The organism is Pseudomonas sp. GM21 (assembly GCF_000282215.1).
Taxonomy (GTDB): domain Bacteria; phylum Pseudomonadota; class Gammaproteobacteria; order Pseudomonadales; family Pseudomonadaceae; genus Aquipseudomonas.
In genome coordinates, this window is sequence record NZ_AKJS01000114.1 from 1 (window position 1) to 42125 (window position 42125).

General features: G+C 59.8%; 40 protein-coding genes and 1 pseudogene. 10 read left to right on the top strand and 31 right to left on the bottom strand.

The window, feature by feature from the left end; genetic code table 11:
• From PMI22_RS10115 to PMI22_RS10090, 7 genes and pseudogenes are all read right to left on the bottom strand, one after another.
• Positions 1-611, bottom strand: a 611-nt coding sequence (locus tag PMI22_RS10115; protein WP_033049423.1) for a LysR substrate-binding domain-containing protein, incomplete at its 3' end; no start/stop codon positions are given.
• 309 nt (positions 612-920) lie between these two features.
• A complete protein-coding gene (gene ycaC, locus PMI22_RS10110) occupies positions 921-1547 on the bottom strand; it encodes an isochorismate family cysteine hydrolase YcaC (protein WP_007947033.1) in 627 nt (208 codons plus the stop codon).
• A 70-nt stretch (positions 1548-1617) separates the two neighbouring features.
• Positions 1618-3456, bottom strand: a complete 1839-nt coding sequence (locus PMI22_RS10105; protein ID WP_007947035.1) for an amidohydrolase — start codon at positions 3454-3456, stop codon at positions 1618-1620.
• Positions 3453-4046: an antibiotic biosynthesis monooxygenase gene (locus PMI22_RS10100; RefSeq protein ID WP_007947036.1), complete on the bottom strand. Its 594-nt coding sequence runs from the start codon at positions 4044-4046 to the stop codon at positions 3453-3455. Before PMI22_RS10100 ends, PMI22_RS10105 begins: the two co-directional genes overlap by 4 nt.
• 31 nt (positions 4047-4077) lie before the next feature.
• Positions 4078-4257, bottom strand: a pseudogene (locus tag PMI22_RS0129510) (LysR family transcriptional regulator); the annotation flags it as partial.
• A gap of 197 nt (positions 4258-4454) precedes the next feature.
• Positions 4455-4754 (bottom strand): DUF6124 family protein, encoded by a 300-nt coding sequence (locus PMI22_RS10095; protein WP_007947038.1) that lies wholly within the window; start codon positions 4752-4754, stop codon positions 4455-4457.
• A 594-nt stretch (positions 4755-5348) separates the two neighbouring features.
• A complete protein-coding gene (locus tag PMI22_RS10090) occupies positions 5349-6269 on the bottom strand; it encodes a LysR family transcriptional regulator (RefSeq protein WP_007947039.1) in 921 nt (306 codons plus the stop codon).
• A gap of 237 nt (positions 6270-6506) precedes the next feature.
• Between PMI22_RS10090 and PMI22_RS10085 the strand changes: the two genes are divergently transcribed.
• Positions 6507-6947 carry a helix-turn-helix domain-containing protein gene (locus PMI22_RS10085; protein WP_007947044.1) on the top strand — a complete coding sequence of 147 codons (441 nt, stop codon included), beginning with the start codon at positions 6507-6509 and terminating at the stop codon, positions 6945-6947.
• Positions 6948-7267: 320 nt separating this feature from the next.
• On the opposite strand, the gene PMI22_RS10080 is transcribed toward PMI22_RS10085, so the two are convergent.
• Complete coding sequence (locus PMI22_RS10080) at positions 7268-8092, bottom strand: alpha/beta fold hydrolase (protein WP_007947045.1); 825 nt, start codon at positions 8090-8092, stop codon at positions 7268-7270.
• 32 nt (positions 8093-8124) lie between these two features.
• A complete protein-coding gene (locus PMI22_RS10075) occupies positions 8125-8700 on the bottom strand; it encodes a flavodoxin family protein (protein ID WP_007947046.1) in 576 nt (191 codons plus the stop codon).
• Between the two features lie 355 nt (positions 8701-9055).
• Between PMI22_RS10075 and PMI22_RS10070 the strand changes: the two genes are divergently transcribed.
• Entirely contained in the window at positions 9056-11860 is a 2805-nt protein-coding gene (locus PMI22_RS10070) for an ATP-binding protein (RefSeq protein ID WP_007947047.1), read from the top strand.
• On the opposite strand, the gene PMI22_RS10065 is transcribed toward PMI22_RS10070, so the two are convergent.
• Positions 11825-13309: an ATP-binding protein gene (locus tag PMI22_RS10065; protein ID WP_007947048.1), complete on the bottom strand. Its 1485-nt coding sequence runs from the start codon at positions 13307-13309 to the stop codon at positions 11825-11827. The two genes, PMI22_RS10070 and PMI22_RS10065, sit on opposite strands and share 36 nt — an antisense overlap.
• A 185-nt stretch (positions 13310-13494) precedes the next feature.
• Positions 13495-14445, bottom strand: coding sequence for a GlxA family transcriptional regulator (locus PMI22_RS10060; RefSeq protein ID WP_007947049.1), 951 nt, complete (start codon positions 14443-14445; stop codon positions 13495-13497).
• Between the two features lie 341 nt (positions 14446-14786).
• On the opposite strand from PMI22_RS10060, the gene PMI22_RS10055 reads away from it, so the two are divergent.
• Complete coding sequence (locus tag PMI22_RS10055) at positions 14787-15509, top strand: pirin family protein (protein WP_007947050.1); 723 nt, start codon at positions 14787-14789, stop codon at positions 15507-15509.
• A 98-nt stretch (positions 15510-15607) separates the two neighbouring features.
• Here PMI22_RS10055 and PMI22_RS10050 read toward each other — a convergent pair whose 3' ends face one another.
• Positions 15608-16483 carry a LysR family transcriptional regulator gene (locus PMI22_RS10050; RefSeq protein ID WP_007947051.1) on the bottom strand — a complete coding sequence of 292 codons (876 nt, stop codon included), beginning with the start codon at positions 16481-16483 and terminating at the stop codon, positions 15608-15610.
• A gap of 113 nt (positions 16484-16596) precedes the next feature.
• On the opposite strand from PMI22_RS10050, the gene PMI22_RS10045 reads away from it, so the two are divergent.
• Together PMI22_RS10045 and PMI22_RS10040 are read left to right on the top strand one after the other, a co-directional pair.
• Complete coding sequence (locus PMI22_RS10045; protein WP_007947053.1) at positions 16597-17808, top strand: YbfB/YjiJ family MFS transporter; 1212 nt, start codon at positions 16597-16599, stop codon at positions 17806-17808.
• A 275-nt stretch (positions 17809-18083) separates the two neighbouring features.
• Complete coding sequence (locus PMI22_RS10040; protein ID WP_007947054.1) at positions 18084-19019, top strand: alpha/beta hydrolase; 936 nt, start codon at positions 18084-18086, stop codon at positions 19017-19019.
• Here PMI22_RS10040 and PMI22_RS10035 read toward each other — a convergent pair.
• Together PMI22_RS10035 and PMI22_RS10030 are read right to left on the bottom strand one after the other, a co-directional pair.
• Positions 18991-20805, bottom strand: a complete 1815-nt coding sequence (locus PMI22_RS10035; RefSeq protein WP_007947055.1) for an ABC transporter ATP-binding protein — start codon at positions 20803-20805, stop codon at positions 18991-18993. The genes PMI22_RS10040 and PMI22_RS10035 overlap by 29 nt on opposite strands.
• A gap of 374 nt (positions 20806-21179) precedes the next feature.
• Positions 21180-22196: an AraC family transcriptional regulator gene (locus tag PMI22_RS10030; protein ID WP_007947056.1), complete on the bottom strand. Its 1017-nt coding sequence runs from the start codon at positions 22194-22196 to the stop codon at positions 21180-21182.
• Positions 22197-22363: 167 nt separating this feature from the next.
• Here PMI22_RS10030 and PMI22_RS10025 point away from each other — a divergent pair, with 167 nt between their 5' ends.
• The 3 genes from PMI22_RS10025 to PMI22_RS10015 all read left to right on the top strand — a co-directional run bounded on the left by PMI22_RS10025 (position 22364) and on the right by PMI22_RS10015 (position 24402).
• A complete protein-coding gene (locus tag PMI22_RS10025; RefSeq protein WP_007947057.1) occupies positions 22364-23215 on the top strand; it encodes a 3-hydroxybutyryl-CoA dehydrogenase in 852 nt (283 codons plus the stop codon).
• Entirely contained in the window at positions 23202-23804 is a 603-nt protein-coding gene (locus PMI22_RS10020; protein ID WP_007947058.1) for a TetR/AcrR family transcriptional regulator, read from the top strand. The genes PMI22_RS10025 and PMI22_RS10020 overlap by 14 nt, the downstream gene beginning before the upstream one ends.
• Before the next feature lie 184 nt (positions 23805-23988).
• Positions 23989-24402, top strand: coding sequence for a VOC family protein (locus PMI22_RS10015; RefSeq protein WP_007947060.1), 414 nt, complete (start codon positions 23989-23991; stop codon positions 24400-24402).
• Positions 24403-24462: 60 nt separating this feature from the next.
• Here PMI22_RS10015 and PMI22_RS10010 read toward each other — a convergent pair whose 3' ends face one another.
• From PMI22_RS10010 to PMI22_RS09960, 11 genes are all read right to left on the bottom strand, one after another.
• Positions 24463-25689: an RtcB family protein gene (locus tag PMI22_RS10010; protein ID WP_033049421.1), complete on the bottom strand. Its 1227-nt coding sequence runs from the start codon at positions 25687-25689 to the stop codon at positions 24463-24465.
• Between the two features lie 67 nt (positions 25690-25756).
• Positions 25757-28507: a cystathionine beta-lyase gene (metC, locus tag PMI22_RS10005; protein ID WP_007947062.1), complete on the bottom strand. Its 2751-nt coding sequence runs from the start codon at positions 28505-28507 to the stop codon at positions 25757-25759.
• A gap of 22 nt (positions 28508-28529) precedes the next feature.
• A complete protein-coding gene (locus PMI22_RS10000) occupies positions 28530-29186 on the bottom strand; it encodes a glutathione binding-like protein (RefSeq protein WP_007947063.1) in 657 nt (218 codons plus the stop codon).
• Positions 29183-29779 (bottom strand): hypothetical protein, encoded by a 597-nt coding sequence (locus PMI22_RS09995; RefSeq protein ID WP_007947064.1) that lies wholly within the window; start codon positions 29777-29779, stop codon positions 29183-29185. Before PMI22_RS09995 ends, PMI22_RS10000 begins: the two co-directional genes overlap by 4 nt.
• A 17-nt stretch (positions 29780-29796) precedes the next feature.
• Positions 29797-30633: an amino acid ABC transporter ATP-binding protein gene (locus PMI22_RS09990; RefSeq protein ID WP_007947065.1), complete on the bottom strand. Its 837-nt coding sequence runs from the start codon at positions 30631-30633 to the stop codon at positions 29797-29799.
• Positions 30620-31408, bottom strand: a complete 789-nt coding sequence (locus PMI22_RS09985; protein ID WP_007947066.1) for an amino acid ABC transporter permease — start codon at positions 31406-31408, stop codon at positions 30620-30622. The genes PMI22_RS09990 and PMI22_RS09985 overlap by 14 nt, the downstream gene beginning before the upstream one ends.
• Positions 31398-32132: an amino acid ABC transporter permease gene (locus PMI22_RS09980; protein WP_007947067.1), complete on the bottom strand. Its 735-nt coding sequence runs from the start codon at positions 32130-32132 to the stop codon at positions 31398-31400. The genes PMI22_RS09985 and PMI22_RS09980 overlap by 11 nt, the downstream gene beginning before the upstream one ends.
• The gene (locus PMI22_RS09975) at positions 32129-33340 is read right to left on the bottom strand and encodes an aminotransferase class I/II-fold pyridoxal phosphate-dependent enzyme (protein ID WP_007947068.1); all 1212 of its coding nucleotides are present in this window, start codon (positions 33338-33340) and stop codon (positions 32129-32131) included. The genes PMI22_RS09980 and PMI22_RS09975 overlap by 4 nt, the downstream gene beginning before the upstream one ends.
• Positions 33337-34761 carry an FAD-binding oxidoreductase gene (locus PMI22_RS09970; RefSeq protein WP_007947069.1) on the bottom strand — a complete coding sequence of 475 codons (1425 nt, stop codon included), beginning with the start codon at positions 34759-34761 and terminating at the stop codon, positions 33337-33339. Before PMI22_RS09970 ends, PMI22_RS09975 begins: the two co-directional genes overlap by 4 nt.
• On the bottom strand, positions 34758-35609 hold the full coding sequence (locus PMI22_RS09965; RefSeq protein WP_007947070.1) for a transporter substrate-binding domain-containing protein: 852 nt from the start codon (positions 35607-35609) through the stop codon (positions 34758-34760). Before PMI22_RS09965 ends, PMI22_RS09970 begins: the two co-directional genes overlap by 4 nt.
• 70 nt (positions 35610-35679) lie before the next feature.
• The gene (locus PMI22_RS09960; RefSeq protein WP_007947071.1) at positions 35680-36522 is read right to left on the bottom strand and encodes a transporter substrate-binding domain-containing protein; all 843 of its coding nucleotides are present in this window, start codon (positions 36520-36522) and stop codon (positions 35680-35682) included.
• A gap of 254 nt (positions 36523-36776) precedes the next feature.
• On the opposite strand from PMI22_RS09960, the gene PMI22_RS09955 reads away from it, so the two are divergent.
• Positions 36777-37637, top strand: coding sequence for a LysR substrate-binding domain-containing protein (locus tag PMI22_RS09955; protein ID WP_007947072.1), 861 nt, complete (start codon positions 36777-36779; stop codon positions 37635-37637).
• Positions 37638-37642: 5 nt separating this feature from the next.
• Here PMI22_RS09955 and PMI22_RS09950 read toward each other — a convergent pair whose 3' ends face one another.
• Both PMI22_RS09950 and PMI22_RS09945 read right to left on the bottom strand, forming a co-directional pair.
• Complete coding sequence (locus tag PMI22_RS09950; protein ID WP_007947073.1) at positions 37643-38662, bottom strand: ABC transporter substrate-binding protein; 1020 nt, start codon at positions 38660-38662, stop codon at positions 37643-37645.
• A gap of 207 nt (positions 38663-38869) precedes the next feature.
• Positions 38870-39085, bottom strand: coding sequence for a TOBE domain-containing protein (locus tag PMI22_RS09945; RefSeq protein ID WP_007947074.1), 216 nt, complete (start codon positions 39083-39085; stop codon positions 38870-38872).
• Positions 39086-39414: 329 nt separating this feature from the next.
• Here PMI22_RS09945 and PMI22_RS09940 point away from each other — a divergent pair, with 329 nt between their 5' ends.
• A complete protein-coding gene (locus PMI22_RS09940; RefSeq protein WP_007947076.1) occupies positions 39415-39612 on the top strand; it encodes a hypothetical protein in 198 nt (65 codons plus the stop codon).
• A 236-nt stretch (positions 39613-39848) separates the two neighbouring features.
• Here PMI22_RS09940 and PMI22_RS09935 read toward each other — a convergent pair whose 3' ends face one another.
• The 4 genes from PMI22_RS09935 to PMI22_RS09920 form a co-directional block, all read right to left on the bottom strand.
• The gene (locus tag PMI22_RS09935) at positions 39849-40172 is read right to left on the bottom strand and encodes a hypothetical protein (RefSeq protein ID WP_007947077.1); all 324 of its coding nucleotides are present in this window, start codon (positions 40170-40172) and stop codon (positions 39849-39851) included.
• 431 nt (positions 40173-40603) lie between these two features.
• Positions 40604-41023, bottom strand: coding sequence for a hypothetical protein (locus PMI22_RS09930; RefSeq protein WP_007947078.1), 420 nt, complete (start codon positions 41021-41023; stop codon positions 40604-40606).
• On the bottom strand, positions 41020-41394 hold the full coding sequence (locus PMI22_RS09925; protein ID WP_007947079.1) for a hypothetical protein: 375 nt from the start codon (positions 41392-41394) through the stop codon (positions 41020-41022). Before PMI22_RS09925 ends, PMI22_RS09930 begins: the two co-directional genes overlap by 4 nt.
• Positions 41395-41396: 2 nt before the next feature.
• Positions 41397-42125 (bottom strand): RHS repeat-associated core domain-containing protein (locus tag PMI22_RS09920; RefSeq protein ID WP_007947080.1); only part of this gene is annotated, 729 nt, incomplete at its 5' end.

The following is a 42125-nucleotide window of genomic DNA, read 5'->3' on the forward strand; positions in this document are numbered from 1 at the left end:
CCGTCGAACCGCCATTGCACCTGACGACTGTGGCCATAAGGCAGACAGTCATGGCTGTGCAGGTCTTCGGGTTTGAGCGGCGTACCGCGCTCGGCCAGGTAAGTCGGGCTGGCGCAGTACACACGCTGGATCGACGCGATGCGCCGGGCGATCAGCGTCGAGTCCTCCAGAATGCCGATGCGCAACGCCAGGTCGTAGCCCTCACCCAGCAAGTCCACCGGCCGATCGCTGAGGTCCACTTCCACGGTGACATCGCGATAACGCTGCAAGAACACAGGCAGCAGGCAACCCAAATGCGCCACCGCAAAGGACAGCGGCGCGCTGATGCGAAGGGTGCCGCGTGGCTCGGTGGTCTGCCCGGCGATGCCCTGCTCCACTTGCTCGACCTCACCCAGCAGGCGCAAGGCTGACTCGTAATAACTCTGGCCCAGCGGCGTGACGTCCAGCCGCCGCGTCGAGCGATTGAGCAGGCGCACACCCAGGCGCTCTTCGAGCTGCATCAAACGCCGGCTGACGAACTGCTTGGACAACCCCAATTGATCAGCCGCCGCGGTGAAGCTGCCGGAGTCCATGACCTGGCAAAAAATACGCATGTCTTCGAACGGGTTCATTGTCACACTCTGGTTGACAGACAAACACTTTATAGCCGCTTTTACGCATATCGACACCCCAACAATCACACGTCCAACTCCTGTAGCAGCTGCCGAGCAGCGCGAGGCTGCGTTCGGCTGCGAAGCAGTCGTAAAACCTGAGTGCGAGTTTTGTCTGACACACCGCAATGTTTGAACTCACGACTGCTACGCAGCCGAACGCAGCCTCGCGCTGCTCGACTGCTGCTACAGGAGCTGGACGTGGGCTCGGCAGTTGCTACAGACAAAAAATGCCCGCACATGGGCGGGCATCTTTCATTGCAACAGGGCTTACTTCGACGTCAGCGCCGAATAGCTGTTCATCAAATTGCGATAGTTCGGAATGCGCGGCGACAATAGGTTCGCCAGGCCTTCCATGTCGTTGCGCCAGTCACCTTGCAGTTCGCAGGCCACCGAGAACCAGTTCACCAGTTGCGCACCGGCCGCCGACATACGCGCCCAGGCGGCTTGCTGCACGGTTTCGTTGAAGGTGCCCGAGGCGTCGGTGACGACGAACACTTCAAACCCTTCCGCCAGCGCCGACAGTGTCGGGAAGGTCACGCAAACGTCAGTCACCACGCCGGCGATGATCAACTGCTTGCGGCCCGTGGCTTTAACGGCGTTGACGAAGTCCTCGTTGTCCCAAGCGTTGATCTGGCCTGGACGCGGGATGTAGGGCGCGTCCGGGAACAGTTCCTTGAGCTCCGGCACCATCGGGCCGTTCGGGCCGTTTTCGAAGCTGGTGGTGAGGATGGTCGGCAGTTTGAAGAATTTTGCCAGGTCCGCGAGGGCCAGCACGTTGTTCTTGAATTCGTTGGGTGAGAAATCCTGAACCAGTGAGATCAGGCCCGTCTGGTGGTCGACCAACAGGACAACGGCATCGTCTTTGTTCAGGCGTTTGTACGGAACGTTGCTCATGTGAAACTCCTCGGTGGATGTTTATCGCTCAGGGCGTCGGCCAACACGGCCGGCGCTTTTTATTTGATCGTCAGAACGCAAAGCACGAGCAGCCAAAGGCGCCCCAGAAACCGGCAAAATCGCTGACCGGGGCGTTCGACAAACGGGCCTTTTCATGGCTGTGTGAATGAACGCCGCACGGTCCGCTGCAATGGTGAACCTGCGCCTGCATCGGCGAAGCCGGACGCCAGTGGCCCGGCACTTTCACCACCGGCGACCAGTCCGGCAACACCGGCACACTGGCCGGCCCAAGTTTTTCGAAGTCGCCGGCGGCATACACCACCTTGCCGCCAACCACCGTCAACACCGACTCGATCCACTTGATCGCTTCTTCGTCGACGCTGAAAAAGTCCGCGCTAAGCGCCGCAACGTCCGCCAATTGGCCGACCTTGATCATGCCTTTCTTGCCTTGCTCGGAAGAAAACCAGGCGCTGCCGTGGGTGAACAGCTCCAGCGCGGTCTGCCGGGACAGGCCCTCGGCGTGCAGCTCAAGCCCGCCCACGGTCCGGCCGCTGACCATCCAGTACAGCGAAGTCCATGGATTGTAGCTGGACACTCGCGTGGCGTCGGTGCCGGCGCCGACTGGTACGCCTTCGGCCAACATGCGCTTGATCGGCGGTGTCGCTTCAGCGGCTTTGGCGCCGTAGCGCTCGACAAAATACTCACCCTGAAACGCCATCCGGTCCTGAATCGCGATTCCGCCGCCCAGCGCCCTCACCCGCTCGATGTTCTGCGGGGTGATGGTTTCGGCGTGGTCGAAAAACCACGGCAGGCCGTTGAACGGGATGTCGCGATTGACCTTCTCGAACACGTCGAGCATGCGACTGATCGATTCGTTATAGGTGGCGTGCAAACGGAACGGCCAGCGCTGTTCCACCAAGTGGCGCACCACCGGTTCCAGCTCGTCTTCCATGCTTTGTGGCAGGTCCGGGCGCGGTTCAAGGAAGTCCTCGAAATCCGCCGCCGAGAACACCAGCATTTCCCCGGCACCGTTGTGCCGCAGGAAATCGTCGCCCTGATGCAGGGTCACGCTGCTGGTCCAGTTCTTGAAGTCGGCGAGTTCTTCTTTCGGCTTCTGGGTGAACAGGTTGTAGGCGATGCGAATGGTCAGTTGCTGGTCCTTGGCCAGTTGCTCGATCACCTGATAATCGTCCGGGTAATTCTGGAAACCACCGCCGGCATCGATGGCGCTGGTCAGGCCCAGACGGTTGAGTTCGCGCATGAATTGGCGGGTCGAGTTGACCTGATACTCCAGCGGCAACTTCGGCCCCTTGGCCAGCGTCGAGTACAAAATCATCGCGTTGGGCCGCGCGACCAGCATGCCGGTCGGCTCACCGTTGGCATCGCGCACAATCTCGCCACCCGGCGGGTTCGGCGTTGTGCGGGTGTACCCCGCCACGCGCAATGCGGCACGGTTGAGCAAGGCGCGGTCGTACAAATGCAGGACAAACACCGGCGTGTCCGGCGCGGCCTGGTTCAGTTCTTCGAGGGTCGGCATGCGCTTTTCGGCGAACTGGAATTCGTTCCAGCCACCGACCACCCGCACCCATTGTGGCGTCGGCGTGCGGTCGGCCTGCTCCTTGAGCATGCGCAAGGCGTCGGCCAGCGACGGTACGCCTTCCCAACGCAGTTCGAGGTTGTAATTCAAACCGCCACGGATCAGGTGCAAGTGCGAGTCGTTGAGACCAGGGATGACGCAGCGGCCCTTGAGGTCGATGACCTGCGTACCCGGCCCGCGCAGGGCCATGGCCTCGGCATCGGTACCGACCGCAACAAAACGACCGTCGCGGATGGCAACGGCACTGGCGAGCGGATTTTCACGGTCAACGGTATGAAATTGGCCATTGAATAGAATCAGGTCGGCGTTCATCGCGTTTCCTTGGGCTGAATGGACGGAGATAACCAGGGCGCGAACAGGCGCGTCGCCATCGGCATGAACAGGTACACCACCGACACCACAATGGTTAGCGTGATCAGGAATGTCGCCACTACGTAATTGGAGAGGAAGGCATTGAGCTGCAGCAGCGGCCCCCAGATCAGTGGCACCAGCAAGGTGTGCGGCAGAATCACCAACAGCGTCACCACGGCCTGTTTCCAACGCGGAGGCGGTGGCGACTCGGTGTCGGTTTGCGGCGCGAACCAGAATTCCTTGACCGGGTTAACCTCGGTCTGGTCGCCGTCAGCAAGCATCGGCGTGGCTTCGCGGACCAATTCCTGTCGCTGTGGCGAATCAAGCCAGCGCTGCATCGCATCCGTGGTGCAAAAGCGCAATACACAGGTGTACAGGTCGAGGCCGGCGTTTTTACCGCGCATCACGTCGACACCCAAGTGCCCCTCCTGCTGCCCGGCGATGCTGACAATGTTGCGCAGCCAGGCTTCGTAAGGCACTTCAAAGCCCGCCTTCACCCGGTGCTTGATGACCAGGGTCACGACTTCCTCAAAACGATTGGACTCAGGCATACCGTAGCGCTCCGGCGAATCGGACAGTGAACGCCTGCGTCAGCGTGACGTTCGCGCCCAGGTGGAAAGGGTCTTTGATGACTGGCAGTTGAGCGCTGTAGTTAAGCAGCTTCGGCAAACCGCGCATCCACAGCGGGAACAAACTGCTGCTGACCCGCAAAAACAAGAGCGCAAAATCCTGGACCCGCTCATCCCGTCGCGAAGCGTTCATGGGCAACCTGCACAAATGAAAAACCACCGGCAGCGAGGTGCCGGGACATCATTCGATAGTGCCGGGGTGGGGACGGGAAAAATTGGATGGGTGTGCTCTTTTTGTGGATGCTCCGGGATTCATCTTCGTTGCTGGAAGGTTTTTGCCAGGCACAAAAAAACGGCCTCGCTGAGGCCGTTTTTTTTCAACGGACAACGTTACTGCGGATCAACAATATCCAGTGCCCGATTCACTGCCAGCTCAGCCAACATGATGTTCTGTTGAATACCGAGCATCGTGTTGCGATGCGGCCCTTCCATCAGCCCGGCGAAATCGCTGGCCATGACGCTGGCCGAGGCCAGGGATTCGCAGGCATTGACCAATAGGGTTTCGGTGTCGACACCGGGGGCGATGAGGTAAATGGTGCTGGGCTTGTGCGGTGGGAGAAGCTTGGGATTGAGGCGATCGCAGGGGGAAACGTTGTCGGATTCCGGGGGATTGGGTGTGGCTTTGAACATGGTGAATCTCCTTTGGAAAATCGGGCCACCAGAACTTGTCGCTAAACAAGTAAGGGTGGCAACTGTATGCAGGTTAGCGAACCGGTCAAAGGCAACCCGGCAGACCCTGGGGCCTCCCGCATACAGCCGCCATAACGTAATTGCAGACGACAAAAGTCTGCAACGAAGTCAGGAGCACTGATGCACTTTGAATAGTCCGGGTCGCTATACCCGATCGCTGATTGGCAGCGATAGGGAAACGATAAAGATCAGCTTCAAAGCACACAAGCCGGCGGATTCTGGCGTAGTCGTAGGCAACGGCGCAAGGCGTTGTAGCTTTCAGGAAGTAACGCTAAACACGATTAAACACAGCCTTCGGATCCGCACACAATGGTTCGGTGAATGTCTGGGGAAATTGGATGGATGTGCAGTTTTTTTGGATGAGCACGCAGCCAAAGACCTGCGAAGATCCCCTGTGGGAGCGGGCTTGCTCGCGAATGCGGTGTGTCAGCCAACATCAATGCTGAATGACGTACCGCATTCGCGAGCAAGCCCGCTCCCACAGGGGCCGGTGTATGCCAGGTGGAATTTTGTCAGTCCGGGAGGCCGCCGCGTTCAGGCCGGAATCGGCAAAGGCGCGGACATGAACTCGCTGATGCGCGAGCGCAACCAGCGCTCTGCCGGGTCGTTGTCATGCACCCCGCTCCACGCCATCGATAGCTGCGCCGCATCAATGGGGAACGGTGGGTCTTCAGCCCGCAACCCACAGCCTTCCACCAACGCGCACGCGGCGTAGTCCGGCACGGTGGCGATCATTTCGGTGCCGGCGAGCAACGCGCGCAAGCCGCTGAACTGCGGCACGCCCAGCACCACGCGGCGGCAGCGACCGAGCTTGGCCAGGTCGTGATCGATGTTGCCGCTCAAGTCGCCAGAGAACGACACCATGGCGTGAGGCCGTTCGCAATATTCATCCAGGGTGAGCGTGCCCGGTCGCTTGTCCCCGCGAAGCACTTTGCAGGGAATGTCCCGCAGTTTTTTGCGCTTGGCGTTGGCCGGCAGGTCGGTGGTGTAGCTGACGCCCACGGAGATTTCCCCGGAGGCCAGCAACGCCGGCATCAGCAGGTAGTTGGCGCGGCGCACAACGACCACAATCCCCGGCGCCTCTTCTTGCAGTTGCCGCAATAACGGCGGAAACAAACCGAACTCGGCATCGTCCGACAGCCCAATGCGAAACACATCGCAACTGGTGGCCGGCTCGAATTCCTTGGCGCGACTGACCGCGCCGGAGATCACGTCCATCGCCGGCTGCAATTCCTTGAGAATCGCCAGCGCCCGCCCGGTCGGCTCCATGCCGCGCCCGTTGCGCAGCAACAGCGGATCATCGAACAAATCGCGCAACCGCCCCAACGCCGCACTCACCGCCGGCTGGCCCATGAACAGTTTTTCCGCGACGCGGGTCAGGTTCTTTTCGAACATCAGGGCCTCGAAAATCACCAGCAGGTTCATGTCGACGCGGCGCAGATCGTTACGGTTCATAGGCACGGTTCCCTTGTGTGTTGAGCCAGGCATGAAGCGGTGGACTTTACTCGATCAGCGATCACGCGCAACGCCACCGGATGACGTCGATCGTGCAAGTACCGCGCCCGAAAAATAGCAGAAATGTGCTGAGTTAGCGCCTTTTGCGGTGTTGCGCACGGACGGAATTAACAACGTTTAACTCGCTCGCCAATGTCCCGCGACGAAGAATGAAGCTCACCGACACGGATATTTGCCATGGCCCATTCTCAGCAAAACGCTGCCATCGCGGCAGTCACTGAATCGCCAAAGAAGGCCACTGGCGGCTTGACCCCGTGGCGCGAAAGACTGGCGAAACAACTGATCCTCGACGGTCTCGATGAAACCGTTGAGGTGACTGAACTGGCACGGGCTTGCGCCCTCTCGCGCAGTCATTTTTCCCGTGCGTTCAAGTGCAGCACCGGTTACTCGCCCCAGGACTGGATTCGTCACCAGCGGATTGCCCGAGCCAAGCAGCTGATCCAGAACACCGACCTGACACTGACGCAAATCAGCCTCGAATGCGGCTTCTGCGATCAAGCGCACTTCTGTCACATCTTCACCCGTAGCGAAGGCATCAATCCGTTTGCCTGGCGCTGCCGTACGGTGCGGTCACACCCCCACCACGCTGCCTGCTCCGCTCAACTTCACGCGCAATAACGCCCCACGCTGCACGCCGGGTAAATACCGTCTTGAACCTCACCGGGCAATCGCGTTTTGTCAGGCAAATCCCAGTCGCAGCCTCGCGTTGCTCGTCAGCTGCTACAGGGAGGGTGGTGAGTCAGAGATAGTTGAGGGGACTTGTAGCAGCTGTCGAGCAACGCGAGGCTGCGTCCGGCTGCGAAGCAGTCGTGAAATCAGGCGACGCGGTGTTTCAGCAAGGCCGCGTGTGCAGGGTTTACGACTGCTTCGCCGCCGAACGCAGCCTCGCCGGGGCTCGACAGCTGCTACAGGGGCCGGGGCGCCTGTAGCAGCGTGGGTTAACCCTTGAGGAATGCCAGCAAATCAGCGTTGAGCTGATCCTTGTGGGTATCGGTCAGGCCATGGGGGGCGCCCGGGTAGATCTTGAGCGTCGAACCTTTGACCAATGCTGCCGAGGCAATGCCTGCCGCTTCAATCGGCACCACCTGATCGGCGTCGCCATGCACCACCAGGGTGGGGATGTCGAACTTCTTCAGGTCTTCGGTGAAGTCGGTTTCGGAGAACGCCTTGATGCAGTCGTAGGCGTTTTTGTGGCCGGCGGCCATGCCTTGCACCCAGAACCAGTCGATCATGCCTTGCGACGGTTTGGCGTCCGGTTTGTTGAAGCCGAAGAACGGCCCGCTGGCGAGGTCGATGTACAGCTGCGAGCGGTCGACCAGTGACGCCTGGCGGATGCCATCGAACACCTCGATGGGCAGGCCGCCGGGGTTGGCTTCGGTCCTGAGCATCAGCGGCGGCACCGCCGAGATCAGCCCGGCCTTGGCCACGCGGCCAGTGCCATGGCGACCTATGTAGCGCGCCACTTCGCCACCACCGGTGGAGAAGCCGAACAGCACGGCGTTTTGCAGGTCCAGCAACTCGATCAACTGCGCCAAATCGTCGGCGTAGGTGTCCATGTCATTGCCGGCCCACGGCTGGCTGGAGCGCCCGTGCCCACGACGGTCATGGGCGATGACGCGGTAGCCTTTGGAGGCCAGGAAGATCATCTGCGCTTCCCAGCTGTCGGCATTCAACGGCCAGCCATGGCTGAAGACGATGGGCTGACCAGTGCCCCAGTCCTTGTAGTAAATCTCGGTGCCGTCTCGGGTGGTGAACGTACTCATGCAATATCTCCTTAGCGAAGGTTGGGGGTGAATCAAAGCGGTGAGTGGCTCATGCGTTCGGCCAGCCGGGCCACCCGCTCGCCCAGATGCGCGGCGGTGCAGCGGTCTTCCGGCGGCGGTGCCAGTTCGGGAGGTTGTTCGACATTTGACTGGGACATGGCACCCAGCGAGCTGCCCAGGCGATTCATCTGCCCATCGAACACGCCGTTACCGGAGCGAGCCGGCAGCACATCCAGGCCGACCCAGATCATTGAGTGTTGGGCGGCGAACACGGCCATCTGCAGCAAGGTGTTTAGCTTGTCGCCGCACAGGCTGCCGGAGTTGGTGAACCCGGCCGCCAACTTGTCGCGCCAGGGTTGGGCCAGGTAAAACGCCGCGGTGGCTTCCATGAATGCTTTGAAGGGTGCTGAGGCGCTTCCCATGTAGGTCGGCGCACCAAAGATGATCGCGTCGGCGCGGTGCAATCGGTCCCAGTGGTCTTCCACTTCCTCGACCGGAATCAATTGGCAGGTGCTGCCCAAGTGCCGTTCCACCCCGTGGGCGACGGCCTGCGCCATGACCCGGGTATGCCCGTAGCCGCTGTGATAGACCACCACCACGTTGCTCATTCTGGCGTCCTCATGACAATGAATCCCTGCTTTACTGCAATCTATGTGGGAACGCCGCCCGGAGCCGGCTCGCTCCCACAGGAATCGCACTACGATTAACCGGTGGACGTTGAAGAACAGAGTTTTGGGCGCAGACCAGACGCAAGACGAGTTAAACGTTGTTAATTTTCCATGGCGCGCCAAAAACCATAACGCTGTCTTTGCTACCGTAAACACGGCACAGGCTGCGTTTACCCGGTACAGGCAGTCGCAGCAACCACCCCCAATTGCCGGTCACCCGGATTGCGCTGATCAAAAAACCTGCGGAATATGTTCGAAAAACCCGTCCCGGATGGATGCAAGCTGGAGTGCCCCGTTGACCCTTTCTCCCGAGCAGGCTGTGCATTTCGGCCCCTACCGGGTCTACCCCGGACAACGTCTGGTGATGGAGGCTGACCAGCCCCTGCGCCTGGGCCGACGGGCCATGGACATCCTGTTGATTCTGCTGGAGCACGCTGGGCAGGTGGTCAGCAAACAGCAACTGATCGCACAGGTCTGGCCCAAAAGCGTGGTGGAAGACATCAACCTGCGGGTGCACATGGCGGCGTTGCGCAAAGCCCTCGGCGATGGTCAGGCCGGCCAGCGCTACATCGTCACCGTCGCGCAGCGCGGCTATAGCTTTGTCGCGCCCTACTCGCTGGAACGGATCGAGCAACACCCCGACACCGAAGCGCCAGTGCCCGACGGTCATAACCTGCCCGTGCGCGGTACTCGCCTGATCGGTCGCGAGTCCCTGGTCGACACGCTGGTGACGCAACTGGCACGCCAGCGTTTCATCACCCTCGTCGGCCCCGGTGGCATCGGCAAGACCACCGTGGCCCTGCGCGTGGCCGAGCAACTGATCGGGCGCTACCGGGACGGCATTCGCCTGCTGGACCTGGCACCGATCAATGATCCGTTGATGGTCACCACGCATTTGGCAACGCTGCTGGATTTGTCCCTGCACGACGGCGAACCCATGAGCGAACTCGCTGCCTACCTGCGCGACCGGCAGATGCTGCTGGTGATCGACAATTGCGAGCACCTGCTCGACGCCATTGCCCTGCTCTGCGAAGGCATCCTGCGGGGCGCGCCGCACGTGCACATTCTGACTACCAGCCGCGAGAGCCTGCGGGCCGAAGGCGAATTCGTCCAGCGCCTTGAAGCGCTGGATTGCCCGCCGCCCATCGCTGTGCTGGACCGCGCTCAGGCCATGACGTTTTCGGCGCTGCAATTGTTTGTCGAGCGGGCGATGGCCAGTCACGACAGCTTTGAATTGAGCGATGAAGAACTACCACTGTTGATCGACATTTGCCATCGACTGGACGGGATTCCGCTGGCCATCGAGCTCGCCGCCGCGCAAGTCGGCAACTTTGGTTTGAGTGGACTGCTGGAACAGTTGCAAGGCAGTTTTCGCCTGCTTACTCAAGGGCGTCAGCCGGCGTTGGGCCGACACCAGACTCTTCGCGCCACGCTCGACTGGAGCTTTGAACTGCTGACGGACTGCGAGCAAAACTGCCTGCGCCGCTTGGGCGTGTTCAGGGGCGGATTCACCCTGGAGTCGGCCGCCGCCGTGATCGTCGGTGAACACATCGACCCCGACAAGGTGTTTGGTGCGGTCACCCAATTGGTGGCCAAGTCGCTGCTCAACGTGGAAGTGGGCGATGAAGAGGTGTTCTATCGCCTGCTCGACACCACACGCAGCTATGCCCTTGAAAAACTCGGCCAGTCCACCGACTTGGCGGACACGCAAACCCGCCATGCTGAACGCTGCCTGGCCTTGATGAATCAGGCCCGCAATGACTGGGAGCACATACCCACCAGCGCGTGGATCGAGCGTTATGCCCGTGGCCTGGAAGACATTCGCGCGGCGCTCGATTGGGGCTTGAACGGACACGGGCAGCAAGCACTGGCTATACGCCTGACCGCAACGTCGGCGCCGCTGTGGCAGGAGCTGTCGCTGCTCAAGGAACACGGCGTGTATGTGCGCAAGGCCCTGACGTTGCTCGATGAGACGTCCGCCCCCTGCCTTCAGCTGAAAATGGCCCTGAAGCTCGCCCTCGGCAGCTCCTGTTACCACGCCCAGGGTGGCACGCCGGAAACCATCGAAGCCTTTGTCAGCGCCAGAAACCTGGCCAGACAGTGCAGAGACGTGGTCGGTCAACTGCGGGCGGTGTCCGGGCACATGGCGGTCAACCTCAGTTGCGGCAACTATCAAATGGCGCTGGAGCAGAGCCAGCAATTCGACCGGTTGAGCACACCGGACGAGGCGGTACTGTCGCTGAGTAATCACCGCTTACGAGTGCTGGCCCTGCACTTTGCCGGGAATCAGGAACAAGCAGGGGCGGATGCCCGACAAGTGATCCAGCGCATGGCCCAGAGCGGCCACCTCAACCGCTTCACCCACGGTTTTGGCGTGCAATACGATCAGAGCGTGGCCGCTCTTACGATTCTGGCGCGCATCTTGTGGTTGCAGGGCCAACCGGAGCAAGCCTGGCGCACGGCACGGCAAGCGCTGGACATCGCGATCCAGATCAACCATGGCACCTCGATCTGCTACACCCTGGCCCTGGCCGGCTGCCTGATCGCCCATTACAACGGCGACACCCGCAGCGCGCGCGAGCTGCTGCGCCTGCTGCTGGAGCAAGCGCAAAAGCATTCTGTGCTGCTGTTCTACACCTGGGCGCGCCACTACGCGCAGGTGATCGAGCCGGCGCAAGCGCGATTGCCAGCTTCATCTGGGTCCGGGTTGATCAAGGACATCATGGTCACGCTGGACAACGATTTCGTCGATGAGGCCTTGCTGCATCGAGCGGATACAGGCACCGCAGGCTGGAGCACGGCGGAAATCCTGCGGGCCAGGGCGAACACGCTGCTGGCAAAGGATTGCCCGCTGCAAAACCAGGCGGCCGAGGCCGTGCTGATCAGGGCGCTGAACGTGGCAAGAAGCCAAGGCGCCCTCGCCTGGGAATTGCGCAGCGCCACGACACTTGCACAGCTTTGGAAACGTCAGGGCCTCTATCAGCAAGCCCATGAGTTGCTGGCGCCGCTCTACCAGCGGTTCACCGAAGGCTTTACCACGCCGGACTTGATGAAAGTCCGCCGGTTACTCGACGAGTTGCAATGCCACCTGCCCGCCTGACGTGGAGCTCGCGCGGCTGATATAGCGGGCATAACGCCTTTCAACATCGCGTAACGCCCCATTGTGTTCGAGTTTTTCCAGGGCATAGGTGCGGGTGGTGTTGAGGAAACGATACCGGCTCACACCGCTACCCTGCTCCAGCGATAACAGTGATTTGAGCGCCAGGCGTTCCACCGCGTTCCTCACGCGATCAGGCAGCAGCACCGCGCTGCTCATCACGTCGATGGCGGTGTCCAGGGTGAAGGCCTTTTGGAACACCGCCAGGTGCTGCAATACCGTCTGCTCTATCGGGCTCAGCCGTTCATAGCTCCAGTCCAGCGCGGCTTTCAAGGTTTGATGCCGAGGGACGGCGGTGCGCCGCCCCAGGGTCAGCAGTTGAAAACAGTTATCGAGTTGGGCTTGCAACCCCACCAGCGCCAACGCGTCGATTTGCGCGGCGGCCAATTCAATGGCCAACGGCAAACCATCGAGCCTGCGGCAGATTTCACCCACGGCCATGAGGTCCTGTTCACGCAGAGCAAAGCCTTGTTGACGGGCACGGGCGCGACTGACGAACAGTTGCACCGCCGAATACCCCATGACTTGCGCAACACTTTGCAGTTCGCAAGCGGGCGGGACCACCAGTGGCGGTAAACGCACGACAGTTTCCCCCGCGGCCAGCAGAGGCTCGCGACTGGAGACCAGAATCGACAACCGGGGCGCCGCGATCAACAGGCTTTCAACTAATGCCCGGCAACGCTCAAGCAGGTGCTCGCAGTTGTCGAGTACCAGTAACGCATGGCGTTGTGCCCATCCATCGAGGGGCATTCCGAGGTCCAGTTCGAGGGTGCGCCTCAGGTGGTCAAGCACTAGCGCGGGATCATCAATCGCCCCCAGATCAACCCGCCAGACACCGTCGTGATAGTGCTGCAACAACAGTTCGGCCACGCGCAACGCCACCGTAGTCTTGCCGATCCCGCCGGGCCCGACCAGCGTCATCAGACGTCGCACCGGCAATTGCCGGACCAGACTGCCGACAATCGCGTCACGGCCGATCACCGGCGTGAGTCGGGCAGGCAGGTTGTGTGGAGTTTTTGGAAGCATCTGGATCGACACAGGCCCGCCCGCCGGCAGGTGCTGTACCGGGGCAACAAAGCTGTACCCGCATTGAGGAATGTTGACGATGTAGCGCTGACCGTTGTGCCCATCGCCCAAGGCGCGGCGTAGCGCAGCGATGTGTACGCGCAGGTTGATTTCTTCGACCACCGACGTCGGCCAGACCAGGGCTATCAATTCGTCCTTGCTGACCACCGTCCCGGCACGCTCGACCAGCACCTGCAAAATGTCCAGTGCCCGCCCGCCCATGCGCAGCGGCCGATCACCTTCCAGGATCAGACGTTGCCGCTGGTGAAACGCGTAGGGGCCAAAACGCAGCACCGCTTCGCTGTGTATACGTGTGAGACTGTTCATGCACGTTCGCGTGCTGAAAACCTGGTCCGGCGCAAAGTGTCGCAAACATCCTTCGCACTCGCCCTCCAGGCTCCCGCACCTCCATTGCAAAGAGTTCACGGGTATCTTGGCAGACCTCAGTGACGGTTCAACGGCCACGAAGGGAGCGTGCCGGCCATCACGGTGCGTGCAACGGACACAACGGGCTAGCTGAACTGTTCACGGTATTGGCTGGGGGTCAGGCCGAGCTTTTCACTGAATAGAAAACGCATGTGCCGCACACTGCCGAAGCCACTTTTGAAGGCCACGGTCTTGAGCGGCACATCACTGGTTTCCAGCAGGCTCCTGGCGCGGTCGATGCGTGCGTTTTGCAAAAACTCCATGGGCGTCATGTTCACTTCCCGGGCAAAGACCCGGGTGAAGTGCCGTGCACTCATGGTTGCCAGACCGGCCATGCGTTCAATGCTGAACGCTTCGTCCAGATGTTCGAGCACATAGTTTTGCAGCCGGGTGATCGGGGTTTCATGGGGAGCGACCGCGGCCATCAACGGGCTGAATTGCGCCTGGCCGCCCTGGCGTTTCATCACCACCAGCAGCACTTTGGCTACATCCTGCGCGACTTTTTTGCCATGGTCTTCGGCGACCACCGCCAGCGCCAGGTCGATGCCGGCGGTTACGCCGCCGGAGGTGATGAGATTGCGGTCCTGCACATAAATCTGATCGGTCTGCACCGTGGCCTTGGGAAAGGCTTTGATCAACCGTTCGGTGTAATGCCAGTGAGTGGTCACGCGATAACCGTCGAGCAAACCGGCGTGCCCCAACAAAAAGGCGCCGGTGCAGATCGAACCATAATGCCTGGTGCGATCCACAGCGCCCTTGAGCCAGTCGAGCAACGGCGGGTGTTTTTCGTTATAGGCACCGGGACCGCCCGGCACCAGCAGCAGGTCGTAAGCTTCAATCGCCTGATCAATGTGCAGATCGGCCTGAACCCTGACGCCGTTGGACGCACGCAACGCGTCAAGCTCGGTGCCGATGGTCGTGAGTACGTAGTGATCAGCCGGGGACAGGTATCGGTTGGCGATGGAAAACACTTCCATGGGACCGGCCATGTCGAGCAGGAGAAAGTCCGGAAACAGCACCATAGCGATGGTTTTCATGGATTAATAATCACTGAAGTCAAAGGAAGTTCCATCGGCTGAAAACCAATCCAAGCGAGCCTGCTCGCGAAAGCGGTCTGTCAGTCACCAGCAGTGCTGAATGTGACACCGCCTTCGCGAGCAGGCTCTCCCACAGGGGGGAATGTACCCGGCATTAAAAGGGTCCTGTGCATTATGGGCAATCATGGCATCAGCGTCGGATAAGAATACGTGATCACCCGCACACAATCGTCAACCCTAAAGAGACAGTGTTTCAATTTTCACCCACTTATTGCATCAACCAGTAACCATTAACCTTCTCCTCACTCGGACGAATCAACGTCCCCACAGGAGATTTCATCATGCTGACCCTTCGCAAAGCCTCTGATCGCGGCGCGGCCAATCACGGTTGGTTGAAGTCGTTCCATACCTTTTCCTTCGCCAATTACCGCAACCCGAAAGAGCAGGGTTTTTCCGACCTGTTGGTGATCAACGATGACCGCGTGGCCGCCGGTAAAGGTTTCGGCCAGCACCCGCACCGCGACATGGAGATTTTCTCCTACGTGCTCGACGGTGCGCTGGAACACAAGGACACGCTGGGCACCGGTTCGGTGATCCGCCCCGGTGACGTGCAGTTGATGAGCGCCGGAAGTGGCGTGGCCCACAGCGAGTACAACCACTCGGCGACACGGCCCGTGCACTTTCTGCAAATCTGGATCGTGCCAGAGGTGAGCGGCGCCAAACCGCGCTATCAGCAGGAGCACTTCAGCACGCAAAAGAAACGCGGGCGTCTGCAACTGATCATCTCCCCCGACGGCGACAAGGGTTCGTTGAAGGTGCGTCAGGACGCACGGGTGTACGCCGCGCTGATCGACGGCAAGGAAAGCGCCGCGCTGGAACTGGCCGCCAATCGTTATGCCTATGTGCACGTGGCCCGAGGCAGCGTCGAACTCAATGGTGTGCAGTTGCAGGAAGGTGACGGCGTGCGGGTTCGTGATGAGCAAGTGCTGACGTTGAGCAACGGTGTGGATGCTGAAGTACTTGTGTTCGATTTGCGCCCGCAAGAACTGCCTGAGATGCCATAAGATCAAGAGCTCGCAGCCTCGTTTCACTCGGCAGCTGCTACAGGGTTTTGCGTACACCTGCAGCTGTCGAGTGAAACGAGGCTGCGAGCTTTTCGCCGTCACTCACCCGTCCCGGAAAACACCGCGACAATTTCATCAATCACCGCCCGCACCCGCGCGGTGTGCCGCAAGTCGGCGTGGGTCACCAGCCAGACGTCATAGGGCAACGGTCGCGTGCGTTCCGGCCAGAGCCTGACCAGTCCGTCCCGCTCGCCCATGTACACCGGAATTTCCCCCAGCCCGATGCCCGCGGCAATGGATCGACGCACCAGCAGGCCGGAGCTCAGGCTCGACACAATCCGCCCGCGCGTCAACGGTTCCGACACCAGTGTCATGTCCTTGTGGCTTTGCAGGTACGGCTGATACACCACCAGATCATGCCCCTCAAACGCCGAACCCGGCGCCGGTACACCGTGTGCGTCGACATACGCCTGAGACGCAAAAAGACCCACCGGCCAGCGGGCGATTCGGCGCGCGATCAGGTCCGGGTTATCCGGCCGGGTATTGCGCACGGCGATGTCGGCTTCGCGTTTGGCCAGGCTGAGAATCTGCGTCGAGGCGTCCAGTTGCACCCGCACGTCGGGGTGCTGCTGATGCAGGCGCGCAATGGCCGGGATCAGGAAATCGATGGCCATGGAGTCAGTGGTGCTGACCCGAACGAGCCCGGTCAACCGGTCGTCCAGCCCTTGGATCTGCCGCTGCAGTTCCAGTGCCGAGCGCTCCATTTTTTCCACCGCCGCCAGCGCCGCTTCGCCGACGGCGGTGAGTGCGTAGCCTTCGGAGGTGCGCAGAAACAACGTCGCACTCAACGACTTTTCCAGCGCCGTGATGCGCCGGCCCACCGTCGCTTGATCAACCCCCAGCACCCGCGCTGCGCCGCGCAGTGTCGACTCTCGGCAAACCGCCAGGAATACCCGTGCGTCATCCCAATTCATGCGGCTCCCTCAGTGATGCATATACGCATCACCATAGCGCAAAATCGCTGCGTTAATGCATTGGATACTCACGATAGGCTGAAGGCCAGTGTCAACCTCACAGGAGCCTTCTCATGCACAGCTCATCGACTACCTCGCGCAGCGCGATCTGGCTGCCAATCTTTGCCGGCCTCAGCGCCAGCCTCGTCAGCATTGGCCTGGCGCGGTTTGCGTACACGCCATTGATTCCATCGTTGATTCAGGCGCACTGGTTTTCCGCCCGCGACGTGGTGTACCTCGGTGCCGCCAACCTGGTCGGCTATCTGATTGGCGCCCTGATCGGCCGCCCCGTCGCGCAGCGCACCTCCAACAAAGCCGCGCTGCGACTGATGATGTTTGCCGTGACCTTGTCGTTCTTCGCCTGTGGCTTTCCCTTGTCGGTGAGCTGGTTCTTCGGCTGGCGCCTGCTGTCGGGCATTGCCGGTGGCGCGATCATGGTGCTGGTGGCCGCGACGGTACTGCCACATGTACCGGCGGCGCGCAGAGGATTGGCCAGTGGCGCGATTTTCCTCGGTATTGGCTTGGGCATTGCCGGTTCGGGGACGATTGTTCCGCCGTTGCTGAGCCTTGGCTTGCAACAAACCTGGTTCGGCCTTGGCCTGCTGTCATTGGTGCTGACCGCCGCCAGCTGGTTCGGCTGGCCGTCAGAGACGCACCACGCTGCCGCTACGCCAGCAGTCGCAGAGCCGAAGACGGCCACTGATCCACGGGTTTACCTGCTGTTCGCTCAATACGCATTCATGGCCGCAGGGCTGGTGCCTGCGATGGTGTTCCTGGTGGATTACGTGGCCCGCGGGCTCGGTGCCGGGCAGCACGTCGGCGCGCTGATTTGGGTGATGTACGGCCTTGGCGCGATTATCGGGCCGGTCAGTTATGGGTTTCTGGCGGACCAACTCGGCGCGAAGGTCAGTATTCGCGTGGTGCTGGTGATACAGGCAATTGCCGTTGGCCTGTTGGCGATCTCAAGTTCTTTTACGGCGCTGGCCTTGCTGGCGGTGCTGCTCGGCTCGTTCCCGCCGGGCATCGTCCCCTTGGCGCTGGCACGGGTTCACGAACTGATCCCGCAACATCACCAGCAGCAAGTGGCCTGGAGTCGCGCGACGGTTTCGTTTGCAACGTTTCAGGCCCTCGCCGGGTTTGCCTATTCGGCGCTGTTCAATGCTAGCGGCGGTCATCACGCTTTGTTGTTTGTCATCGCGGCCGGTGCAATTGTGGTTGCGCTGCTGCTGGAACAGGGCATGCGTTTGCTGAGCCGTCGTGATGGTTTGATGCCCGCATTGAACTGAATCAGCGCCACCTTATTGGGAAGATTGTGTTGAAGGTGGATTGATCGGGCTCCAGTAAGATCAGCTTTGGCAGCTATGGCCCCATCGCCAGCAGGCTGGCTCCCACAGTGGATCGCGTTTTTTCTGGTAGAACCCGGTCAATTGTGGGAGCGAGCCTGCTCGCGATGGGGCCCGATCATTCACCCCAAAACCTCATACGGCTGTCGAATTTGTCCCCGCCCCCGCCACGCATCTGTTAAAACCCGTCTTTTCCCGCAGACCTTCCGGACCGCCGTATGTTGTCGAGTTGGATGAGCCGCTTGGGCCGTCGCTGGCTGCCGATGCTGTGCATGGCCGCATTGATCGTCGGCCTGCCGGTGAGTTGCGGTGTGCTCAAGTACAAAGAGCGCGAATTGCTGTTCCGCATCGAGCCGGGTACGGCGGGCTGGTACCGCGGCTTGCCGGACGATGTGCAGGAGTTCGACATCAAACCCGCCCGATTCAAGGCCGGGCAAAACCTCCACGCCTGGTGGTGGCCGGCCGCACGCCGTGATGCGCCGTCGATCCTCTACCTGCACGGCGTACGCTGGAACCTGACGGGCCAGGCGTTTCGCATCGAGCAATTGCGCGCCATGGGCTACTCGGTGCTGGCCATCGACTACCGTGGGTTCGGTCAAAGCAAAGGGGATCTGCCCTCCGAAGCCAGCGTTTATGAAGACGCCCGAGCCGCCTGGGAGCGCTTCACCCAGATGCAACCGGACGCCAACAAACGTCTGATCTACGGTCACTCCCTGGGCGGCGCGGTGGCCATCGACCTTGCGGCGGACCTGACCGCACAGGCGAAAAAGCAACAAGTCGAAGTGCCGGTGCGCGGTCTGGTGATCGAGTCCACGTTCACCTCGCTGGGCGATGCCGTGGCGCAAGTGGCCGACAGCAACCTGCCGGTGAACTGGCTGCCGGTGCGTTGGCTGGTGTCGCAGAAATTCGATTCCCTCGACAAGATCGTCGACATCGACATGCCGCTGCTGGTGGTTCACGGCCTGGCCGACCGGTTCATGCCCTCATACTTCAGCCAGCAGTTGTTCAACGCCGCCAATGAACCCAAGCGCCTGCTGCTGGTGCCCGGCGGCACCCATAACAACAGCATGAGCCTGGGGGGCAGCCAATATCGCCAGGCGCTCGAAGGTTTGATGAAAGCAAAACCTAGCGGTAACCCCGGGCTTGCAGGTTGAACAGCTGCGCGTAGCGTCCGCCCGCCTTCACGAGATGGTCGTGATCGCCGCGCTCAAGGATCGCCCCCTGGTCCAGCACGATGATGTGGTCCGCATTGCGTACGCTGGAAAAACGATGGGAAATCAGCAACGTCATGCGACTTTCGGTGTGCTCGCTGAAATGCTCGAATACCGCCGCTTCCGCCGCTGGATCGAGTGCCGACGTCGGTTCGTCGAGAATCAGGATATCGGCATCGCGCCGCATGTAAGCACGCGATAGCGCGATCTTTTGCCACTGCCCACCTGACAACTCTTGCCCACCGGCAAACCATCGACCCAATTGCGTGGCGTACCCTCGATCCAGACGCTCGATGAACGGTGCAGCCATGCCCTGCGCTGCCGCGTCCTGCCAGCGCTGTTCATCATTGAACGCCAACGTGTCGCCGACGCCGATGTTTTCACCGACCGAAAACTGGTAGCGGATGTAATCCTGAAAAATCACGCCAATGCGCTGTCGCAGCACGTCCTCCTTCCAGGTCTGCAAATCGCTGCCATCGAGCAAAATGCGGCCTTGATCGGGTCGGTACAAACGGGTCAGCAATTTGATCAGCGTGGTCTTGCCCGAACCGTTCTCCCCCACCAGCGCCAGGCTGCGCCCCGGAACCAGGTGCAGGTCGATGCCCTCCAGCGCCGCACGACTCGCCCCGGGATAACGAAAACCGACGTTCTCGAAACGCAAACCATCGCCGGGCACCGCGCCCTCGGTGAGATGTCCGGAATCGGCCACCACCGGTTCGGCCAGGTATTCATAAAGACTCGACAGGTAAAGGCCGTCTTCGTAGAGACCGCTGATGGCGCTCAAGCTACTGCTGACCGCCGTTTGCCCCTGCTTGAACAACACCAGGTACATGGTCATTTGCCCAAGGCTGATATTGCCGTGAACGGTATCGACCACCACCCACGCATACGCCAGGTAAAACGCCGAAGTACCAAGCAGGCCGAGGACGAATCCCCAGCCATCGCGACGCAACGTCAACCGGCGGTCTTCGGCGTAGAGACGCGCGAACGTGTCGCGATAGCGCTTCAACAACAGCGGCGCGAAACCGAACAGCTTGACCTCTTTGATGTACCCCTCGTGGGACAGCAGCGTCTCGATGTAATTCTGCTGCCGACTCTCCGGCGCTCGACGGGTGAACAGCCGAAAAGCATCCCCGGAAAAGTGTGCCTCGGCGAAAAACACCGGTAATGCACCGACCACCAGCAGCACCAGCGCCCACGGCGAAAAGTGCACCAGCAACACGCCGAAGCTGATCAGCACAATCAGGTTCTGGATCAACCCCAACGACTTCATCACCAACGCCAGCGGACGGGTCGAAGCCTCGCGCCGCACCCGCACCAGCTTGTCGTAAAACTCGGAATTCTCGAACTGCACCAGCGACAACGTCTGGGCTTTCTCCAGAATCATCGTGTTGACCTTCTGCCCCAACTGCACCCGCAACAGCGACTGCTGAACCGACAACGCCCGCTGAGTACCGGACAACAACGCCAGCACCCCCGCCTCCATCAACACATAACGCACCACCGGCCACAACGGCGCACTGCCTTGCTGCGCATGCAACTGCATGGCACTGACCACCGCGTCGACAATGCGTTGACCTATCCAGGCGGCCAGTGCCGGGAGGACACCGGCAATCAGAGTGGCCAGGACCAGGCCGAGGAATAATCCGCGAGAAGTGCCCCAGACCAGCAGCAAGGCACGTCGGGCCTGGTCGAACAAGGCGGTGAAGCGGTTAAGGGCCGCAGGCATGGGGACTGGCTCGCAGAGAACAAACAAGGTGTCATGGTACTTCAGCCCGGCAACGAGCCCGGTGCGAATCAACTGTAACGTTTGTTCGCTTGACGCGAGCACGCGTCAGGATGAGGATCGACCGACTTTCAGAGGTCGCGCATGAATAGAAACGAATATCTGCACGTATCAGCAGAGCTCCTTTTCCTGGAAAAGCAGCTAGCTAAACCTGGGTTCAGCAAGCTAACTGCTATGTCCATTCGCTCTCGAATTGCGCAATTAAAATCATCCCTTGAAGTGGGTAGTCAGAACACGGACCACTTTGCAAAGGTCGTCATTACGTACCGTGGCTCCCCCGTTTCAGGTACTCCCGAAACAGAGAGAGAAAGTCCACTTCATTCCACACCCACCTGAAACCGCGCCCGATACCGCCCCGGGCTCTCCCCCGTCCATTTCTTGAACGCCCGATGGAACGCACTCGGTTCCTGAAAGCCCAGCCGCTCAGCGATGTCACTGATGCTCGCCTTGCTCTGGCGTAATTGCTCAAAGGCCACGCCTCGCCGCACCTCGTCCTTGATCTCTTGATACGAGCACCCTTCGCGCTCCAGTTTGCGGCGGAAGGTGCTGGGGCTCAGGTGTTGTTCCAGGGCGAAATCCTGCAAGGTCGGCCATTCGCTGTAGTCGCTGTTGCGCAGGCGCTGGTGGACTTGCGAGGCCAGGCCATGCTGGTTGCGGAAGCGGATCACCAGCCATTGCGGGGCAGTGCGCAGGAATACTTTCAGCGAGGCCAGGTCTTGCACCACCGGCAGGCGCAGGTAGTGACTGGCGAATTCGATTTCGGTGCGCTCGGCACCGAAGGTCAGGTTGGGGCCCCACAGCAGACGGTCGTCGCTGAGGGACACGCGTTCATGACGGAAGTCTGCGCGGTCGATGGGGATGCGCCGCCCGCCGAGCCAGCACATCAGACTGATCATCAGCACCAGGAACGTCTCTTCGCCGAAACGGCTGACGTCGTCGTTTTGCGCGTGGCTGTCCAGGCTGATGAATGCGCGCTTGCCGCGCACGGTCAGGGTGCCGCGAAAGTCGCGCAGGAACAGGCCGAAATTGGCCAGGCACTGGCGCATGGCTTTGTGCAGGTCGGGTTCCTGAATCAAGGCGCGGCAGATCAGGGCGAAGCTGCCCGGCGGCATGCCGTGGGAGTCGAGGCGGAAAAACTCGTCGTTCAATTCGCGGATCTGAATCAACCACAGCTCGGCAAACGCGCTTGCCGGCACCCGCGCCGTGGGCTCGGCCATCAACGCCTGGTCGATGCCGGCCTGTTCCAGTGCAGCCTTGAGGCGCTGTGGATCACCCGCCAGCGCATGGATCATTGCCTGCACGAAATAAACGGCAACCGAGTCGTTTTCCCGCATGTGAACGTTTCTCTCCCTAACACTTGAACTGGCAAAAAACGCCAGCACCGTTGAACAGTTGCGGCATAGGACAACCGGGCTGCCGGTTCTAGACTCGCGGCCAATAGTACGCCTTCGACCGTTGTCACGGCCAAGGTATCGCACGGTATGACCTGAAGGACGGCAACATGAATCTGCAAAACATTGGCGTAATCGGCGCTGGCACCATGGGCAATGGCATTGCGCAGGTCTGTGCGCTGGCCGGATTCAACGTGACCCTGATCGACATCTCCGAGAGCGCCCTGCAAAAGGCCCTGGCAACGGTCGGCAAAAACCTCGATCGTCAGGTCGCCAAGGCAACGTTGACCGAGGAACAGAAGAACGTAGCCCTCGACAAAATTCGCACCAGCACCCAATACGATAGCCTGCAAAACGCGCAACTGGTGATCGAAGCGGCCACCGAAAACCTCGACCTGAAACTGCGCGTACTGCATCAGATCGCCGCGCAGGTCAGCGCCGAGTGCGTGATTGCTTCCAACACGTCGTCGCTGTCGATTACCCAACTCGCCGCCAGCGTCAGCCAGCCTGAGCGCTTCATCGGCCTGCACTTCTTCAACCCGGTGCCGGTGATGGGCCTGATAGAAGTGATCCGCGGCCTGCAAACCAGCGACAGCACCCACGCCCTCGCCCTGGACATGGCGACAACGCTGGGCAAAACCGCGATCACCGCCGGCAACCGCCCGGGTTTCGTGGTCAACCGGATTCTGGTGCCGATGATCAACGAAGCGGTTCTGGTGTTTCAGGAAGGTCTGGCCAGTGCCGAAGACATCGACGCCGGCATGCGCCTGGGCTGCAACCAGCCGATCGGCCCGCTGGCCCTGGCGGACCTGATCGGTCTGGATACCCTGCTGGCAATCATGGAAGCCTTCCACGACGGCTTCAATGACAGCAAATACCGCCCTGCCCCACTGCTCAAGGAGATGGTCGCCGCCGGCTATCTGGGGCGCAAAACAGGACGTGGATTCTATGCCTATGCCTGAACGTTGCTCACGCTTTTCCGAGTACCGGGACAAAGTGCTGGAGTTGTTCTCCAGCAAGGGTTTCGGTCAGGTCGGCATGCGTGAGCTGGCCACGTGCCTGGGGCTTTCCTCGGGCTCGCTGTATCACCATTACCCGAGCAAGCAGCACTTGCTGCTCGACCTGATCGAGGAGTTCTACGAAGAACTGCTGGCGACCCTGGGTCGCCTCGATCAAAAGGGCCCGGCCAAACGCGACAAGCTGCAAAGCCTGATCCGTGCGCACTTGAATCTGCACCGGGAAATGCCGTGGCATTTTCGTCTGGCGGAGCGCGACGCCGGTTGCCTCAATGACGAGCAACAAGCGCGAGTCCAGCACTTGCGCGAGCAATACGAACAGCGCTTGCTGCTGATGATCGGCCCCAAACCCCGGGCCGGTGAACAGGCGCAACGTGCCACCGCGCACGCCATCGCCAACTTGCTCAACAGCGCCCCCGGGTGGCTGATGCAACATTCGCTGAACGAACATGAGCGTGATGAACTGCTGGAGAACCTGGTGAGCGGGGCCATTGAACGCCTGCTTCGACCGTCGGCACCACGCGCCGTGGCCTGAAGACCTGACGCAATGTCAGGTCGACCGCGGTTGAGGCCATAAAACGCAGCGCATCAATAGAAAAAACATCTAAACAAAAATGGCCAATCACTCCCTCTAACGCTTTGCTAAACGGCGTCCAATCACTGCGGAGCTGGCGGTTAATCCAACCTCGTTCGGCTTCCTTCGTTACCGGGAGCACATCATGAAAATCAATCCCTACCTGATCTTCAACGGCAACTGCAAAGCGGCCTTCACCTTCTATGCCCAGAGCTTGCCTGGCGAAATCGAAGCCATGATGACCTTTGGCGAAACCCCGGCCGGCGAACACGTGCCGAAGGATCTTCACAACCTGATCATTCACACCCGCCTCGTCGTCGGGGACCAGGCCATCATGGGGTCCGACACCACACCGGATCGTCCTGTCGATGATATGGCTGGTTTTTCGGTATCGCTCAATGTTGACAGCATCGCGGAGGCGGAACGGGTCTTCACTGCCTTGTCGGAAGACGGCACCGTGCAAATGGCGCTGGAACAGACATTCTGGGCCGCGCGTTTCGGCATGCTGGTGGATCGGTTTGGTGTGTCGTGGATGGTCAATTGCGAGAAGGATCAGTGACTGTCAGACACGAAAAAGCCCAACCTGAAATGGCTGGGCTTTCTATTATTGCCAAAGGGCTCAGCCCTTTACGCACACCACCTGACGCAGGGTGTGCAGCACTTCCACCAGTTCGCGCTGGGCGTGCATAACGTCATCAATGTCCTTGTAGGCCATCGGGATTTCATCGATGACCGCTGCATCCTTGCGGCACTCGACGTGGGCGGTGGCGCGAATCTGGTCTTGGACGGTGAACAGGCTTTTCGCTTTGGTGCGACTCATGGTGCGGCCGGCACCGTGGCTGCAGGAACAGAACGACTGCTCATTGCCCAGCCCTCGGACGATGAAGCTTTTCGCGCCCATCGATCCGGGAATAATCCCCAACTCGCCCTTTTTCGCCGACACCGCGCCCTTGCGGGTGACGAGGATGTCCTGACCAAAGTGCCGCTCTTTTTGCACGTAGTTGTGGTGACAGTTCACCGCCTCCAGCGCCACGTCAAAGGGCTTGCTGATCACTTTGCGTGTCGCCTGAATCACCGATTGCATCATCAGTGCACGGTTCTGTCTGGCGAAGTCCTGGGCCCAGCCCACGGCTTCGACGTAATCAGCAAAATGTCGACTGCCTTCCTCGAAGTAGGCCAGGTCACGGTCCGGCAGGTTGGCGAGGTGCTGGCGCATGTCAGCCTGAGCCAGTTGAATGAACAGGTTGCCAATGGCGTTGCCGACCCCGCGAGAACCACTGTGCAGCATGAACCAGACCCGGTTGGTCTCATCCAGGCACACCTCAATGAAATGGTTGCCGCTGCCCAACGTGCCCAAGTGCACACGATTGTTGGTGCTGGCGAGTTTCGGGTACTTGGCGGTGATTGCCTTGAACCGTGAATCCAGTGCGGCCCAAGCCTGATCAGCCTGTTTCGGAACGCTGTCCCACGCACCTTTGTCCCGGATGCCGCGCCCCATGGTGCGGCCGTGGGGCACCGCTTTTTCGATGGCGCAGCGCAAGCCGTGCAGGTTGTCGGGTAAATCAGTTGCCGTCAGCGTGGTGCACGCGGCAATCATGCCGCAGCCAATGTCGACCCCGACGGCAGCCGGAATGATTGCGCCTTGGGTAGGAATCACACTGCCGATGGTCGAACCCTTGCCGAGGTGCACGTCAGGCATCACCGCCAGGTGTTTGAAGATGAACGGCATCCTGGCGGTGTTGATCAACTGCTGCCTGGCTTCGTTTTCTACCGGGACGCCTTCGGTCCAGAGTTTGATCGGTTTGCCGTGGGCGACTTCCAGCAGTTGGTAGGTACGGTCTTGCATGATCCTGTTCTTTCTATGGGCCGGTGAGTCGGCGTGGTGCTGGCGGTAGAGCCGCCAGTTGAGGCCTTCATAGTAGCGCAGCGAAGCCGCGCTGCAGATCCTCAATCAACGCCTCGACATCCTCCAGCCCGATATGCAACCGCAGCACCGGGTTCAATGAGCGATCCTGCGCACTGTTGCGGTCCTTGGTATCGGCAACCGTGATCAGGCTTTCGTAACCGCCCCACGAAGCCCCCAGCCCGAACACCTGCAACGCATCGATGAAGCGCTCGACATGGCGGCTGTCCGCCTCCATCAGCTCGAACGACAGCAATCCATTACTGCCGTTGAAATCCCGCTGCCACAACGCGTGCCCCGGATGATCGGGCAATGCCGGATGGAACACCCGTTTCACCTGCGGTTGCGCTTGCAGCCAATGGGCGATCTCCAAGGCCTGGCGCTCGTGCACCTCCAGGCGTGGCGCCAGGGTTCGGGCGCCGCGCAGTACCAGATAAGCGTCGTCAGGACTGACCGTGATGCCAAAGGTGTCGCTCATCGCCGCTAGTGGCTGCCAGATGTCTTCACGGGTGCAGACGCTGCCCATGACCACATCGCTGTGGCCGCACAGGTACTTGGTCAATGCCATGATCGAGATGTCCGCGCCAAGGGTCAGCGGTCGGTACAGGTAACCCGAGCCCCAGGTGTTATCGACGGCCAGCAGGATGCCACGGGGTTTGCACAGGGCAGCGATGGCCGGAAAATCACAGAGCTCGTACAGGAGCGAACCCGGGACTTCGGTGTAGACCATTTTGGTGTTGGCTTGCAGTTGCGCTTGCAGGTCGCTGCCGTCCGGGGCGAAGTAGTCGACCTGGATGCCAAATGGTTGAAGAAATTCCCGGGCCAGACGTCGCACAGGTGCGTACACCGCATCAGTGATCAGCACATGATCGCCGGGGCGCAGGTAAGCCAGAAACGTCTGCGCGACCGCCGCCAGTCCGGTGCCGAACAAGCGCGTGCGATATCCACCCTCCAGTTCGGTGACCAGGTCTTCGAGGGCGAACGCCGTCGGATTGCCCCGGGCGCCATAGCTCAGCACTCGCTCGCTGTCACGGCGGGCGCGAGCGTCGCGCATTTGTGCCAGGTTGTCGAACAGCACCGTGCTTAAACGGGTGACCGGCACGTTGACCGATCGACCACCATTGCCTCGCTCGGTGCGTGCGGAATGGATCAGGCGAGTGCGTATCCGCGAGTTTTCAGGTGTTTGTGGCGGCAGCGGTTTGAGGCTGGCGATTTCGTTGTCGCTCATCTGTGCCAACAAACCGATTTCCCATGCCAGGTACTGCCGCGCCGCGTCCTTGTTGCCAGCGTGGCGATCATGGGTAAAGAACAGAAAATCGATGCACTGCTCATCGGAAGGCGAAGCCGGGTTTTCCTGTACTGCGAAATCCGCTGCACGCCAAGCGTCGAGTCCACCGTCCAGAAAGCGAACCTGGGCGCGCAGAGCTTCAGGCAACTCTTGTGTCGCGAATACGGCCAGCAATGGGTCATCAGCCAGCAGTACCAGAGGTCGCTGCTCTGTGGCCAAGTCAGTCGCCAACCGCGAGCGGATCGACCAGCGCGCCCCGGCGATATGGCCCTTGCGATAGGCCATGCTCGGGCGCAGGTCAATCAGCGCAACGGCGTCGTCCTTAAGCGCATCGGCCAGCGCCAGTACGGTGATTGATGGCAACGCCTCGTGTGCAATCACCTCGACCGCGGGCAACGCCAGACCGCAGCTTACACCGCCCTTGAGGACATACGCCTCATGCCCCAACTGTCGCAGCCAACTGCCGACAATCGGCGCGCGCACGCCATCGCTGTCAATCAGCACCAAACGCGCCCGGCGCACGCCGACATACAAATCGGTGGACTGAGTCAACTGCCCGCCCGGGGTGTGTTGCGCCCCCGGCAGACTGCCGGCCGCAAACTCCTCGGCAGTGCGCACGTCGCATAAAAACAGACTGCGATCTCCATCCCCGGCCCACTGCTCGACCTGCGCCGCATCAACGGTCTTGACGCCCGCCCGTTGTGCCAGTTGCGCAGCCACCAGTCGCTGCCCCGGCAAAGCACCAGGGGACACTTCATCGGCATAACGTCGAGTACTGCCATGCTCCAGCTGCAAATCTTCGAGATCCCAGCCTTGGGTGCCGTTCTCCAACGCATAGACAGGGTTTTTCAAACCCAGGTTGATCAGGGTTTGGGCACCAATAATGCTGCGGGTGCGGCCGGCGCAATTGACCACAATCGGCGTGGTGTCGTCCGCTACCAGATCGTGGATGCGATAGCCCAGCTCGCCGTTCGGGCAACACACCGAACCGGGAATGGTCATCTTGCGATACTCATCGAACGGCCGACCGTCCAGCAGCACCAGCGGCTCGCCCCGGCTTTGCCATTCAGCCAACTGCTGCGCGGTGACATGCGGCGTATGACTGGCCTCCTCCACCAACTCGCCAAAGGCCTTGGACGGCACATGCACGCCAGCAAACAGCTGAAAACCGGCGGCCTGCCAGCCATCGGCACCGTCCTCCAATACGTGCACGCGCTGATACCCCAGCGCCTGAAGACGCTGGGCAGAACGGGCAGCGACATCCCCGCCGTTCTGGTCATAGATCACCAGCCGCACCAGAGGATTCGGCGCCAGACGCCGCACCTCCAGCTCCAGTCGGCTATAGGGTAGGTTCACCCCGAAAAACAGGTGGGCCTCGCCATACTGGCCGTGTTCACGCACGTCAAACAGGGCAATTTCCTGCCCGTCGAACAGCCATTGCTGCAGTTGCCCTGGGGTTACGGTCTGGCTCATGAAAGTCCCGCTTGAAAATGAGTTATTGAAGCGCCAGAGAGCGCTCGTTGGCCGCAACGTCCCAGCCCTTCGCATACGCACGCTGAATAGCCGGTCGTGCCTTCAGGCGTTCTCGCCAGGCATGGATATGCGGGAAGTCCGCCAGGTCCTGGCCCTGACGCAACGGCTGGATCCACGGAAAGATCGCCATGTCCGCGATGGAGTAGTCACCCGCCACATACGGCACTTCCGACAGGCGCGTTTCCAGCACCCGATACAATCGCGTCGCCTCGGCATTGAGTAAGTCGAGGGCGAATGGAATCGGCTCCGGTGCTTTCTCCTTGAACACCTGCAACTGGCTCAGGTACGGGGTGATATGCCCGACCTGCCAGAACAACCATTCCTGGACGTTCTGCCGTTCGGCACTGCCCGCTGGTGGCAGGAAACGTCCTGCCTTGTCGGCCAGATAATTAAGGATGGCACCGGACTCGAACAGGCTCAGCGGTTCACTCAAACCTGCGGGGGCATGGTCAACAATCGCCGGAATTCGCCCATTGGCGCTGATTCGCTGGAACGCCGGCTGTTTCTGCTCACCTTCACGAATATTGACCGGCAACACGCGATAGGCCAGCTCCAGCTCTTCGAGCAAGATGCCGATCTTCAACCCGTTGCCGGTGGGCCAGTAGTAAAGATCGATCATGCGTAGGCCTTGATCGACGGTGCCATTTGCGAGGCGTTGTAATTGAGAATGCGCCCGTCGCCTTCAACGCCGTAACGACCGTTGAGCGACTCCAGCGGCAGACCGTAGAGGTGAAAATGCAAGGTCGCTTGCTCGCCTTCGACACGGATGCCGTGCAGGTCGTCCCCCAGAAAGGAAATCGACGTGCCCGGTTGCACAATCACTTCTTTTTCCAGGTGCAACGTGGTGAACCCAGGCTCGCGACCTTCATCGTCACGGGCGTAGACGTAGTTGATTTCCTGGCCTTCGACCGCACTGATGATCGCCCAGGTTTCGTGGTTGTGGGGGATGGTGCTTTTGCCCGGCAACAACGAATTCAGGTACAGCGTCGGCGTGTCGCCGTCGTCATTCAGGCGGTAGCGAAATGCTGTGCTGCCCTGCCCTGGCACTGGCGCGGGGAATTCGTCGAAATTGAACAGATCACGGCGTTCGGCCAGGTCTTCAAGCAGGGCAACGATCTCTCCCAGCGCGGCGCGGTCGACACCACGTTGATTGATGTTACGGATTTTCTTCAGAAAATCTTCGATGACGGCGGCACGGTTATGGGTACTCATGAACAGGCTCCTCGGTGTTAGACGGACAGGCTGTAACGGCCCAGGTTGGTCAACAGATACGGATCATTGGCGACGGCGGGACGACGCCCCGAATCACCCAATGCATGGCGCAAAAACGTTTGGGTGCGCTCGCTGGTCGGGTGCCGGAAAATCTGTGTGGCGCTGCCGTGTTCGACGATCACGCCGTTTTCGGTGAAGTAGACGATGTCGCTGATTTCTTCAGCGAAACGCATCTCGTGGGTCACCAGCACGCAGGTCATACCCTCTTCGGTCAACTCGCGAATCACCGTTAGCACTTCACCGACGGTTTCCGGGTCGAGGGCCGAGGTCACCTCATCGAACAGAATCAGTTCCGGGCGCATCGCCAACGCGCGGGCAATCGCCACGCGCTGCTGCTGGCCGCCGGACAGTTGCCCCGGATAGGCGTCAGCCTTGTGCTCCATGCGCACTTTGGCCAGCAAGGCACGCGCCTGTTTTTCGGCCTCGATCCGGCTGTGGCCCAACACCTTGCGCGGCGCGATCACCAGGTTTTCCAACACCGACAGATGCGGGAACAGGTTGTACTGCTGGAATACAAATCCCACTCGCTTGCGCAACTCGATGCGCTCGGATTCCTGAGACAAGGTGTGAACCTCGGTGGAGTCGACGCGAATGGTGCCGCGCTGCGGCTGCAACAGGCCGGTGATGCAGCGCAAAATGGTCGACTTGCCGGAGCCGGACGGGCCGATGATCGACACGGCCTGGCCTCGGTGCACGTCGAGATCGATGCCTTTGAGCACCGGGTTCGTGCCGAACGACAGGTGCAGATCGCGCAGGCTGACCAAGGGTTCGGCGACGGTTTCAGTAAAAGGCATAACGTCGCTCCAGGCGTTGGGTGAGACGGGAAATCGGGTAGCAATAGGCGAAGAACAGCACCAGCAGGCTCAGGTAAATCACCACGGTGAAACCGGTCATGTTCACCGTGTTGCTGGCGATCTGTGCGGTGTCGATCACGTCGTGCACGCCCACCAACGAGGCCAGTGCGGTGCCCATGGTGATGACCGCATACAGGTTCATCCACGGCGGCAACATGCGCTTGAAACACTGCGGCAGGATGATCGAGCGGAAAATTTGCCCACGGGTAAATGCCAGCGAACGGGCGGCTTCCCACTGGGTGCTGGGGATCGAGGCAATGGCGCCACGGAAGATTTCCGCAACGTTGGCGCTCGCCGGTAAGGCCAGGCCGATGGTCACCTTGACCCAGTCCGGGAACGAGACATAGGCGCTGCCGATGTGGATCTCGAACGGAAACACATAGGTGGTGAAATAGATCAGCACCAGCCACGGCGCATTGCGGAAAATCTGCACCCAGATCCGTGCCGGCAGACGCAACAGCCTCAGCGGCGACAACGCCAACGCCCCCACCAACAACCCCAGCACCGACCCCAAACCGATGGCGACCAGACTGATCAGAATGTTCTGGGCAAAGCCCACGGCCAGTGCCGGCGACCATTGCACCAAGGCCTTGAGCACCGGGCTTTGCGGGGCGAAGTACAGCAGCCAAAGCACGGCGCCAGCCAACACCAGCAACTTGCCGACATGCCGCCGAGGCCAGGCCAGCGGCGCGCTGACGGACGATTCAATGGCCATAGCCGGGCATCCTCAGGCGCGCTTCAAGGTAGCGCCCCACACAATTGACGATAAAACTCAGCAGACCGAAAAAGCTCAGGATCAGAATCATCAGTTCCAGCACGTTATCGCTCTGGGTCCAGATCATGATCGCCGCGTAGGTGATGTCGCCGACCGCAATGGCCGAGGCCACGGCCGTCATCTTCACCAGGTCGATCAGGTTGTTGATCAGCGAGGGCAAGGCGAAGCGCACGGCCAGCGGCAGCTGCACGTTCCACAACAACTGACGACTGTTGAAAGCCAGCGAACTGGCCGCTTCCATCGTCACCGCCGGCACCGCTTCAATCCCCGCACGCAAGGCTTCGGCGTGGAACGCGCCCTTGTGCAACGAGATCACAATCACCACCCAGGCAAAGGGTGTCAGCGGATTGGCCGCGCCGACGGCCTGGGTCAACAGCATGTTCAACACCAGGAACGCGCAATACAGCTGCACCAGCGTCGGCGTGTTGCGGGTGACCTCGACAAATACCCGCGCCGGTTTGGCCAGCCAGGGTTTGCCCGACGTCAGCATCGCGGCCAGTGCGATACCGGCCAGCAGGCTGCCGACGATGGTCAACAGGCAAAGCCACACGGTGGTCAGCGCGCCCTGCGCCAGGGTGCCACGTTGGTAGGCGTCCAGCAGAAAGCTGTAATTCAAGCCGAACCCGGCGACCCAGTGGACGAACACCTCGAGCCAGTGATTCATGGTTCGCCTCGCAATTGTCCGCAGGCGTGAGCGATGCGGCGTCCGGCTTCGACCACGCTGTCAGTCGCGGTGGCGATGGACAGGCGGAACCACGGCGACAAGCCATACGCACTGCCCGCCACGCCGGCCACACCCTCCTCCAGTAAATACGCCACGACATCGGCGTCGCTGTTCAGGCGTATACCGTCCGGACGATAACGCCCAAGCAGACCGGCGCACCGCACGAATACGAAGAAGCCGCCTTGGGGCTCAAGCACCTCAAGTCCCGCGACGTCGCGCAAAGCGCTCACCAACAGATCCCGACGTAGCTGATAAGCCGCGACCTGTTCCGGCAAGAAATCCAGTCCGCCTTCGAAGGCGGCCAATGCCGCGGCTTGTCCAACTGAGGAAGCCCCCGACGTGGATTGCGACTGCACGACCGCCATGGCACTGGTCAGCCCGTGCGGCCCGGCGCCGAAACCGATGCGCCAGCCGGTCATGGCATACGTCTTCGATACGCCGCCCACCAGCAGGCAACGCGGCTGCAGATCCGGCGCGACATTGAGCAGGCTCTGTGCCGGCTGACCGTCAAAGCGGATATGTTCGTAGAGTTCATCCAACAGGATCAGCACTTGTGGATGACGGCGCAGCACCTCGGCGATCGATTGCAACTCGGCCGCGCTGTACACCGCGCCACTCGGATTGCCGGGGCCGTTGAGGATCAGCCAGCGCGTCCGTTCGCCAATGTGTTGCGCCAACTGTTCTGCGGTGACCTTGCAGCCCTGCGCCAGCCCGCATTCGATAAACACCGGCTCGCCACCGTTGAACCGCACGCTGTCCGGAAATGACGGCCAGTACGGTGTAGGCACCAGCACTTCATCGCCGTCGTCGAGGGTCGCGGCAAACGCGTTGAAGATGATCTGCTTGGCGCCGTTGGCAATTACGATGGAGGCCAGCGGATAGTCCAGTCGGTTTTCCTCCTGGAGTTTGCGTTGCACGGCCACCCGCAAGGCTTTCACGCCGGGCGTCGCGGTGTACTTGGTCGCACCGGCGGCGATGGCGGCATAGGCCGCTTGCTTGATGTGTTCGGGGGTATCGAAATCCGGCTCGCCGGTGGTCAGGTCGAGAATGTCGCGACCGGCCTCGCGCAACTCGGTGGCCCGGGATTTGGCGGCGGCATTGGCCGACAGCGAGACGCGTTGCACGCGCTGGGACAGACGAAGGCTCATGACGACGTCACCTCCACGACCTTGCCCGGATTGAGCAGGTTTTTCGGGTCCAGCGCCTGCTTGATCCGTCGCATCAAATTCAGCTCCACCGGGCTTTTGTAGCGCTCCAACAGGTCCCGTTTGCGCTGGCCAATGCCATGCTCGGCACTGATGGAACCGCCGTGGGCGTGGGCGCTGTCGTGCACCAGCAGACTGAGCGCCGCGTATTGAGCCATGTGCGCGTCGACCGTCGAATCCAGCGGGTGGGCAACGTTGTAGTGCAGGTTGCCGTCGCCCAGGTGGCCGAAGGTGAAATGGCGCACGCCCGGAAAATGCGCCTGCAACAGCGCATCGGTGTGCGCGACAAACGCCACGACCTGGGAAATCGGTACCGAGATGTCGTGCTTCATGTTGCGACCGGCACGCTTCTGCGCCTCGCTCATGTTTTCGCGCAATTGCCACAGGGCTTCACTCTGGGCGAGGCTTTCGGCGATCAGTGCATTGGCCAGGAACGCGTTTTCGAACGCCGCGCCGAGCACCTCTTCAAAAGCCTCGCGAGCATGGCTTTCGCTGTGGATATCCGACAGTTCCAGCAAGGCGAACCAGGGTTGAATGGCTCCGAGAAACGGTTGCGGGCCCTCAGGAAACTGCTCACGCAACAACGTCAAGCAATCGGCACTGAGCAGTTCGAACGCAGTGAGGCTGGCACCGAAACCGGCACGGGCATGAGATAGGAACTCCACCGCCTGGGCCAGGGAGTCGAAGGCCAGTAGCGCCGTGGCTTGCGCCTTGGGCAACGGGAACAGTTTCAGGGTCGCCGCAGTGATAATCCCGAGTGTGCCTTCGCTGCCAATAAACAGGTCACGCAGGTCGTAACCGGTATTGTCCTTGCGCAAGCCACGCAGACCGTTCCAGATTTCGCCCTCGGCCGTCACTACTTCCAGCCCCAGCGTCAGCTCGCGAGTATTGCCGTAGCGCAACACCGCCGTGCCACCGGCATTGGTGCCGAGATTGCCGCCGATGGTGCAACTGCCTTCCGCGCCCAGACTCAGGGGAAAGAGGCGGCCGGCTTCACGGGCGACGTTCTGCACGGTTTGCAATATGCAGCCGGCCTCGACGGTCAGGGTGTCGTTGTCGGTGTCCACCGCACGCACCCGGTTCAGGCGATCCAGCAACAGCAAAACGGCACAGCCGCTGGCGTCCGGTGTGGCGCCACCCATCAAACCGGTGTTGCCGCCCTGCACCACCACGGGCGTATCACAGGCCACACAAGCGCGGACCACGGCCGCAACTTCCTCGGTGTTCGCCGGATGCACGGCAGCAACCACCTGCCCGACATAACGTCCTTGTTTATCGGTCAGGTACGGCGCGGCCTCTTCGCTGCTCTGCACATGGCGGGCACCGAGCAGTTGCTGCAACACCTCGAACAACGGCCGACTCATGGTTGCGACGCCAGCGGCGCTGCCTTGCGGTATTGCTCGTGCAGGTCACGCAAAGCCTGGGACGGCGCCATACCGGTACGCTCGCCGAGTTCGAGCAGCCAGCCACTGCGGTGCCAGTCGCGCACGATGGCATCTAGTTTCGCCTGGGTATCGTGCTCGCCTTTGCGCACCCAGATCACCGAGTTGGACGGAATCAAATCACCCGGCAGCGGAATGTCATACTCAGCCCACTCGGCATCGCTCAACAAGGCATGCATAGTCGGGCTAACATGCACCGCGGCAACGCAACCATTGCCGCGTAGCGACAACAGCGATTCCGACTGACTGCGGAAGGCCTTGATCTCGGCGCCGTAGGTTTCCTGCAAGGGCTTGATGAAGTTGCTGCCTTGGGACACGCACACCGGCTTGCCCTTGAGGTCGGCCCATTGCGTGATGCCCGCGCCTTTGCGAATCAACGCCGCGCCGCCGACTTCCTCGTACGGCGTAGGCACGTAATCGAGAATCTCGGCGCGCTCTTCGGTGAACTGCATGTTGGCAATCAGAATGTCGACCTTGCCCTGCTGCAAAAACTGCACGCGATTCGGCGCCAGCACCGAAACCGTCTTGGCCTCGACACCCATCGCCTTGGCGACACCCTTGGCCAATTCCACGTTGTAGCCCAAGTGTTCGCCGGTCTTCGGATCGAGGGTGCCGAACGGCGGACCGCTGAGAATCACCCCGATGCTGATGGCGTGGCGTTCCTCGATCTTGTCCAGCGTGGCGTCGGCCTGGGCGAGACTGGCGAGCATCCCGGCACACCCTGCCAGGCACAGGGTGAACAAGTTTTTTGCGGAGAAATAACGATTCATGCACGACTACCTTGCAAGCCCGTCGCGCAAAACGACGGGCTGTTAAAAACGAGGGGATGGCGGGCCGGGATCAGGCGCCGTTGGCTTGAAACTGTTTTTGCAGTTCCACCAGCGCGGGTGATGCGGGCGTGATGCTGTTGCGGGTCTGGGCTTCAATCAACCAGCCGCTGCGGTGCAGGTCCTTGATAATCGGATCAATCTTGGCCTGGGTATCGCTTTCTCCGCGGCGGGTCCAGATCACCGACGGCGCGGGGTTGAGTTCCGGGCCGATCGCGCGATAGCCCTGCCATTCGGCGGTGTCGGCGAGCAGCGGATTGATGAGCGTGGCGTCATGCACCGCCGCGACGCAGTTGTTGCCGCGCAACGCCAGCAAGGATTCCGAAGAACTCTTGAAGGCTTTGATCTCAGCGCCAAACTCGGTCAGCGGCTTGATGTAACTGCTGCCCTGGGAGGTGCAGACCGGTTGGTTTTTCAGGTCTTCCCAACGGCTGATCTTGCTGTCCTTGAGCACCGCTGCGGAGCCGCCAACGCGATAGAACGGCGTCGGTACAAAACCGAGGATCTCGCCACGTTCGGCGGTCCATTCCATGTTGGCAATCAGCAAGTCGACCTTACCCTGCTGCAGAAACTGCACACGGTTGGCGGGCAACACCGGCACCAGTTCCACCTCGGCGCCTAGTCGCTGCCCCAATTCCTGCGCGAGCTCAACATTCAAGCCGCGCGGCTTCTGAGTGGCAGGATCAATCCCGCCAAAGGGGCCGCCGGACAGCAGCACGCCGACCACCAGCACATGACGCTGCTCGATCTTGTCCAGCGTCGCATCCGCATGGACGCCAGTACTGGCAGCCAAGGAGATCAGGGCGCCCAGCATCACGGGCAACAATTGTTTAACAGGCGTGCGCTTGAGCAACATGAACTTCCCCTAATGGTTGATCGGCATACCCCGACCGGGTGTGATGGCATCCTAGGTACAGCGTGGGTGTAACGGAAATGCAGATATCTAATATCGTTATAACTTGCGGTGTGGCCGCCAATACTTTTCAGCCTAAATCTCAGTGTTTATTGGGCAAATCACTAAAACGCTCCAAAACAAACAACGAACAAACATAAAGACCTGTAATGTTTATGTTTAGACTCCTGATATAAAAACAGCCCTGGTCCATTGTCATGTCGCCCCTGCCAACGCTTGATCTTGAATTGCTGCGCACCTTCATTGCCGTGGTGGATCACCACAGTTTTGCCGAGGCCGGCGCGCAACTGGACCGCACGCAATCGTCGGTCACCCAACACATGCAACGCCTGGAACAGCTCGTCGGTGTGAATCTGTTCGAGAAGCGCGGACGGCAAAAACAACTCACCGAAGCCGGCTTGCAGTTACTTCGGCATGCACGGCAGATGCTCTCGCTTAACGACGAGGTGCTGAACTCCCTGCGTGAAAGCAGCCTGAGCGGCGTGTTGCGCATCGGCTCGCCCCATGACATCGCCGACACCATCCTGCCGCCGATCCTCAGCCACATCGCCCGCTCGGCACCGCGCTTGCGACTGGAGATCGATGTCGGCCGCAGTCCGTTCCTGATGGAAGACCTGCACCGGGGCAAGATCGACATGGTGATTTCCACCCGCGAAGACTCCAACCTCGAAGGCTTCGCCTTACGCACTTCACCGGTGTGGTGGATCTGCTCGGCGCAGTACATTCACAACCCCGGCGAACCCTTGCCGCTGATTCTCGTGGACGAGCCGAGCATCTACCGCCGCTATGCGCTGCAAGCCCTGGAGCGCGCCAACATTCCCTGGCGCCAGGCGTATCTGGCCTCGAACCTGATTGGCATCAAGGCTGCGACGCGTGCGGGGCTGGGTGTCACGGCCCGCAGCATGGAAATGCTCGGCCCGGACATGCGCGTACTGGGTGAAACGGACGGATTGCCACGGCTGCCGGACGTGACGTATCACCTGTGGATTCGCCCCAACACGGTGAACCCGCTAGTGCGTCGAGCCTATGAGCTGATCAGAAGCAGCCGGGGGCTCTGACGCGATCAACTGCCCCCGCTGCTGTGCGCTTCCTCAAAGAAGTAATCCTTCCAACTGGCGGCCTTGTTTTTCAGCACACCCAGTTCCTGGAGCTTCTCGGCGTAGATATAGGTGCGCTGTGGCACCACGGTGAAGTCGATTTCGGGATCGGCGACGATCTTCTCAACCAGTGGCAGGGCCAGCTTCGACTGCTCCACGCGGATATAGGTCTGGGCGGCCGCCGGCTTATCGGCCTTGATGATTTTCTCGGCCTCGGCCAGCGCGGCGTAAAACGCCTTGTAGGTTTTCGGGTTTTCGTCGTGGAATTTCTCAGTGGTGTACAGCACGTTGAACGTGGCCTGGCCACCCAGTACGTCGTAGGAACTCAGTACCTTGTGTACGTTGGGGCTCTGCAATTCCTGATACTGGAACGGCGGGCTGGAAAAATGGGAGTTGATCTCCGAACCGCCCGCAATCAGCGCCGATGTCGCATCGGGATGAGCGAGGCTGATCGAGATGTCGTCAAACTTTTTGAAATTGTCCGCACCAAACTGCTTGGCCGTTTCGATCTGCAAGGTGCGCGACTGGAACCCTACCCCCGCCGCCGGCACCGCAATGCGGTCCTTTTCGGTGAAGTCCTTGAGGCTTTTCACATTTGGATTATTGGTCAACAGGTAGTTGGGCATCGACCCCAGCGAAGCGATGGCCTTGACGTTTTGTTTGCCCTTGGTCCGATCCCAGATCGTCAACATCGGCGGCACACCCGCTGACACCACATCCAGCGCACCGGCCAGCAGCGCTTCGTTCATCGCCGTGGCGCCGGAAATGCTGTTCCAGTCGACCTTGATATCGAGGCCCTGCTCCTTGCCATGTTTCTCAATGAGCTGCTGATCACGCACCACATCCAGAATCAGGTAACCGATGCCAAATTGCTGGGCGATGCTGATTTTGCCTTCGGCCTGAACCAGGGGGCTGAGTAATGCGCTCAGCGCAGCCACGGAAGTGGCCAACAGGGTCAATGCGCTGCGCTTGAAAGGTGTCGTCATGAAAACCTCAATGTGAATGTGCGCCACTAATGCCGACAAGGGCAGGAACGCCACAATCCGTAGCAGCTGGCGAAGCCTGCGTTCGGCTGCGCAGCAGTCGTAAACCTGAGTTTGCGAGGTCTTCCTGACACACCGCATTGTCTGATTTCACGACTGCTGCGCAGTCGAACGCAGGCTTCGCCAGCTGCTACAAAGTGTGTTTTGGGGTCAGAGCTTGGCGATCGAGACTTCGGTGGATTTGACGAAGGCAATCACTTCGCTGCCGACTTTCAATTCAAGGTCGCGCACCGAACGGGTGGTGATCACCGAGGTGACGATTCCGGAGGCAGTTTGCACGTCGATTTCCGACACCACGTCGCCTTGCAGGATTTCCTTGATGACGCCTTTGAACTGGTTACGGACGTTGATCGCTTTGATGGTCATGATGAGGCTTCCTGTCTGAGGACGGGCACATCCGTTGGGATGCGCAGGCCTTCAAAGTGCACCACCTGTACAAACAACAAAAGGAATAAATAATTATCTATTTATTCCTTTTTTGAATATTGAGTCTTTGTGCTATTGGCCAAGTTGCGAGGACCTCACACCATTCGTCGCCTAGGCAAATCTTTGACGCAACGCACAAAGTGTCTGGCTTGGGGATTGCAAAGGCCGGTCGTAGCCGCTCGGAAACGACGTAATTCTGACGCAGCAACAATCAAATCAATAATTAAGGACCCCAGCGCAACGCTTGGTGAGTCACCCGGAGATTTAACGTGTCAACCCTCAGTGAAATCGCAGCGAACCACGCGAGAATGGCTAAAACAGTACAAGAATCGACCGGATTGATTGATCGGCACGTGCAAATTGTGGGTAGCTTCGAAGTCCCTTGCCTGGAAGAACAACCGCACATTCCACTGCACCTGGTGGCTGGCGTGCAGGACAACCACCTTGGACAGGTACCTGCGTACTAGTTCTGAGCGTCTTTGCGCACCAAGAAGTGGCACCAAGCGGTTGGCGGCCACTTCTCGCGCACTAATTTGGTGCCATGAAGGCGATCCAATGATCGTTCCCACGCTCCGCGTGGGAATGCCTCCAGGGACGCTCTGCGTTCCAGCCTCACCGCCGGCATCGAGCCAGGCACCAATTTGACGCAGAGCGTCAGTGGCTGCATTCCCACGCGGAGCGTGGGAACGATCTTTCAGCGGCGTTACTCCGAAGCCTGAGCCCGCAACCGCCGCCCAAGCACATCCAGCACATCACACCCATCCCGCAACGGAATGGCGCATAGCAGTGCAAAATCACTGAGGATGAACGACTCACACTCAAGCGAACCGCGCATCGACATGTTCTCCAGCACCTGTGTGACCGCGCGAATTCGATAGTTGGCGGCGTCGTATAAAACATCGAGCGGCGCGTGGGTATCGACGAACAACGTGGGCATGTCGGTGCAGTTGCTGGTGAGGGCCATGAAGCGGTTTTTGGGATGGGGGATTGGTTTTTCGTAGGGGGGATCGGGGTGCAGAGTTTTCATTTTTTGAAAGTCCATGGAGTACTAATTTGAAGCTACCAACGGCCTTTCCTACGGGCTTGGGTGGCAGCCGTGCGCGGGAGTAGGAAACTGAGATACTCCAACTCAGCCACGTCGAAACGTGTCCCGCACACAGCCGCCGCGAACGATATTACGGACTCAATATAAGTGCCGCAATCAATCGACAGTACTGATGCACGTTGGAGTAAGGGTTCCTACACCCTGCCGCTGCATTTGCAGTGACAGCCATAGAATATTCATGGATCTCACTTCGCACCAGTTCATGGAAACCGCTACAGGTTGAAGGAAACTTCCGACGAGCTTGTCCAGACATTTCGTAATAATTACGATGGTTTTAAACAGCATTTAAACATCCCGTAGTGCTGGCAATTGGCAACTCGTGGGATTCCAGACTAAAGGCCTCACCTTCTCCATCACCAGTTGGCCCGTTCTTCAAGACTCGCCCTAAGAAGATCTTCCTTCCAGGCCTCCTGAGCCAACAAATAGACATCTTGAAGAAATCCACGGGGATCCTCCAATGTATACCACTCGCCACGCGGCCAACTCCCTGCATCTTCTTCGTCTATATCAAACAAACTCTGAAAATCATAAGACGCATCGCTTAGCTTTTCCGCTAAAAAATCCAGCAGCACGAGCTTATGTCGATAGGACAGATAACCTAGATTCAAGCTGTATCTTTTGATCAGCTCCGCTCTGTCAAAGCGATCATTCGGATTATATACTTCCAGCTCCGAACCCCGAGTTTCCTCGCGGTCATAAACATCAAAGACGCCAATAAACCACATTAAGCCGGGTTGAAATTCTTCATTTGAAAATGGATCTCGCAAACTCATTTTTTTTCCACAAATGGTGGCTGAGCTACTTCAGTCTGATATTTCAATAAACACGCCAAAAGAACCTGCATAAACCTCCGCCGATCTTCTACCTCATCATCAAAATATGTTGTTATTTTATCAAAAATAGAGTCAAAGCTTTCACCCATATCCAAATAGCAACTTAACGTATCTATATACCATTCGCGATCACTTCCGCTATAGGAGATAAACTCCGGACGCATCAGTATGTCGAACAGCTCAGCGAGCTCGACATCATCATTTACATTTTTAGAAACTATAATCTCTTCTCTTTCATCGTTATCAACATTGTCAATGTCGAACAAAAATAGTAGACCACGCAAAATAGAAAGTTTAGGGGGACGCTTCATACTCAAAAATCCGCAAAAGTCGTTATCGGAGCACCCGTCTCATTTAATATGACGACTGCATTTTTTTGCTTTCCATATACTAAGCCACCACGTTTATATCCCTCACCTATTTGTTTACCCATATTCATTGGCTCTTTAGATGCTGCATGACCATTTCGCCTGAATATTAGCTGAGCTCGATGAATGGCGTTCAACTGATCCCTATAGCTAATAAAACGTGTCGCTGCACTAGGTATCTTTGGCTGACCAGCCTTCCTTCCTGATGTGTACCTTTCAATTACTCCTGTTGTCGGGTTCCTTCCCGACATTGCCCGCTCACGTTGAGACTCCAAACTAGTCTGCTTGCCATGCTTTTCTAGAAAATGAGCACCTCTTGTAGATTTCTCCATCTCATCTAAACGTCGATATGCGTTCGCCTCAGCCAACTCATCAATCCGCGCCCTCCGCTGCTCACCCGTCAGCTTCGGCAGCGTAGGCTCACCTTCATCAACCTTAGCGCCAGTCGTATCATCCGGCGCCCCACACCCTGCCTTTCCCGACTGCGGGCAATTCCCGCTCAACCCCAACGGATCAACCCACCCCGTCGGATTCGGCGTGTATTGATACGGGTTCAGCCCACCCGCCAACTTGATCGGATCAGGTGTCAGGTACCGGCCAACCTGCGGATCATAGTACCGATGCCGGTTGTAGTGCAGACCGCTCTCGGTGTCGAAGTATTGCCCCTGAAAGCG

Coding starts and splice junctions, on each gene's coding strand:
- PMI22_RS09970 (WP_007947069.1), bottom strand. CDS start 34,761: ATGAGTCGGCCGTTGTTCGAGGTGTTGCAGCAACTGCTCGGTGCCCGC.
- ycaC (WP_007947033.1), bottom strand. CDS start 1,547: ATGAGCAACGTTCCGTACAAACGCCTGAACAAAGACGATGCCGTTGTC.
- PMI22_RS10080 (WP_007947045.1), bottom strand. CDS start 8,092: ATGAGTACGTTCACCACCCGAGACGGCACCGAGATTTACTACAAGGAC.
- PMI22_RS10105 (WP_007947035.1), bottom strand. CDS start 3,456: ATGAACGCCGACCTGATTCTATTCAATGGCCAATTTCATACCGTTGAC.
- PMI22_RS09960 (WP_007947071.1), bottom strand. CDS start 36,522: ATGTTGCTCAAGCGCACGCCTGTTAAACAATTGTTGCCCGTGATGCTG.
- PMI22_RS10030 (WP_007947056.1), bottom strand. CDS start 22,196: ATGCGGGAAAACGACTCGGTTGCCGTTTATTTCGTGCAGGCAATGATC.
- PMI22_RS09985 (WP_007947066.1), bottom strand. CDS start 31,408: ATGGCCATTGAATCGTCCGTCAGCGCGCCGCTGGCCTGGCCTCGGCGG.
- PMI22_RS10045 (WP_007947053.1), top strand. CDS start 16,597: ATGCACAGCTCATCGACTACCTCGCGCAGCGCGATCTGGCTGCCAATC.
- PMI22_RS10000 (WP_007947063.1), bottom strand. CDS start 29,186: ATGATCGATCTTTACTACTGGCCCACCGGCAACGGGTTGAAGATCGGC.
- PMI22_RS10050 (WP_007947051.1), bottom strand. CDS start 16,483: ATGAATTGGGATGACGCACGGGTATTCCTGGCGGTTTGCCGAGAGTCG.
- PMI22_RS09950 (WP_007947073.1), bottom strand. CDS start 38,662: ATGACGACACCTTTCAAGCGCAGCGCATTGACCCTGTTGGCCACTTCC.
- PMI22_RS09965 (WP_007947070.1), bottom strand. CDS start 35,609: ATGAATCGTTATTTCTCCGCAAAAAACTTGTTCACCCTGTGCCTGGCA.
- PMI22_RS10090 (WP_007947039.1), bottom strand. CDS start 6,269: ATGAACCGTAACGATCTGCGCCGCGTCGACATGAACCTGCTGGTGATT.
- PMI22_RS10035 (WP_007947055.1), bottom strand. CDS start 20,805: ATGCCTGCGGCCCTTAACCGCTTCACCGCCTTGTTCGACCAGGCCCGA.
- PMI22_RS10010 (WP_033049421.1), bottom strand. CDS start 25,689: ATGCAAGACCGTACCTACCAACTGCTGGAAGTCGCCCACGGCAAACCG.
- PMI22_RS09925 (WP_007947079.1), bottom strand. CDS start 41,394: ATGAAGCGTCCCCCTAAACTTTCTATTTTGCGTGGTCTACTATTTTTG.
- PMI22_RS10075 (WP_007947046.1), bottom strand. CDS start 8,700: ATGAGCAACGTGGTGGTGGTCTATCACAGCGGCTACGGGCATACCCGG.
- PMI22_RS10015 (WP_007947060.1), top strand. CDS start 23,989: ATGAAAATCAATCCCTACCTGATCTTCAACGGCAACTGCAAAGCGGCC.
- metC (WP_007947062.1), bottom strand. CDS start 28,507: ATGAGCCAGACCGTAACCCCAGGGCAACTGCAGCAATGGCTGTTCGAC.
- PMI22_RS09990 (WP_007947065.1), bottom strand. CDS start 30,633: ATGCCTTTTACTGAAACCGTCGCCGAACCCTTGGTCAGCCTGCGCGAT.
- PMI22_RS09975 (WP_007947068.1), bottom strand. CDS start 33,340: ATGAGCCTTCGTCTGTCCCAGCGCGTGCAACGCGTCTCGCTGTCGGCC.
- PMI22_RS10055 (WP_007947050.1), top strand. CDS start 14,787: ATGCTGACCCTTCGCAAAGCCTCTGATCGCGGCGCGGCCAATCACGGT.
- PMI22_RS10020 (WP_007947058.1), top strand. CDS start 23,202: ATGCCTATGCCTGAACGTTGCTCACGCTTTTCCGAGTACCGGGACAAA.
- PMI22_RS09930 (WP_007947078.1), bottom strand. CDS start 41,023: ATGAGTTTGCGAGATCCATTTTCAAATGAAGAATTTCAACCCGGCTTA.
- PMI22_RS10065 (WP_007947048.1), bottom strand. CDS start 13,309: ATGAACAGTCTCACACGTATACACAGCGAAGCGGTGCTGCGTTTTGGC.
- PMI22_RS10085 (WP_007947044.1), top strand. CDS start 6,507: ATGGCCCATTCTCAGCAAAACGCTGCCATCGCGGCAGTCACTGAATCG.
- PMI22_RS10060 (WP_007947049.1), bottom strand. CDS start 14,445: ATGAAAACCATCGCTATGGTGCTGTTTCCGGACTTTCTCCTGCTCGAC.
- PMI22_RS09955 (WP_007947072.1), top strand. CDS start 36,777: ATGTCGCCCCTGCCAACGCTTGATCTTGAATTGCTGCGCACCTTCATT.
- PMI22_RS09945 (WP_007947074.1), bottom strand. CDS start 39,085: ATGACCATCAAAGCGATCAACGTCCGTAACCAGTTCAAAGGCGTCATC.
- PMI22_RS10100 (WP_007947036.1), bottom strand. CDS start 4,046: ATGCCTGAGTCCAATCGTTTTGAGGAAGTCGTGACCCTGGTCATCAAG.
- PMI22_RS09980 (WP_007947067.1), bottom strand. CDS start 32,132: ATGAATCACTGGCTCGAGGTGTTCGTCCACTGGGTCGCCGGGTTCGGC.
- PMI22_RS10040 (WP_007947054.1), top strand. CDS start 18,084: ATGTTGTCGAGTTGGATGAGCCGCTTGGGCCGTCGCTGGCTGCCGATG.
- PMI22_RS09935 (WP_007947077.1), bottom strand. CDS start 40,172: ATGAAAACTCTGCACCCCGATCCCCCCTACGAAAAACCAATCCCCCAT.
- PMI22_RS10025 (WP_007947057.1), top strand. CDS start 22,364: ATGAATCTGCAAAACATTGGCGTAATCGGCGCTGGCACCATGGGCAAT.
- PMI22_RS09995 (WP_007947064.1), bottom strand. CDS start 29,779: ATGAGTACCCATAACCGTGCCGCCGTCATCGAAGATTTTCTGAAGAAA.
- PMI22_RS10095 (WP_007947038.1), bottom strand. CDS start 4,754: ATGTTCAAAGCCACACCCAATCCCCCGGAATCCGACAACGTTTCCCCC.